General features: G+C 72.5%; 42 protein-coding genes, 2 pseudogenes and 1 riboswitch (1 of these 45 running past the window's edge). Of the genes and pseudogenes, 18 read left to right on the top strand and 26 right to left on the bottom strand.

Annotated elements, in window-relative coordinates:
- Nucleotides 1–1130, bottom strand: partial view of an alpha-lytic protease prodomain-containing protein gene (locus ACFYR0_RS09020; RefSeq protein ID WP_389323612.1) — the 5' portion only. It extends 226 nt beyond the left edge of the window; only the first 1130 of its 1356 coding nucleotides appear in the window; the start codon lies at nucleotides 1128–1130; its stop codon lies off the left edge, out of view.
- A 297-nt stretch (nucleotides 1131–1427) separates the two neighbouring features.
- A complete protein-coding gene (locus ACFYR0_RS09025; protein ID WP_389323615.1) occupies nucleotides 1428–2411 on the bottom strand; it encodes a LysR substrate-binding domain-containing protein in 984 nt (327 codons plus the stop codon).
- A 279-nt stretch (nucleotides 2412–2690) separates the two neighbouring features.
- On the opposite strand from ACFYR0_RS09025, the gene ACFYR0_RS09030 reads away from it, so the two are divergent.
- Nucleotides 2691–2936: a hypothetical protein gene (locus ACFYR0_RS09030; RefSeq protein ID WP_389323618.1), complete on the top strand. Its 246-nt coding sequence runs from the start codon at nucleotides 2691–2693 to the stop codon at nucleotides 2934–2936.
- 81 nt (nucleotides 2937–3017) lie between these two features.
- On the opposite strand, the gene ACFYR0_RS09035 is transcribed toward ACFYR0_RS09030, so the two are convergent.
- Nucleotides 3018–3530, bottom strand: a complete 513-nt coding sequence (locus ACFYR0_RS09035; RefSeq protein WP_389323621.1) for a GNAT family N-acetyltransferase — start codon at nucleotides 3528–3530, stop codon at nucleotides 3018–3020.
- 245 nt (nucleotides 3531–3775) lie between these two features.
- On the opposite strand from ACFYR0_RS09035, the gene ACFYR0_RS09040 reads away from it, so the two are divergent.
- A complete protein-coding gene (locus ACFYR0_RS09040; protein ID WP_389323624.1) occupies nucleotides 3776–5068 on the top strand; it encodes a flavin-containing monooxygenase in 1293 nt (430 codons plus the stop codon).
- Nucleotides 5069–5137: 69 nt separating this feature from the next.
- Here the strand turns inward: ACFYR0_RS09040 and ACFYR0_RS09045 are convergent, their stop codons facing one another.
- From ACFYR0_RS09045 to ACFYR0_RS09085, 9 genes are all read right to left on the bottom strand, one after another.
- On the bottom strand, nucleotides 5138–6259 hold the full coding sequence (locus ACFYR0_RS09045; protein ID WP_389323627.1) for a tryptophan dimethylallyltransferase family protein: 1122 nt from the start codon (nucleotides 6257–6259) through the stop codon (nucleotides 5138–5140).
- 353 nt (nucleotides 6260–6612) lie between these two features.
- Nucleotides 6613–7959, bottom strand: coding sequence for a cytochrome P450 (locus tag ACFYR0_RS09050; protein ID WP_389323630.1), 1347 nt, complete (start codon nucleotides 7957–7959; stop codon nucleotides 6613–6615).
- A gap of 10 nt (nucleotides 7960–7969) precedes the next feature.
- Nucleotides 7970–8563 (bottom strand): ATP/GTP-binding protein, encoded by a 594-nt coding sequence (locus tag ACFYR0_RS09055; protein ID WP_389323633.1) that lies wholly within the window; start codon nucleotides 8561–8563, stop codon nucleotides 7970–7972.
- Entirely contained in the window at nucleotides 8538–8915 is a 378-nt protein-coding gene (locus tag ACFYR0_RS09060; protein WP_386383870.1) for a DUF742 domain-containing protein, read from the bottom strand. Before ACFYR0_RS09060 ends, ACFYR0_RS09055 begins: the two co-directional genes overlap by 26 nt.
- Complete coding sequence (locus tag ACFYR0_RS09065) at nucleotides 8912–9313, bottom strand: roadblock/LC7 domain-containing protein (RefSeq protein ID WP_389323638.1); 402 nt, start codon at nucleotides 9311–9313, stop codon at nucleotides 8912–8914. The genes ACFYR0_RS09060 and ACFYR0_RS09065 overlap by 4 nt, the downstream gene beginning before the upstream one ends.
- On the bottom strand, nucleotides 9310–10485 hold the full coding sequence (locus tag ACFYR0_RS09070; RefSeq protein ID WP_389323641.1) for an ATP-binding protein: 1176 nt from the start codon (nucleotides 10483–10485) through the stop codon (nucleotides 9310–9312). Before ACFYR0_RS09070 ends, ACFYR0_RS09065 begins: the two co-directional genes overlap by 4 nt.
- A 976-nt stretch (nucleotides 10486–11461) precedes the next feature.
- Nucleotides 11462–12460 (bottom strand): type I glyceraldehyde-3-phosphate dehydrogenase, encoded by a 999-nt coding sequence (gene gap / locus ACFYR0_RS09075; protein WP_389323644.1) that lies wholly within the window; start codon nucleotides 12458–12460, stop codon nucleotides 11462–11464.
- Between the two features lie 126 nt (nucleotides 12461–12586).
- Nucleotides 12587–13546: a GlxA family transcriptional regulator gene (locus tag ACFYR0_RS09080; RefSeq protein ID WP_389323647.1), complete on the bottom strand. Its 960-nt coding sequence runs from the start codon at nucleotides 13544–13546 to the stop codon at nucleotides 12587–12589.
- A 175-nt stretch (nucleotides 13547–13721) separates the two neighbouring features.
- Nucleotides 13722–15068, bottom strand: a complete 1347-nt coding sequence (locus ACFYR0_RS09085; protein WP_389323650.1) for a 6-phospho-beta-glucosidase — start codon at nucleotides 15066–15068, stop codon at nucleotides 13722–13724.
- Between the two features lie 622 nt (nucleotides 15069–15690).
- On the opposite strand from ACFYR0_RS09085, the gene ACFYR0_RS09090 reads away from it, so the two are divergent.
- Nucleotides 15691–18081 (top strand): ATP-binding cassette domain-containing protein, encoded by a 2391-nt coding sequence (locus tag ACFYR0_RS09090; protein WP_389323654.1) that lies wholly within the window; start codon nucleotides 15691–15693, stop codon nucleotides 18079–18081.
- 97 nt (nucleotides 18082–18178) lie between these two features.
- Here the strand turns inward: ACFYR0_RS09090 and ACFYR0_RS09095 are convergent, their stop codons facing one another.
- Complete coding sequence (locus ACFYR0_RS09095; RefSeq protein WP_389323657.1) at nucleotides 18179–18415, bottom strand: hypothetical protein; 237 nt, start codon at nucleotides 18413–18415, stop codon at nucleotides 18179–18181.
- 307 nt (nucleotides 18416–18722) lie between these two features.
- On the opposite strand from ACFYR0_RS09095, the gene ACFYR0_RS09100 reads away from it, so the two are divergent.
- Nucleotides 18723–18950: a hypothetical protein gene (locus ACFYR0_RS09100; protein WP_389323660.1), complete on the top strand. Its 228-nt coding sequence runs from the start codon at nucleotides 18723–18725 to the stop codon at nucleotides 18948–18950.
- Nucleotides 18951–19226: 276 nt separating this feature from the next.
- Here ACFYR0_RS09100 and ACFYR0_RS09105 read toward each other — a convergent pair whose 3' ends face one another.
- Nucleotides 19227–20444 (bottom strand): PucR family transcriptional regulator, encoded by a 1218-nt coding sequence (locus tag ACFYR0_RS09105; RefSeq protein WP_389323663.1) that lies wholly within the window; start codon nucleotides 20442–20444, stop codon nucleotides 19227–19229.
- A 124-nt stretch (nucleotides 20445–20568) separates the two neighbouring features.
- Between ACFYR0_RS09105 and ACFYR0_RS09110 the strand changes: the two genes are divergently transcribed.
- The 4 genes from ACFYR0_RS09110 to ACFYR0_RS09125 all read left to right on the top strand — a co-directional run bounded on the left by ACFYR0_RS09110 (nucleotide 20569) and on the right by ACFYR0_RS09125 (nucleotide 25597).
- The gene (locus tag ACFYR0_RS09110; protein ID WP_389323666.1) at nucleotides 20569–22077 is read left to right on the top strand and encodes a flavin-containing monooxygenase; all 1509 of its coding nucleotides are present in this window, start codon (nucleotides 20569–20571) and stop codon (nucleotides 22075–22077) included.
- Between the two features lie 174 nt (nucleotides 22078–22251).
- Entirely contained in the window at nucleotides 22252–22980 is a 729-nt protein-coding gene (locus ACFYR0_RS09115; protein WP_389323669.1) for a hypothetical protein, read from the top strand.
- Nucleotides 22981–23062: 82 nt separating this feature from the next.
- The gene (locus ACFYR0_RS09120) at nucleotides 23063–23743 is read left to right on the top strand and encodes a class I SAM-dependent DNA methyltransferase (protein ID WP_389323672.1); all 681 of its coding nucleotides are present in this window, start codon (nucleotides 23063–23065) and stop codon (nucleotides 23741–23743) included.
- A 126-nt stretch (nucleotides 23744–23869) separates the two neighbouring features.
- Complete coding sequence (locus tag ACFYR0_RS09125) at nucleotides 23870–25597, top strand: SpoIIE family protein phosphatase (RefSeq protein WP_389323782.1); 1728 nt, start codon at nucleotides 23870–23872, stop codon at nucleotides 25595–25597.
- Between the two features lie 326 nt (nucleotides 25598–25923).
- On the opposite strand, the pseudogene ACFYR0_RS09130 reads toward ACFYR0_RS09125, so the two are convergent.
- A pseudogene (locus ACFYR0_RS09130) lies at nucleotides 25924–26358 on the bottom strand (LysR substrate-binding domain-containing protein); the annotation flags it as partial.
- 96 nt (nucleotides 26359–26454) lie between these two features.
- Here ACFYR0_RS09130 and ACFYR0_RS09135 point away from each other — a divergent pair.
- The 3 genes from ACFYR0_RS09135 (at nucleotide 26455) to ACFYR0_RS09145 (ending at nucleotide 29266) form a co-directional block, all read left to right on the top strand.
- Entirely contained in the window at nucleotides 26455–28011 is a 1557-nt protein-coding gene (locus ACFYR0_RS09135) for an SMI1/KNR4 family protein (RefSeq protein ID WP_389323675.1), read from the top strand.
- Nucleotides 28012–28087: 76 nt separating this feature from the next.
- Nucleotides 28088–28513, top strand: coding sequence for a DUF6153 family protein (locus tag ACFYR0_RS09140; RefSeq protein WP_389323678.1), 426 nt, complete (start codon nucleotides 28088–28090; stop codon nucleotides 28511–28513).
- A gap of 90 nt (nucleotides 28514–28603) precedes the next feature.
- Nucleotides 28604–29266, top strand: a complete 663-nt coding sequence (locus ACFYR0_RS09145; RefSeq protein ID WP_389323681.1) for a DUF305 domain-containing protein — start codon at nucleotides 28604–28606, stop codon at nucleotides 29264–29266.
- A gap of 80 nt (nucleotides 29267–29346) precedes the next feature.
- On the opposite strand, the gene ACFYR0_RS09150 is transcribed toward ACFYR0_RS09145, so the two are convergent.
- Entirely contained in the window at nucleotides 29347–29940 is a 594-nt protein-coding gene (locus ACFYR0_RS09150; RefSeq protein ID WP_389323684.1) for a histidine phosphatase family protein, read from the bottom strand.
- A 220-nt stretch (nucleotides 29941–30160) separates the two neighbouring features.
- A riboswitch (cobalamin riboswitch) is annotated at nucleotides 30161–30252 on the top strand.
- 60 nt (nucleotides 30253–30312) lie between these two features.
- On the opposite strand from ACFYR0_RS09150, the gene ACFYR0_RS09155 reads away from it, so the two are divergent.
- From ACFYR0_RS09155 to ACFYR0_RS09165, 3 genes are all read left to right on the top strand, one after another.
- Nucleotides 30313–30534 carry a CbtB-domain containing protein gene (locus tag ACFYR0_RS09155; protein WP_389323686.1) on the top strand — a complete coding sequence of 74 codons (222 nt, stop codon included), beginning with the start codon at nucleotides 30313–30315 and terminating at the stop codon, nucleotides 30532–30534.
- 16 nt (nucleotides 30535–30550) lie between these two features.
- The gene (locus ACFYR0_RS09160) at nucleotides 30551–31318 is read left to right on the top strand and encodes a CbtA family protein (RefSeq protein ID WP_389323689.1); all 768 of its coding nucleotides are present in this window, start codon (nucleotides 30551–30553) and stop codon (nucleotides 31316–31318) included.
- A 169-nt stretch (nucleotides 31319–31487) separates the two neighbouring features.
- Complete coding sequence (locus ACFYR0_RS09165; RefSeq protein WP_389323693.1) at nucleotides 31488–32159, top strand: DUF2278 family protein; 672 nt, start codon at nucleotides 31488–31490, stop codon at nucleotides 32157–32159.
- Between the two features lie 33 nt (nucleotides 32160–32192).
- Here ACFYR0_RS09165 and ACFYR0_RS09170 read toward each other — a convergent pair whose 3' ends face one another.
- Together ACFYR0_RS09170 and helR are read right to left on the bottom strand one after the other, a co-directional pair.
- A complete protein-coding gene (locus ACFYR0_RS09170; RefSeq protein ID WP_389323696.1) occupies nucleotides 32193–32642 on the bottom strand; it encodes a DUF6174 domain-containing protein in 450 nt (149 codons plus the stop codon).
- Between the two features lie 65 nt (nucleotides 32643–32707).
- Nucleotides 32708–34882 (bottom strand): RNA polymerase recycling motor ATPase HelR, encoded by a 2175-nt coding sequence (gene helR, locus ACFYR0_RS09175; protein WP_389323699.1) that lies wholly within the window; start codon nucleotides 34880–34882, stop codon nucleotides 32708–32710.
- A gap of 262 nt (nucleotides 34883–35144) precedes the next feature.
- Here helR and ACFYR0_RS09180 point away from each other — a divergent pair, with 262 nt between their 5' ends.
- Nucleotides 35145–36074, top strand: a complete 930-nt coding sequence (locus tag ACFYR0_RS09180) for an AraC family transcriptional regulator (protein WP_389323702.1) — start codon at nucleotides 35145–35147, stop codon at nucleotides 36072–36074.
- A gap of 37 nt (nucleotides 36075–36111) precedes the next feature.
- Nucleotides 36112–36921 carry a carbohydrate-binding protein gene (locus ACFYR0_RS09185; protein WP_389323705.1) on the top strand — a complete coding sequence of 270 codons (810 nt, stop codon included), beginning with the start codon at nucleotides 36112–36114 and terminating at the stop codon, nucleotides 36919–36921.
- 51 nt (nucleotides 36922–36972) lie between these two features.
- Here ACFYR0_RS09185 and ACFYR0_RS09190 read toward each other — a convergent pair whose 3' ends face one another.
- A complete protein-coding gene (locus ACFYR0_RS09190) occupies nucleotides 36973–37584 on the bottom strand; it encodes a hypothetical protein (RefSeq protein ID WP_389323708.1) in 612 nt (203 codons plus the stop codon).
- A 226-nt stretch (nucleotides 37585–37810) separates the two neighbouring features.
- Entirely contained in the window at nucleotides 37811–38428 is a 618-nt protein-coding gene (locus ACFYR0_RS09195; RefSeq protein WP_389323711.1) for a TOPRIM nucleotidyl transferase/hydrolase domain-containing protein, read from the bottom strand.
- A 173-nt stretch (nucleotides 38429–38601) separates the two neighbouring features.
- On the opposite strand from ACFYR0_RS09195, the gene ACFYR0_RS09200 reads away from it, so the two are divergent.
- Nucleotides 38602–39729 (top strand): sulfite oxidase, encoded by a 1128-nt coding sequence (locus ACFYR0_RS09200; RefSeq protein WP_389323714.1) that lies wholly within the window; start codon nucleotides 38602–38604, stop codon nucleotides 39727–39729.
- A 16-nt stretch (nucleotides 39730–39745) separates the two neighbouring features.
- On the opposite strand, the gene ACFYR0_RS09205 is transcribed toward ACFYR0_RS09200, so the two are convergent.
- Entirely contained in the window at nucleotides 39746–40198 is a 453-nt protein-coding gene (locus tag ACFYR0_RS09205) for an iron chaperone (RefSeq protein ID WP_389323717.1), read from the bottom strand.
- Nucleotides 40199–40410: 212 nt separating this feature from the next.
- Nucleotides 40411–42597, bottom strand: a complete 2187-nt coding sequence (locus tag ACFYR0_RS09210) for a discoidin domain-containing protein (RefSeq protein WP_389323720.1) — start codon at nucleotides 42595–42597, stop codon at nucleotides 40411–40413.
- Nucleotides 42598–42830: 233 nt separating this feature from the next.
- Here ACFYR0_RS09210 and ACFYR0_RS09215 point away from each other — a divergent pair, with 233 nt between their 5' ends.
- Complete coding sequence (locus ACFYR0_RS09215; protein ID WP_389323723.1) at nucleotides 42831–43850, top strand: LacI family DNA-binding transcriptional regulator; 1020 nt, start codon at nucleotides 42831–42833, stop codon at nucleotides 43848–43850.
- Between the two features lie 41 nt (nucleotides 43851–43891).
- Here ACFYR0_RS09215 and ACFYR0_RS09220 read toward each other — a convergent pair whose 3' ends face one another.
- The 4 genes and pseudogenes from ACFYR0_RS09220 to ACFYR0_RS09235 all read right to left on the bottom strand — a co-directional run.
- Complete coding sequence (locus ACFYR0_RS09220; protein WP_389323726.1) at nucleotides 43892–45262, bottom strand: GH1 family beta-glucosidase; 1371 nt, start codon at nucleotides 45260–45262, stop codon at nucleotides 43892–43894.
- Between the two features lie 188 nt (nucleotides 45263–45450).
- Entirely contained in the window at nucleotides 45451–46290 is an 840-nt protein-coding gene (locus ACFYR0_RS09225; protein WP_389323785.1) for a carbohydrate ABC transporter permease, read from the bottom strand.
- Between the two features lie 31 nt (nucleotides 46291–46321).
- Nucleotides 46322–47320 (bottom strand): carbohydrate ABC transporter permease, encoded by a 999-nt coding sequence (locus ACFYR0_RS09230; protein ID WP_389323729.1) that lies wholly within the window; start codon nucleotides 47318–47320, stop codon nucleotides 46322–46324.
- Between the two features lie 14 nt (nucleotides 47321–47334).
- Nucleotides 47335–48218, bottom strand: a pseudogene (locus tag ACFYR0_RS09235) (extracellular solute-binding protein); the annotation flags it as partial.

Below are 48218 nucleotides of genomic sequence, written 5' to 3' on the forward strand. Positions count from 1 at the left end.
ATGGGCTGGAAGAAGGTCGTCCCGCCCGAGCTGCAGTTGCCCGAGCCGCCCGAGGTGACGCCCTGGGCCTGGCTGCCCGAGATGTAGGAGCCGCCCGAGTCGCCCGGCTCGGCGCACACCGTCGTCCGGGTGACACCGGAGACGGTGCCCTCCTGGTAGGTCACGCTGGTGTTGTGCTGCTGGACCGTTCCGCAGTGCCAGCCCGTGGTGGAGCCGGAGCGGCACACGGAGGCGCCGACCGCCGCCTGGGTGGAGCCGGCCACCTGGGCGGACGAGCCGTTCACATAGGGCGTCGCCGTCCAGTTGGAGTTCACCGCCACCCACGCCATGTCGTTGCCCGGGAAGACCGAGGCCTGGAAGGTGCCCTGGGCCACCCGGTTGGAGCCGCTGGTGGTGGCGCCGGCCCGGCCGCAGTGGCCAGCCGTCGCGAAGCCGTGCTGGGTGCCCCGGGTCACCGGGAAACCTATCGAGCAACGGCCGCCGCTGCCCATGTAGTACGCGTCGCCGCCCCGCAAGTCGTACAGCGGGCGGGGGCGTTCGGCGGACACCACGGTCCGGGCGAGCGAGGCGTCGACGCCCGCGGCCCCGAGGACCTCGCGCGCGGCGTCCGGCCGTACGGCCTGCACGACCAGGGAGTTGGTACGGACGTCCACGTACCAGACCGGGGTGTCGGCGGTGTCGTGCCGGGCCGCGTAACGGTCCAGGCGGGCCTTGGCCGCGTCCAGGTCGGCCAGCGAGCGGCCCACCACGAGCGCGCGGGCGCCCCGCGCCTCGATGGCCGCCGCGTCGGCGGCGTCCGTCGTGGCCACGGTCAGCGTCGCGGACTCCGCGCCGCGCACCCACGCGCCGGCGAAGTCCGTGCCGAGCGCGGCGCGCAGCGCACCCGCGGTGGCGCCCGCCTCGGCCTCGTTGGCCAGCCGGCGCTCCGCCTGACCCCGGTCGAGACCGAGGTCGCGCTGCATGGCGCGCAGCAGGGCGGGCGGAGCGTCGGCGGTCCGCAGGGTGGCGGCGGCCCGGGAGGGTGCGGCGGCGTCGGCGCCGGCGCTCGCGGTGCCGCTGAGCCCGGCCACGAGCAGGGCGCCGGCCGCCGCCGTAGCGGCGCACAGGGCTCTGGCATGTCGTCGGAGCATGGGGGAGGTCTCCTCGGAATCGGTGGGGGAGGTGCCGAAACCGTAGGGAAGCCCCGCCGACTCGCATAAGACGTCGGCCGACCCCCTGCCCCGGTGTTATGGAAGCCCCGCGTGGAGGGGGAGTCGGTCAGGGCCCTTCTGACGGATCTGCGCGGCGTCGCGACGCCCGGCACGCACTCTCCCCCACCGCCTCAAGGGCGTGGGAGGTACACCCCAGCCGCACGGTGTGGAGGGACAGCCGGCTCCGCCACACGACCCTCCGCACCGCACACCGATCGCACGCACCGGACGCCGCCCCTACTCCCACGGAGATCCGTCGGAAGGGCCCTGGTCCCGGGCGCCGTGGACCGCGAGCCACTCGGCGTAGCTGCCGCTGCGCGCCGCCGCGCCCGCGTGCGCGCCGCGGGCCTGCGCCAGCACGGTCGCGGCGCGGTCCGGCTGCTGGGTGGCGGGGTGCCAGCCCAGCAGATGACGCCAGTTGAGCGGTGTACCGGCGAGCGGCCGGGTGGTGATCCCGGGCGTCGGCGGGAACGTGGCCCGGCACAGCCCCACGGCCCGGCCCACCTGCACCAGATGCACGCAGGACGCGGTGTCCGTCTCGTACATGCGCCGCGGCGTGAACCCGGCGCGGGCGCAGGCCGCCGTGAAGCAGTCCGCGAAGCAGCCGTCGCCGGGCACACAGGCCCACTCCTCGCCCGCCAGCGCGGCCAGGTCGGGTTCCTCCGGTCCCAGGGCGAGCCGGTGGCCCTCGGGGAGCATCACGAACACCGGGTCGACGGCGATCTCCTCCCAGATCAGCTGCGGGGCGCCGGGCGGCGGAGCCGAGCCGCAGGTGCCGGCCAGGGCGAAGTCCAGGCGGCCCTCGGTGAGCAGTTCCGCGAGTTCGCGCTCGGACCAGGAGGCACAGGTCGTGACCGTGGCCTCGGGCGCCGCGTCGGCGAGCCGGTCCACCAGTGCGCCGAGCAGCGGGCCGTGGGTGCCGCCCAGCCGCAGCCGCTCCCGTGTACGGCGGGTCCGGGCGAACCGGGCCGCCTCACGCTGGAGTTCGCTCACCGCGGGCAGCACGACCCGGGTGCGCTCCAGCACCAGTTCGCCCAGCGCCGTCGCCCGCACGCCGAACCGCCCTCGCTCGAACAGCGTTCCGCCCAGGGTCCGTTCGATGCGGCGCAACTGCGCGCTGAGCGCGGGCTGGGCCAGCCCCAGTTCCGCCGCGGCCCGGGTGAGACTGCCCGCCTCCGCGATCGCCCGGATGGTTCTCAGGTGCCGCAACTCCAACTCCATGCTGGGAGCTTGCGGCGCGGGGGCGGGGACGGCAAGGGCTTGGTACGGACCAGTGCCGATATGTGCCCGAGTCGTGTCGTGGGGCCGGTGTCCGGGGCCGCCCCCGCGGTACGCGATCTTGGGAATCCCGGCGGGCCGACCGGGGAATTTCCGCCGCCGCCCGGACGTATTACCTGTCGAGGACGGAGATCCGGGACCGGGTACCCGACGGTTGGGGTGCCAGAGGTCACGGCCCGCTCCTCACGACGACCCACGGGGCACGACGGAGGGGGAGCAGCCATGAAGGCCGACGACGCGAGCGGGCAGGTCCGGACGGACGAGCACGTCGAGACCACCCTGGCCGACGGACGACGCATGACCCTGACGCTTCCGGCCACGGACGCGCCCTGGGCCGCGGACGGCATAGCCGCGCTGCGCGTCGTCCCGCCCACCCACACCGGCCGGGCCGAAGCACCGGCCCCGCTGCCGGAGCAGCCGCCGCTGCCGCTGGAGACCGCCCTGCTCCTCGGCGGCCCGGTGCTCTGAGACGCCGTCACGGGGACGGCCTGCCGGAGCAGGCGCGCACGCGTGTCTCTGCGCGCGCCCCTGCTCCGGGACCCGTCGGCCTCAGCGCACCAGTTCCGAGGCCAGCAGGTCCATGAGCAGGCCGTCGTGCCATGTGCCGTCGGAGCCGCGTTCGTACTGCCGCATCACACCCACCGGGCGGAAGCCGGCCTTGGTGTAGCAGCGGATCGCGGGGAGGTTGTCGGCGGCCGGGTCGATGATCAGGCGGTGGTAGTGGTGGTCGTCGACGAGATGGCGGGCCAGCGTGCGGACGGCGTCGGTGCCCAGCCCCCGGCCGTGCACGGCGGGCGCGAGGAAGAGGTCCATGCCGGCGTGCCGGTAGTCGGGGTCGTCCTCGGCGTACCACTGGATCAGCCCGGCGATCCCGCCCTCGGCCTCGATGGTGTAGGTGTGGGTGCCGGGGTCGTCGAGGTCCGCCGCGACCTCCGCGCTGAGATCGTCGCCGCCGCGCCAGCGGGCTCTGACCTCGGGCGTGGCGCGGATGGCCGCCAGTGCGGGGACGTCGGCGGGGGTGGCGGGACGCAGGACGACATGGGTGCCGTGGAGCACGGTCATGCGGACGAAGCCTACGCCCACGGAGTGCGTCGCGGCCGTGAGCGGGCTGTCCGCGGCCGGTGCACCACAGCGCGCGCTGTCCGGATGCGGCGGAGCACCTCCATGGCGGCCGGGGCTGCAGGCCGCCCGGTCCACCGTGTCGTCAAGGTGCCCCCCGGGGCGCGGTGTTGCAGATCACCGTGTGAAGGTTGAGGTGAGAGGGCAGGGATCTTGCCTGCGGACCTTTGACACTTGTGGGGGACTCCTTGAGCGTGTGTGTGATCGGTGCGGGCTTGTCGGGGCTGGCGGTCACCCACGCCCTCGCGATGCGAGGCGTCGACTTCGTGTGCCTGGAGAAGGCACCGGACGTGGGCGGCATCTGGCGCCAGCCGCAGGCGGGGGAGCGGGGGCCGGGGTATCAGGCGCTGCATCTGAACTCCGCCAAGGATCTGACCGGTTACGCCGGCTACCCGATGCACGACGCGCTCCCCCTCTACCCGCGGCACAGCGAGATGGCCGCCTATCTGCGGTCCTTCGCCGACTGGGCCGGGGTGAGCGACAGGATCGAGCTGGGCACCGAGGTCGTCTCGGTGCGGCAGGCGGCCGACGGGACATGGACCGTCGTCAGCCGGGACGCGTACGGAGCCGAGCGCACGCGCCGGTTCGGGCAGGTGGTCGTCGCCTCGGGGCACAACACGCTCCCGAACATGCCGGATCCACTGCCGTACGGCGCCGACTCCTTCGGCGGCAAGATCCTGCACGCCCTCGACTACCACGACGGCCGGGACTTCGACGGACAGCGCGTGGTCGTCGTGGGACTCGGCGCGTCGGCGGTCGACATCGCCGCCGATCTGTCCCGGCACGCGGCGCGGACGGTGCTCTCGGTCCGCCGCGGGCTGCACATCCTGCCGAAGCAGCTGTACGGCCTGGCGCTGGACCACATAGCCAACGCCCCCTGGTGGACCCGGATGTCGCTGCCGGAGCAGCGTGCCTTCATCGAGCAGGCCCTGCTGGTGGCGCGGGGCAGACTGGCCGACTACGGGCTGCCCGAGCCGGATCACCCGATCTTCGCCTCCGCCGTGACCATCTCCGACGACATCCTCAGCCGGATACGCCACGGCGGGGTGATCCCCCGGCCCGCGATCCACTCCATGGCCGGGAACGTGGTGCGGTTCGCCGACGGGAGCGAGGAGGAGGCCGACGCGATCGTCTACTGCACCGGCTACCGGATGTCGTTCCCGTTCCTGCCGGCCGGCTGGCCGGCCGGGCCGCGCGGGTCGGTCGAGCTGTACAAGCGGGTCGTCGCGCCCGAGCTGCCGGGGCTGTACTTCATCGGTCTGATCCGTCCGGTGGGGACGATCACCCGGCTCGTGGAGGCCCAGTGCGCCTGGGTCGCGAGGATCGTGTCCGGCGAGCTGCGGCTGCCGTCCGTGGACGTCATGCGGGAGGAGATCGCCACCCATCTGAGCGGTGTCGCCGAGAGGTACGGGGAGGGCGAGAGCTCCTCCATCCAGGTCGACGTGGTTCCCTACCTGCGGCAGCTCGCCGCTGACGGCTGATGCGGGTCCGCCCTCGGGCGCAGGGTGCGGGCGGATCCGACCGCACCCTCAGTGACGTGACCATGACACTCAGTGAGCCGACGCCGTCCGCTGGACGGGCATCGTCATCGGGGGGCGTACCGCGTAGGCCTCGGACGAGAGGTAGACGGTCACCCGCGGTGCCCGTCCGTGCTGGTGGGCGAGCGCCAGATAGGCGATGAGGCCTACTCCGTCCTCCAGCCGTCGGCTGGTGACCGCTGACACGGCCCGGTGCAGCGGCCCGGGGTCCATGCCGTAACGGTTCAGCAGGGTCACCGCTCGGTCCAGGGACTCCCCGTCGTGCCGGGCGTAGTCACGGACCGGGATGTACAGGGTGAAGCCGTCGGGCGTCCCGGTCGTGGCGTCGGTCAGGACATGGCAGGACTGGCCGGGACGCCGGTCGAGCCGTAGATCCTCGCCCGGCATGCTGCCCGTGGCGGTGCGGAAGAACTCCTCGATCCCGGCCCGCTCCGGTCCCGGCGACATCCGCGACAGACCGGCCGACTCCTCGGCCGACAGGTCGTGATGGGCGAGGTAGACCTTCACCCGGGGCACGTCCCAGTCGCCCAGATCCAGGGCGAAGAACAGGGGGCGGCCGGTGTCGGGCAGCGAGGCGTACGCCTCCTGGTGACCGAGCCGGTCCAGCGCGCGGCGCACGGTCGCCGCCGCGTGGTCCCGGCCCGCCGCGGCCGGGTTCAGATAGACCTTGACCTTCGGCACACCACCCGCGCGCAGCTCCAGCGCACACCACAGCGCGAGCGGCCCCTGGGCGTCGGGAGGGAAGAACAGGTCCTCCAGGTCGTCGAGCCGCCGGGTCGAGAAGCCCCACCGCCGTCCCATCGTCCGTACGGCGTCCAGGCCGGCACGGCCGCTCAGCTCGGTGGTCGCCTCTCCGCACCCCGGCTCCAGCAGAACCCGCAGCTCGGGCGCGGCACCCACGGTGAACGAGAGGGAGAACTCCACCGGGGTGTGGTCGTCGGAGAGGAAGCTGAGGTCCGGCGGCGGCTGATCCAGGGGCTGCCCGGCCACGTGCCCGAGGGTCTGCGTGACCACCTTCGCGTACGACACGGCGTCGGCGGGCGGCAGCTCGGCGACCTCGCACAGCCTGAGGAGCTGACGGCCCGTGAAGTCACCCAGGGCCGGTGCGGCGAGGGCGTTGCGGCTCGGCGTCATGGGTGCCTCCGGCCTCTGCCGCCATGCGCGGCCGGAGCGGAGGGAGCCGGGCACTCAAGAAGATACCCGCCTGCTCGGGCGGGTATCTTCCCTTCCTGCCTGTGGAGTTGGCTTCTTGCGCCCCGGCCGCGGGCCGGCCGGCCTGAAGGGGCCGGGCGGAGCACAGCGGAGCCGACGGGTATTCGAAACACGAACCGTCCTTGGGTCGAGAACCGTTGAGGAAACGCGGTGATCATTACCCGGGCGCTTGAAGCTTCATGCAGTCCTGTGTGGACGATGAGTGTTGTGTGAATCACCTCGTCCACATATGGCTTACTTGCGGATCATGTGGCTAGATTCCCCGCTCCGGCCGATCACTTGGCCAGCCAGTTGAGGAACGAGCTCCACAGACCGGTCCGTTCGCCACGCGCCCCGGTCTGCGCGGGCTGCTGGACCTGCTCACCCCGGGCGCTCGGGGCGGCGGGCCGCCGCACCGGCTGCACGGGGGTGAATCGCGCGGGCAGCGTGGCCAGACCCCGGTTGAACGGACCGGGACGCCACGTCAGGATGTCCTCGGGCACGGCGAGTTCGACGTCGGGCAGCCGGTTCAGCAGGTGCTCGATCGCCGTGACCGTGATCTGACGCGCGGTCTCCTTGGACGGGCACGCGTGCGGCCCCGCGCTCCAGGCGAGGTGCGCCCGGTTGCTGCCGGCCTGACGGGCCGTCGACAGCGCGGGTCCGGTGTTGGCGGCCGCGAAGCTGACCAGCATCAGATCGCCCGCCCGCACCTTCTCCCCGCCGAACTCCATGTCGGTGGCCGGGAAGTGCGCGCCCAGGTTCTGCATGGGCGGGTTCTCCCACAGCGTGTCGTCGATCGCGTCGTCGATCAGACCACCGGCGTTGGCGTACGCGTCGTGGGTGAGCAGCCGGTGCAGGGTGTTGCCGATCAGGTTGCGCAGCGGCTCGTTGCCGCCGACGAGCAGCAGCGCGATCTGGTGCACCATCTCCTCGTTGGTGAGGTCGGACTGATGCTGCATCAGCCACGAGGTGATGTCCTCACCCGGCCTGGCCCGCTTCAGCGCGATCAGCTCGCCGATGGCGGTGTACATCACCTCGGCAGCCTTCTCGGCGTTGATCCCGTCGAACAGGCCCGTCGCGCCGAACAGCACCCGGTCGCCGATCTCGGCGGGGCAGCCGAACAGTTCGTTGAAGACGAACAGCGGCAGCTGCTTGGCGTAGTCGCCGAGCAGGTCGACCGAGCCGCGCTGGGAGAACTGGCCGATCAGGTACTCGGCCACGCGCTCGGTGCTCTGGCTGAGCTTACGCGTGTCCACCCGCGCCATGGTGTCGGTGACCGCCTGGCGCAGCCTCAGATGCTCGGCGCCGTCGGTGAACATGCAGTTCTGCCGGTAGGCGAGCACCGGCAGGATCGGGCTGTCCGCCGGGATGCGGCCCTCGTTGAGGTCCCGCCAGCGCCGCGAGTCCTTGCGGAAGGACGTCGAGTCCTGGAGGAGGTGCAGCGCGGTGGCGTAGTCGGTGACCAGGGTCGCCTCGACGCCCGGCGCGATCTCGACGGGCGCGGTGGGCCCGTAGTGGCGCAGGTAGTCGTAGTACGACTGCGGGTCGGCCGCGAACTCCGGCCCGTGCAGCGGCACTCGGGCACCGGAGCCGTGCGCCGGGCACCCCGGCGGGGGCACGGGTGCGGTGGAACGGTCGTCCATGTTCTGGCTCCTAGGAGGCGCGGTCCAGCAGATAGCGGACCAGGGTGATGAGTGCTTGGGCCGACGACTGCTCGTCGCGCGCGTCGCAGGAGACGACGGGGGTGTCGTCGAGCAGGTCGAGCGCCTCGCGCAGGGCGTGCTCCTCCCGCCGGCTGGTGTGGTCGAACCGGTTCACGGCGATCGCGTAGTCGAGTCCGTACTGCTCGATCAGGTCGATCACCGGGAAGGAGTCCGCCAGCCGCTCGGGGTCCACCAGGACCAGCGCCCCGAGCGCGCCGCGGGCCATGTCCTCCCACATCTGCACGAAGCGCTGCTGGCCGGGCGTGCCGAACAGGTACAGCACCACCCGGTCGCTGATGGTGAGACGGCCGAAGTCCATGGCGACCGTGGTGGTGGTCTTGCCGTTGACACCCTTGAGGTCGTCGATGGACTCGGCGGCCCGGGTCATCGTCTCCTCGGTCGTCAGCGGGACGATCTCCGAGATCGACCCGATGAACGTGGTCTTGCCCACGGCGAAGTGCCCGACGACCAGGATCTTGACGGCCGTCTGCTGCTCTCCGGCGCGGACATAGGCCCGTTCATCCAAACTTGGCCCGGAGCCCATGCAGCACCTCCTCCAGGATGCGCAGGTCGGCGACCGGCGCCCGCTCCACCGGCGGGCGGGTGATGAGATAGCCGCCTTCGACGAGCGAGGAAAGGACGATCTTCACGACCCCCAGCGGGAGCCGTGTGTGTCCCGCGACCTCGGCCACCGACAGGTAGCCGGCGGAGCAGATCTCCAGGAGGTTCTGCTCCTCGGGGGACAGACGGGTCGGCCGCTGGTGATGGTCCTCGGCCGCCGTGACCAGGGTGATGAGCGACAACTGCCCCTCATCGGGTAAACCGCGGCCCCGGGTGATCACATACGGCCGTACCAGTTCGGCGGACTCCGTCTCCCACTCGTCGGCGGCGGTCATGACGAGGCGCCGAGGTTCTCGCGGGGCGGCGTCATCAGGGCCTTGCCCAGCTGACCGACCAACTGCTGCATACGGAAGGTGATGTCGGCCATGTCGACATCGGGCGCGGCGGAGACACCGAGGTAGGCGCCCTGGCCGGCGGATATCAGGAACACCCAGCCGCCGTCGAACTCCACCAGCGTCTGACGCCAATGCTGATGGTCACCCTCGCAGAAGAAGCCCAGCGAGCGGCTCAGCGACTGCACACCGCTCATCGCGGCGGCGACCCGGTCCGCGTTGTCCTTGTCGAAGTCCTTCGTCCGGGCCATCAGCAGACCGTCGGCGGAGATCAGGACCGCGTGCAGGGCCCCGGGGATCTCCAGCGCGCTGTCGAGCATCCATGCCAGATCGTCGTTCACGAGACCTCATGTCCTTCAGTGCCGGCACCAGAGGTGCGGTTCGTCTCATCCGCGGAGGCCGCCGGGTCCGTGGGTGTGGCGCGACCGGACTGCGTACCGCGCTGGAACGCGCCCATGATCGCCGCCGTCTCCGCCTCGGAGCGGGCCGGGCCGCCGCCCGCCGGGGTGCTGCCCGGCACGATGGCCATCGGCCGCTTGCGGCGCCGCTTCGGCAGACCGTCGGACGTCGAGGCGACGGAAGCCGCCGTCTCGGGGCCGCCGCGGGTCAGCCCGGCGGTGGTGGGGGCGCTGGGCGCGGGGGCGCGCTGTTCCGGCATGCTCGTCAGCAACTCGTGCGGGAGGAGGAGGACGGCTCGCACGCCGCCATAGGGGGAGCTGGAGTCGACCGCCACCTCGAACCCGAAGCGCTCGGCGAGCACACCGACCACCGCGAAGCCGAACTGCGGGGGGTTGCCCAGCCCCGAGACGCCGGAGACCCGCTCGGTGGACAGCAGCCTGGTCGCCCTGGCCCGCTCCTCGTCGTTCATGCCGACACCCGCGTCGTCGACGACGATGCAGATGCCCTTGGGCACGGTGCGGATATTGATTTCGACGATCGTGTCCGGGCTGGAATAGCTCGTGGCGTTGTCGAGGAGTTCGGCGAGGGCCAGTGCGACGGGTTCCACGGCACGGCTCGTGAGCGCGAAATCGACCTGCGAGAGAATTTCCACCCGCCGGTAATGGCGGACTCGCCCCTGAGCGCTGCGCACCACGTCGTAAACCGAGGCGACTTCACGCTGACGGCCGAGCCAGCCGTCACACAGCACGGCAATGGACTGAGCGCGCCGGCCGAACTGGGAATTGGTGTGGTCGATTTCCAGCAGGTCGTGGAGAATCGCCGACTCGCCGTATTTGCTCTGCAGTCCGGAGACGACGAGCTGCTGTTCCGCGGCGAGACCCTGGAGCGTCCGCATGGCGGACTTGAGAACCGTCTTCGTCGCTTCTTCGGCTTGCTCCTGAGCTGCCTGGACAGACTTCGCGTAGTCGTTCTCCAGCTCGGCGTAGTGAGCCCTGAGCCGGTCACCGTCCTGCCTCAGGGACCGCGCCGTTCTGCGTTGGCGAACAAAGGCGGCGACCGCGACGAGGGTGGCGACGAGGAGACCCCACACCAGTGGGTTCTGTATGTACGTCATAAGACTCTCTTCAAGCGACTGACGGTCAGATAGTTGAATCTCCGTCAATGCGGGGGTGAACCAGCGGTGCGCCTATCTGTCCGCACTCCGCAAGTGCGCTGTGATCCTATCACCACCGGGAGTTATGACGATCCGTCAATATGTGTTAATGGCTGGTGGATCGGCTTGATCCGCCGGTAAAGCCGCTTCTGTGTCGCTCGGGGCGAATACGGGCGAACCAGGCCCGAAGTCTCGCTGCCCGGAAGCGAGTTGAGGTGGTCGCATCCTGGAGAAATGCGGTGGATGCGGGGTCGGCGGGGTGCGGAGCAACTTCCGCTCCTGGCCCAAGAGTTCGCACGGTCTTAACGTGACGGACGGCGGACGGGCGTGACGACAGGTCCGGTTCATCCGGTGTTGGCCCGGCTGTCACCGTGACGCCGACTCGCCGACGGTCGCCGGACGGTGCCCCCGAGACCCGTGGGGTGCGACCGGGGGTGCGGCGGGACGGGGTGGGGGTGTACGAGGTGGGGGCTCGGGTCGTACGGGATTGAACCGTCCACCGGTCAATCGCTTCTGGCGCGGAAGCCGGCCCGGTCCGTCGGCCGGAGAGCCGCGCACTCGGCGCGCGTGCGGTCTGGCGCTTCTGCGCGCATGCGATCGCACACCCCCTCGCACCCGCGATCGCGCACCCCCTCGCACCCGTGACCGTGCTCTTGTTCGCAAAAGGAAGTCGCGTTCGAGATCCGCCCGTTCGGCAAGAGGCTCGCCGTGCGAGTGGCCGAATCGAAAGGTCAGACCTCTCATACCGGCGGCAATTGCCGGAGTTGCCTTCCGGAATCCGCACGTGACTTGTGCGGCGGAATTCCCGAGGCGTGGCGTGCGAGGCGTTCACGGACCCGAAGTCGAATGGTCCGGCCGGGAAAGTCGCGGCCGTAAAGCGGAACTCCCCGCACCGGGCGACCAGAGGCCCGGTACGGGGAGTTCGGCGATCGAGAGGTCAGCGACCGGCGAGCAGCTCCAGCGTGTCGATCACACGGTTGGAGAAACCCCACTCGTTGTCGTACCAGGCGACCACCTTGACGTGGCGGCCCTCGACCCGGGTGAGCTCGGAGTCGAAGATCGAGGAGGCGGGGTTGCCGGTGATGTCGGCCGACACCAGCGGGTCCTCCGAGTACTCGAGGACTCCGGCGAGCGGACCCTCGGCGGCGGCGCGGTAGGCGGCCAGCACCTCGTCGCGCGTCACGTCACGGGAGACGGTCGTGTTCAGCTCGACGATCGAGCCCACCGGGACCGGCACCCGGATCGAGTCGCCGGACAGCTTGCCGTCCAGGCGCGGCAGCACCAGACCGATCGCCTTCGCGGCACCCGTCGTGGTCGGGACGATGTTGACTCCGGCGGCACGCGCCCGGCGCGGGTCGCGGTGCGGACCGTCCTGGAGGTTCTGCTCCTGGGTGTAGGCGTGCACCGTCGTCATGAAACCGTGCTCGATGCCGGCCAGCTCGTCGAGCACGGCGGCCAGCGGGGCCAGCGCGTTGGTCGTGCAGGAGGCGTTCGAGACGACGGTGTGCAGGTCCGGGTCGTACGCGTCCGTGTTGACGCCGTACGCCAGGGTGACGTCGGCACCGTCCGAGGGAGCGCCCACCAGCACCTTCTTCGCGCCCGCGTCCAGGTGCCCGCGCGCCGCCTTGGCGGCGGTGAAGCGGCCCGTGGCCTCCAGCACGATGTCCACGCCCAGCTCCGCCCAGGGCAGCTGCGCCGGGTCGCGCTCGGCCAGCACCTTGATGCGGCGGCCGTCCACCACCAGGGTGTCGCCGTCGACGGTGACCGGGCGGCCCAGGCGGCCCGCGGTCGTGTCGAACGCGAGCAGCCGCGCCAGGGTGGCGGGCTCGGTGAGGTCGTTCACGGCGACGATCTCCAGGGCGCTGTCGCGCTCCAGGACAGCGCGCAGCACGTTGCGCCCGATGCGGCCGAATCCGTTGATGGCGATGCGAGTCATTGGTGGGGTGTCCCTTCGTCCCTCGTCCCTGCGCCCCCAGCCTCGCTCGCGGCCAGGGCCGGTGACCGGGGCGAGAGCGCCACGGTTCGCAAGGATCGCGCCAGGGCCGGGACGCGGGATCCGGCCTCACTCGCCCCGCGTGAACGTGCGCCGGTACTCGCTCGGCGTCGTCCCCAGGATCCGCTGGAAGTGCAGCCGCAGATTCGCCCCGGTGCCGAGCCCGACCTCGTTCGCGATCTGCTCGATGCCCCGCTCCGAGCGTTCCAGCAGCTCACGGGCCCGGTCGATGCGCGCACGCATCACCCACTGCATCGGCGTGTAGCCGGTGTCCTCGACGAACCGGCGGGAGAACGTGCGCGCCGAGACCGCCGCGTGCCGGGCCAGCGTCTCCAGGGTGAGCGGCTCGTCCAGCCGGTGCAGCGCCCATTCGCGGGTGGCCGCGAAGCGCTCGCCGAGCGGCTCGGGCACGGTGCGCGGCACGTACTGCGCCTGTCCGCCGCTGCGGTACGGCGCGGCGACCAGTCGGCGTGCCGCGTGGTTCGACGCGCCGACCCCGAGGTCGCCGCGCAGGATGTGCAGGCACAGGTCGATGCCGGAGGCGGCTCCGGCCGAGGTCAGCACGCTGCCCTCGTCGACGAACAGCACGTTCTCGTCGACCCGAACCAGCGGATGCCGCTCCGCGAGGGCCCGGCTGTAGTGCCAGTGGGTGGTGGCCCGCCGCCCGTCCAGCAGCCCCGTCGCGGCCAGCGCGAAGGCGCCGGTCGAGATCGCGGCGAGCCGTGCTCCCCGTTCATGGGCGCCGACCAGCGCGTCCACCACGGTCCGGGGCGGATCCTCCCGGTCCGGGAACCGGTAGCCCGGCACGAACACGATGTCCGCCCAGTCCAGCGCCTCCAGCCCGTGCGCCACGTGGTACGACAGCCCGTCGCCGCCCGTCACCAGACCGGGCGCGGCACCGCACACCCGCACCTCGTACGGCATGCTCGCCCGGGTCGTGAACACCTGCGCCGGGATGCCCACGTCGAGCGGCTTGGCCCCTTCGAGGACGAGGACGGCGACCCGGCGCGGCGGAGTGGAGGCGGACACGCCACCAGCCTACGAGCCGCCCCGTCGGCGCAAGGCCGTGACCACGCGAAACGACCCCCGAGGCACCGCCCCGGCGCCCCCGGACCGACCGCGCCCCGACCGTGTCAGGTAGACCCGGGTCAACCGCGCCGCGACCACGTCGGATGAGACCCGGACCAACCCCGGCGCGACCACGTCAGGTGAGATACGCCAGCCCCGGATGCACGGCCCGGTACTCGTCCACCAGCCGTCGCGCGACGCCGACCGAGTCGACCAGCGGGTGCAGGGCGAAGGCCTTGACCGCGGCGGCGCGCGAGCCGGACGCGGCGGCCGCCATGGCCTCGCGCTCCACCGCCTTCACCGAGCACACCAGGCCCGTCGCATGGGCCGGCAGCGGTGACACGGCCACCGGGCGGGCGCCGCCCGCGTCGACCAGACACGGCACCTCGATGACCGCGTCCGCGTCCAGCACGGACAGGGTCCCGCGGTTGCGCACGTTGAGGATCAGCGTGGTGCGCTCGTCACGGGCGATGGCCCGCATCAGCGCGAGGGCGACCTTCTCGTAGCCGCCGGACTCCGTGAGCGAGGCCTCGTCGCGTTCCCCGGCGCCCGCAGCCTCGCGGTTCTCCGACATGTACGTCGCCTCGCGCTCGGCCCGGGTCGTGTCCCAGGTCCGCAGCGCGGGGGCGGCCGGGTCGCGCATCCGGTCGTAGAACCGGGCCTGCTGGTCGCGCAGGAACGCGCCGCGCGTCAGGTCGGCCTCCTGGTAGGCGCGTACCGTCTCGCGGTTGAAGTAGTAGTAGTGCAGATACTCGTTGGGCACCGCGCCGAGCGACTGGATCCACTCCGGGCCGAACAGTTTGCCCTCCTCGAAGCTGCCGAGCAGTTCGCGGTCGGCGAGGAGGCGGGGGAGTTCGTCGCGGCCGCCGATGCGCAGCCCGCGCAGCCAGCCGAGATGGTTGAGGCCGACGTAGTCGGGCACGGCCTCCTCGGGGCGGGGCGCCCCCAGCGCGCGGGCCACCCGCCGGCCGAGGCCCACGGGGGAGTCGCAGATGCCGATGACACGGTCCCCCAGACGCCGGGCCATGGCCTCGGTGACCAGGCCGGCCGGGTTGGTGAAGTTGATGAACCAGGCGTCCGGAGCGAGCACCGCCACACGCTGGGCGATGTGGTCCACCACCGGCAGGGTGCGCAGGCCGTACGCGACACCGCCCGCGCCGACCGTCTCCTGCCCGAGCACGCCCTGCGCGAGGGCCACGCGCTCGTCCGCCGCGCGGCCCTCCAGACCACCGACCCGGATCGCGGAGAACACGAAGTCGGTGCCCACGAGCGCCTCGTCGAGGTCCGTGGTGACGGACACCTCGGGAGCGTCCGGATACTCGGCGGCCTGCTCGGCCAGCACCCGGGCGATGGCGGACAGCCGTCCGGCGTCCAGGTCGTACAGGGTGACGTGGGTGACCCGGCCCTCGGCGCGGTCTTCGAGGAGGGCGCCGTGGACGAGCGGTACGCGGAAGCCTCCGCCGCCCAGAATGGTCAGTTTCACGCCGTGAACAGTACTGCCGCGCCCCGGCCCCCCGCCATGAGCGCCGCCCGGGGCCACGTGGGCTGTCACGGCGACGGTCCGAGCCGCCCGGGAACGAAGTACACGTTGTGCCGGACGTGGGCACCCACCATCGCGGCGACCGTCCGCAGCGTGGACCGCCCCGTCCCGGCCACCGTCTCCTCGGGCAGTCCCGCTGGCGGCCCCACCCCGCCGAGGCCCGACGGCAGTTCCCAGCGCTCCGGGAGGGGCGCCCCACCGGCCGGGGCCGCATCGCCGCCCGGCGGCCTTCCGGGAACGCCCTCCCGTTCAGGGAAACGGCGGCCTCCGGAGAGCGCCCTCCCGGTCAGGAATGGAGAAGCGCCCGCACCCGCCGGTGTCTAGGGTGGTGGCACTCGTACGCCCGCGGGCGCACCCCTGCGCCCAGCGCGCGGTATGCCCGGCTAGGGTCCTTCTGATGGATCTCCGTGGGAGAAGGAGCGGCGTCCGCGCCGTGCGGTGAGCGGGCGTGCCGGGCGTCGCGACGCCGCGGAGATCCATCATGAAGGGCCCTAGGGGCTGACGTGCCCGACGGCCGCCGGTCGGCCCGCCGCCTCCGGCGCCCCGCGCGACAGATGGAGACATGATGAGCAGGGCCAGGAAGACGGACACACAGCCGGACGGCCGGACGACGGCCCACCTCGCGGACAGCCACGAGCTGATCCGGGTCATCGGCGCCCGTGAGAACAACCTCAAGGACGTCAGCGTCGAGATCCCCAAGCGCCGACTGACCGTGTTCACCGGTGTATCCGGCTCCGGCAAGAGCTCCCTGGTGTTCGACACCATCGCCGCCGAGTCGCAGCGGCTGATCAACGAGACGTACAGCGCGTTCGTACAGGGCTTCATGCCCTCGCTCGCGCGCCCCGAGGTCGACGTCCTGGACGGCCTGACCACCGCGATCATCGTCGACCAGAAGCGGATGGGCGCCGACCCCCGCTCCACCGTCGGCACCGCCACCGACGCCAACGCCATGCTGCGCATCCTCTTCAGCCGCCTCGGCGACCCCCACATCGGCCCGCCCAGCGCCTACGCCTTCAACGTGCCCTCGGTCCGCGGCAGCGGCGCGATCGCCGTCGGCGACAAGAAGGCCGTGAAGGCGACGTACAGCCGCACCGGCGGCATGTGCCCGCGCTGCGAGGGCCGCGGCACCGTCTCCGACATCGACCTCACCCAGCTCTACGACGACTCCAAGTCGCTCAACGAGGGCGCCCTCACCATCCCCGGCTACACCATGGACGGCTGGTACGGCCGGATCTTCCGCGGCTGCGGCTTCTTCGACCCGGACAAGCCCATCCGCGGGTTCACCGGGAAGGAACTGCACGACCTGCTCCACAAGGAGCCCACCAAGATCAAGGTCGACGGCATCAACCTCACCTACGAGGGGCTGATCCCGAGGATCCAGAAGTCGATGCTGTCGAAGGACCTCGACGCCCTCCAGCCGCACATCCGGGCCTTCGTCGAGCGGGCGACGACCTTCACGACCTGCCCCGAGTGCGACGGCACCCGGCTCGCCGAGGGCGCCCGCGCCTCGAAGATCGAGGGCATCAGCATCGCCGACGCCTGCGCGATGCAGATCAGCGACCTCGCGGAATGGGTCGGCACCCTCAAGGAGCCCTCGGTGGCCCCGCTGCTCCAGTCGCTGCGGCACACGCTGGAGTCCTTCGCGGAGATCGGCCTCGGCTATCTCTCCCTGGACCGGCCGGCCGGCACCCTCTCGGGCGGCGAGGCGCAGCGCGTGAAGATGATCCGCCACCTCGGCTCCTCCCTCACCGACGTCACCTACGTCTTCGACGAGCCCACCACCGGCCTGCACCCGCACGACATCCGGCGGATGAACGACCTGCTGCTGCGCCTGCGCGACAAGGGCAACACCGTCCTGGTCGTCGAGCACAAGCCGCAGACCATCGCGATCGCCGACCACGTCGTCGACCTCGGCCCCGGCGCCGGTACGGGAGGCGGCACCGTCTGCTTCGAGGGCACGGTCGAGGGCCTGCGCTCCGGCGAGACGGTCACCGGCCGCCACCTCGACGACCGGGCCACGGTGAAGGACGCCGTGCGCGAGCCCAGCGGCGCGCTGGAGATCCGCGGGGCGAGCGAGCACAACCTCCAGGACGTGGACGTGGACATCCCGCTGGGCGTCCTGACCGTCGTCACGGGCGTCGCGGGCTCCGGCAAGAGCTCCCTGGTGCACGGCTCGATCCCCGGCGAGGAGGGCGTGGTCTTCGTCGACCAGGGCGCGATCCGCGGCTCCCGGCGCAGCAACCCGGCCACGTACACCGGGCTGCTGGAGCCGATCCGCAAGGCCTTCGCCAAGGCCAACGGCGTCAAGCCCGCGCTGTTCAGCGCCAACTCCGAGGGTGCCTGCCCCACTTGTAACGGCGCCGGGGTCATCTTCACCGACCTCGCGATGATGGCGGAGGTGTCCAGCATCTGCGAGGACTGCGAGGGCAGGCGCTACGACGCCTCGGTCCTGGAGTACCACCTCGGCGGCCGCGACATCAGCGAGGTGCTCGGCATGCCGGTGGCCGAGGCCGAGGAGTTCTTCGGCTCCGGCGAGGCCCGCATCCCCGCCGCCCACAAGATCCTCCAGCGGCTCGCCGACGTCGGCCTCGGCTACCTCACCCTCGGCCAGCCGCTGACCACGCTGTCCGGCGGTGAACGGCAGCGGCTGAAGCTCGCCACGCACATGGCCGAGAAGGGCGGGATCTACGTCCTGGACGAGCCGACCACCGGCCTGCACCTGGCCGATGTCGCCCAACTGCTCGGACTGCTCGACCGGTTGGTCGACTCCGGCAAGTCGGTCGTCGTGATCGAGCACCACCCCGCGGTCATGGCCCACGCCGACTGGATCATCGACCTAGGCCCCGGCGCCGGTCACGACGGCGGCCGGATCGTCTTCGAGGGCACGCCCGCCGACCTGGTCGCGGCCCGCTCCACCCTCACCGGTGAGCACCTCGCGGACTACGTGGGCGCCTGACCGCACCACGGAGGCGTGGCCGCCCGGCCCGGTCACGCCTCCACCGCGTCGACCCCGCCCGACGGCAAGGAAGGTGGCGAACTGCCGCCTGCAGGACTCACCGGCCGGCTACCTCGACGCCCAGGGCGGCCGGATGAGCCGTCACCTTTGCGGGACCGCAGCCCAGATCCGCGACGGGCCTGCGGGCGTCGCCCCGCACGAGCTCGGCGAAGACGGCCAGCATGCCGCGCGACAAGGGGTCCAGTTCGTCAGGGGACTTGACGCGTGCGGTGCAGTCGGCGGCGACGGTGTCGTACGACTCCCCGATCGCGGCGAGATACCCGGGCTCGGTCACCGGGCCGTCTTCCCACGCCTTGCCGGGCCTTGGCAGCGGTAGCACCCGGACCGGCGCGGGCCCGCACCCGGGCCGTGCGGCGGGACCCCTTGAGGGGGGCGCACATGCCACCGGTATGCCACCGAGCGCGCCGCGTGCACGCCGTTTCATCTCCGCGGCGGAGGATGCGCACCGGCCGCGCTGGGCAGGCATGAGCGCCATGGGCGACATCGCATCGGCACGGGGACAGGGCGCACGAAACGCGCCTGAAGAAACGTTAACCCGTAAGGACCGCAGAGACCCGGAGAGAGGGGCGTGAGTGCCGGGCATGGCGTCGAACGGAGCCGACACCCCCGAGGAGCGTCCCGAGCCGGGACGCGGCCCCGAGGGCGCGACGGACGCCGCGGGCACCGAGAAGTCCGCGCACACGGACACGCCGATCTACTCCCAACTCGTCGCGCTGTGGCGGGCGCAGGGCCGCGAGGTGCCTCGTCCGCCGAACGGACCCGCCCTGCCGCTCCCGGCGCAGCCGCCCGACTTCTTCGGCCGGGGCTGAGACGGTGGAGGCACGCCCGAGACCGCCCGGTGCCCGGTTCTCCGCCGCGTACGGCGACCCGGCGGCCCTGCTCAGGTTCCAGCTGGACGGTGTCGGTTCCGCCGCGTGCCGTGCCGCCCCGGTGGGCACCAGGGGTGAGCTCCTGACGGCCGGCGACTGCCTCCCGGCGTATGTCCTCGAACGGCCCCTGCGTCATCTCGGCCTCGTCGCCCGACTGCCCGCCGGGACGCTCGCGGCGGCCCGTGCGGCGCTGGGCGCCCCAGGCCGCCCTGTCGGTCAGTCGCGGCCGCGCCAGTGCCGGATCTCCAGCGCCGCGGCGACCTCCAGGGTGTGCTCGGCGAGTGGGCGCGGCAGGAGCTCGTCGGCGCGGTTGAGGCGGCGCAGCAGGGTGTTGCGGTGGGTGAACAGCCGCAGGGCGGCCCGGGAGGCGTTGCACTGCTCGGCGAGGAAGACCCGTACGGCGTCGACGATGTCGGCGGGCGCGCCGTCCAGGTCGCCGAGGGTGCGCCTGACGAAGCGGTCGGCGCCCTCCAGGTCCTGGGACAGCAGGGCGACGAGCTCGACCTCGTCGTGGGAGGCGAGGCGCTGGGCCGAGGCGAGCCGGGCGAGCATCCGCTGGGTGGTCAGGGCGTCGAGATGGCTGCGGCGGAAGCCGTTGACGCCGGAGGCGGGCGAGCCGAGCGCGACGCGCGCGACGGGCAGCGGGCCGATGGCCGCCCGGACCCCGGCGGGATCGAGGGCCGCGTCGATCCACACCCAGCGGGTGGCGGCGCTGGCCGTGACGCTGAGCAGACGGGCCCGGCCGGCGGCGGACGCGAGGGCCTCGGCGGCACGGTCGAGCTGGCGCAGGTCCGCGTCCAGGTCGTCGGCCCAGATGACGGCCGCGGTGTGCGTGGTGTCCAGCGGATAGCCCAGTCCCGCCTCGGCGCGCTGGGGTGTGATGGGCGCCCCGTCCAGCAGCAGGGTGACGATGTGCCTGCGTTCGGCGTGCGTACCGCCGGCGAGTTCGACGCGCTCGGCGCGGATGTGCGCGGAGAGCACGGCGACGGAGGCGTCGACGAAGGCGGAGATGGAACGCAGGGAGACGTCGAGCAGCTCGCGCAGTTCCTGGGCGTCGTCGGTGAGCGAGCAGGCGATCTGCGTCCACACCCGGACCGCGACGCTCTCCCCGGCGCGGAAGGCGTCGAGGGCGGGTTCGTCGAGCCCGTGCCGCACGATGTCCCGGGCGGTGACGAGGGGCAGTTCCCCGTCGTTCGCGGGCACGGGCGCGCCCGGGGCGCTGACGTTGGCGGCGGCCCACTGGAGCAGGTTGGCCCGGTTGGCCCGCCGCATCCCGGCCGACAGCACGGGGTCGGCGGCGATCGGCTTCCTCGTCTCCCCGGCCAGGGTGGCCGCGTCCAGCTCGGCGAGCCACTCCGGCCGGGGGTTGAGGGCGATCTCGGCCCCCTGGCGGATCAGGCTCCGGATCCTGGGCGAGGGCGCGCTCCACGACATGCGCTCAAGGTAACAGTGCACTGTGCACCAGCCCGGAGGAAATCCGGTGCAGACTGCTCCTATGCCTGTGGGGACGGGGCTTCCACCATGGGGGAACTGATCGCCGCCGACCGGGAGCCGCCCCATGTCCTCCGCCTCCACCGAGCCCGCCGTCGAGCATCTGGACGTCCTGATCGTCGGCGCCGGGATCTCCGGCATCGGAGCCGGCCGCTATCTCAGGACCGAACTGCCGGGCAAGAGCTTCGCGATCCTGGAGGCGCGCGCCGACTGCGGCGGCACCTGGGACCTGTTCCGCTACCCGGGCATCCGCTCCGACTCGGATCTGCACACCTTCGGCTACGAGTTCAAGCCCTGGCGGGACAAGGAGTCGATCGCGGACGCCCCGCGGATCCTGGCCTATCTGCACGAGGCCGTGCGCGAGAACGGGCTGGACCCGCACATCCGCTACCGGCACAAGGTGCTCGGCGCCTCGTGGTCGACCGGGCGGGCGTGCTGGACGGTCGAGGTGGAGCGCACCGACACCGGCGAGCGCACGACGCTGACCTGCTCCTGGCTGTTCTGCGCGATGGGCTACTACCGCTACGAGGAGGGGTTCACCCCGCACTTCGAGGGCCGGGAGCGCTTCGGCGGCCCGATCGTGCATCCGCAGCACTGGCCCGAGGACCTCGACCACACGGGCAAGCGGGTGCTGGTGATCGGCAGCGGCGCCACGGCGGTCACCCTGGTCCCCGCGATGGCCGGCACCGCGGCGCACGTGACCATGCTCCAGCGCACCCCGAGCTACGTCATGCCGGTGCCGCGCAGGGACCCGGTCGCAGGCGCCCTGCGCAAGGTCTTCGGCGACGGACGCGGCTACGCCCTGGCCCGGCGCAAGAACATCGCCCAGCAGCGGGCCGTCTGGGCGTTCTGCCGGCGCAACCCGAAGGCCGCCCGCCGGATCATCCGCTGGGTCAACGCCCGTCGGCTGCCCAGGGGTTATCCCGTCGACGAGCACTTCAACCCGCCGTACGACCCGTGGGACCAGCGGCTGTGCGCGGTGCCGGACGGAGACCTGTTCAAGGTGCTCAAGGACGGCAGCGCCTCGATCGTGACCGACCGGATCCGCACCTTCACCGAGAAGGGCGTCCTGCTCGACTCCGGCCGCGAACTGGAGGCGGACGTCGTGGTGACCGCCACCGGGCTCAACGTCCAGGCGCTGGGCGGCATCCCGATCACCGTCGACGGCCGACCGGTCCGCGTGTCCGACACGATCGCCTACAAGGGCATGATGGTCTCGGGGGTGCCCAACTTCGCCTACGCGATCGGCTACACCAACTCCTCCTGGACGCTGAAGATCGGCCTGCTCTGCGAGCACTTCTGCCGCCTGCTGGCCCACATGGACGCCCACGGCCTCGACATCTGCCGCCCCGAGCCCGCCGATCCGGCGATGCCGACCCGGCCGTTCCTCGACTTCGGCGCCGGTTACGTCCAGCGCGTCGTCGACCAACTGCCCCGCCAGGGCGACCGGATGCCGTGGCTGACCTCCATGAGCTACCGCGACGACGTCAAACTGCTGCGCGCCGACAGCGTCACCGACCCCGAGCTGCGCTTCAGCAGGGCCGACGCCGCGCACCGCCTGGAACCGGCCCGCTGAGCGCGTGGGGGACGCGGGTTCGACCGTTCGCCTGACCGTGTGATCCGCTCCGCTCCCGCGCCACCCAGCGTCGGGAACGCGCGTTGGGGTAGCCGTGCGGGCAGATGCAGAGACGGTTCTGCTCGGACCGTGGGCTGCCGCCCGACGTTCACGCCGGTCACACAGGGGAGCCTCATGTACGCCAACCCGTCCACGGAACGAGGCGGCGGCTCCGGGAGCACGACGCGTCTGACCCTGCTGCGCGCCCTGCACGACACCGCCGGGGCGGCGCCCGTCACGGTTCCCGCGCCTCTCACGCCCGAGTCCGCGTTCGACGCGCTCTATGTCTACGCCGCCCCCGGGCTGGTGCATCAGGCGTATCTGCTGACCGGCTGCCGCCGGCTGGCCTTCGAGTCGGTCGAGCACGCCTTCCGGCAGGCCTGGGAGCACTGGCCCGAGGTCGCCAGGGACCCGGACCCCGTGGGCTGGACCCGGGCCCGGACCTACGACCACGCGCTGTCGCCCTGGCACCGCTTCCGCCGCCTCCCCGGCCGCCCCGGCCCGGCCCCGGCCGATCCGGTGCTGGGCGCGCTGCTGGAGCTGCCCCCACGGCACCGCCGTACCGCCGTGCTCTGCGACGGTCTCGGGCTCACCGTCTTCGAGGCCGCGGCCGAGTCCGAGGCCAGTACCGCCGCCGTGCGCGGCAGACTGCGGCACGCCCGTACGGCGCTCGCCGCCACCCCGGAGGCGGCCCGCAAGGCGCTGCGGGCGAGGGTCGGGCAGGAGGCGGCGGCCACTCTCGCGCATCCGCGGTCCGTGCGCGCGAGCAGCGAGCGGCGGCTGCGGCTGATGACCCGTTCGGTGGCCGCGGCGCTGGTGCTTCTCGCCGTTCTCATCGGGGTGTTCGTTCACATCCGCGGTTGACGTTCTTTCTCCCCCGAGACCCCGCCGCGGCGGGGTCCGCTGTGCAAGGATGATCGAAGCCTTAGCCCAAGGGAGACGCAGCGTGAGCGGTACCGGTGAGGGAGTCGGGTACGACGGCCTGAAGGTCGACCGAACGGGTCAGGCGGAGGCCTTCGACGCCATCGGCGACCGCTACGACGAGGCCTTCCCGCACAAGGAAGGACAGGTCCAGTCCGCCGAATGGCTGGCCGCACGGCTGCCGTCCGGGGCCAGGGTGCTGGACCTCGGCTGCGGCACCGGCCTGCCGACCGCGCGGCAGCTCGCCGACGCGGGCTGCGAGGTCGTCGGCGTCGACCTGTCGGACGCCATGGTGGAGCTGGCCCGGCGCAACGTGCCCGGCGCCCTGTTCCACCGCGCGGACATCGCCGACCTGCGCTCCGGCGGCCCGGTCGACCTGGGCCGCTTCGACGGCGTCGCGGCCTTCTTCTCGCTGCTGATGCTGCCGCGCGCGGAGATCCCCCTCGCACTGGAGACGATCCACAACCTGCTCCGGCCGGGCGGTCACCTCGTCGTCTCCATGGTCGAGGCCGACCTGGACGACTTCGCGATCCCCTTCCTCGGCACCACCATCCGCGTCACCGGATACCTGCGCGACACCCTGCGCGAGGTCGTCGAGACCGCGGGCTTCCGGATCGAGGAGGAGTCCTCGTACACGTACGCGCCGGAGAGCTCCGACGTTCCTCCGGAGGAGCAGATCTTCCTGCGCTGCAAGAGACTCGACTGAGCGGGCGGACCGGGGTGCGGGAATCCACGTACCGATGTCAGCAGATGCGGCCGGGGCCGAAGGGGCACTCGGCCTGATACCGGCGGACGGAAGTCCGTGCACACAGGCAGACTCGGCGGTGTTGTGATGATCGGCGCGCGGTACGGCTCCAGCCGCGGCCGGCGGGAGCGGAGCGGGCGTCCCCTGGGCGACGCCGGCACCGGCCGGCTGCGCTATCTCGACACCGCCACCCGGCGGATAGCCCGCGGGCTGAGCGTCGACGAGACACTGGCCGAGCTGTGCCGGGCGGCGGTGCCGCTCTTCGCCGACCTGGCCGTCGTCCACCTGTACGACCCGCTGCCGCTCGACGACGGACCTCCCGAGAGCCCGCCCCAGCTCAAGCTGCACACCGTCTACCGGACCCCGGCACCCACCGCCGAGACCCCCTCCCACGTCCTGTCCGGCCCGCTGGCCAAGCTGCTGCGCGCCGGACGCCCGGTGTTCGCCAACGGTCCCGGCTGCGTCGCCGCGGCCACCGAGCTGCTGGCCTCCGCCGACCTCGCCGAGGAGGCGCCCCCCGGACGGCGGATGATCATCGCCCCGCTGCGCGGCCGCCACCACGTCCTCGGCAGCCTCGCCCTGCTGCGCGACCGGAGCCGCCACGCCTACACCGCCGACGACCTCCTCGTCGCCTCCCAGCTCGCCACGCACGCCGCGCTCGGCGTCGACAAGGCGCTGCTGCACGGCCAGGAGGCGTCCGTCGCCGACACCCTCCAGCGCACCATGCTGCCGCCCTCGCTGCCCGCGCTCGTCGGCGTCCGGCTGGCGAGCCGCTATCTGCCCGCCTCCCGGACCGCGGAGGTGGGCGGCGACTGGTACGACGCGATATCGCTGCCCGGCAACCGGGTCGCCCTCGTCATCGGCGACGTCATGGGCCACTCCCTGACCTCGGCCGCGATCATGGGGCAGCTGCGCACCGTCGTCCAGACCCTGGCCGGGCTCGACCTCCCCCCGCACGAGGTCCTCCACCACCTCGACGAACAGGCCGGCCGCCTCGGCAGCCAGCACCTCGCCACCTGCCTCTACGCCGTCTACGACCCCGTCTCCCGGCGCCTGCTGACGGCCAACGCCGGTCACCCGCCCCCGCTGCTGCTGCACCGCGACGGCAGCGCGGAGATCCTCACCCTCCCGTCGGGGGTGCCGATAGGTGTCGGCGGAGGCGACTTCGAGACCACCGAGATGCCCGCTCCCACCGGCTCCACCCTCCTGCTCTACACCGACGGCCTGGTCGAGTCCCGCGGCTCCGACATCCAGTCCGGCATGACCCGGCTGCGCCACCGGCTGCGCGCCCTCGGCACCGACGGGTCGCCGTCCCTGGAACCCCTGTGCGAGGCCGCGCTCGGCACCCTGGAGGAGGGCGACCGCGCGGACGACGTCGCCCTGCTCGCCGCGCGCTTCGAGGGACTGCGGCCCGAGACCGCCGCCAACTGGTACCTCACCCCGCATCCGCGCACCGCGAGCCAGGCCCGCCGCCTCGCCCGCAGAACCCTGAACCGGTGGGGCCTGGACCCCCTCACGGACACCACCGAGCTACTGGTCACCGAGGTCGTCGCGAACGCCGTCCGCGTCACCACCCGGCCGCTCACCCTGCGGCTGCTGCGCACCGACGTGCTGCGCGTCGAGGTCCGCGACGACTCCCCGCAACTGCCCAGGCTCGGCCACGCCCGGCTCGACGACGAGAACGGCCGCGGCCTGTTCCTCGTCGACCAGCTCGCCCTGCGCTGGGGTGTCACCCGGGTCAGCGGCGGCAAGATCGTCTGGTTCGAACAACGCCTGCCAGGGCCCGTACCGGGCAGACTCCCGCGCCGGGTGTGACCCGTACCGGGCAGGTTCCCGCGCCGGGTGTGACCCGGACCCGGTCGGCTCCCGCGCCGGAGGTGACCCGGAGCCGGGAACCTCCGCCGCCAGGCCCGACCAGCGCGGCCCCTTCGCCACAGGCCACGCCCCTCGGTCCGGCCACTCCTCCACCGAACGCGCCGCCCGCCGCAGCGCGTCCCGGCACGCCACGACCGCCGGATGCCGGCCGCGCCCCTGCCGTACGACCGTGAAGACGCGCCGGACGCGCTGCCCCGGGGCAGCCGGCGCAGCGTGACGGTCGGCGGCTGCCCGGCCCAGACCAGGCCCGGCAGGAACGCCGCCGCGTGGCCCAGCCCGACCAGCCGCACGTGCGGCAGCAGATCCGTGGCCTCGAACCGTACGTCCGGTTCGAAGCCCGCGTCGCGGCACACGGCCATGGTCCAGTGGCGGGCGGCCGTGCCCTCGGGCTCCATCACCCACGGGCCGCCGGCCACCGAACGCAGCGTCGCCGACGGGCCGTCGGGGACCTTCTCGTGGCCGTCGCCCGGCAGGGCGAGGTGCGGCGAGTCGTCGACCAGCTCCGCCTCCTCCAGCCCGGCGGGCCGAGGGCGTGGGCCGCCCGGGTACTCCTCGGCGACGACCAGGTCGAAGTCCCGGGCCAGCAGCGCGGGGAGCGGCTTCGGGCTCGAGGTGGCGACCCCCGCCGTCCGAACCACCTGAACCACCTGAACCACCTGAACCACCCGAACCACCCGAACCACCCGAACCACCCGAACCATCCGAACCGGCCGAACCGGCCGACGTTGCCGACGGGGTGTCAGTGCCGCCTGCGATGATGTTGATCAACATCGGCGTCAACAGCACGGGAGCGGCTCATGGTCGAGCAGGCGGTACGGCCCATCGTCGAGGCGATCGTCGCGAAGGCCCCGCAGGGCTGGACCGAGGCGGTCATGCACGCCCGCGCGGGACGCGGCGGCTCCTCGGTGACGGGCGGCTACGCCCCGCGCGGCACCTCGTGGGGCCCCAGCCTGCCCAACCCGCACAGGGAACTGATGGCCCTGGCCGAGGTGTTGCGGGAGGATCGCGGCTGGGAGCCGGTGAGCATGGAGATACGCTGCCGGGCCTCGGGCGAGTTCCGGCTCACCGCCTTCCACGACGCCGTCGCCTGCGTCACCGGAGGGATGAGCGGCTTCCAGGCGGTCCTGGACCCCGACTACCGGCTGCCCCAGCCCGGCCTGTCCCAGGAGGCCGGAACCGCACCGCCCTCCGGCGACCCGGGCCTGGCCGTGGCCCGCTTCCACGCCTACCTCGACCGGCGCGCCGAGATCCTCGGCCGCCGTGACGAACTGAACCCGCCCGCCACGGCCGCCGAGCTGGCCGAGGCGGAGCGGCGCCTCGGCCGCCCGCTGCCCGCCGATCTGCGCGCCCTCTACCTGATCGCCGACGGCGAGTCCGCCGGGCACGACGGCGGCTGTCTGATCGCCGACAACCTCTGGCTCCCGCTGCGCGGCCTGGTCGCCGAGCACGTTGACTGGAGCGCGGGGGAGCGGCCCTGGTACGGCTGGGACCTGGAATGGAAGGCGGTCGTCTTCGACACGGCACCCGCCGACACCGTGCGCCGCTGCGGCGCCCACCCCGGCTGGCTGCGCTTCGCCACCAGCGAGGACGGCAACTACCTGGCCGTCGACACGGCACCCGCTCGCGACGGCCGCCCCGGCCAGATCATCAGAACCGGCCGTGACTACGACGAAGGCCCCGCCTACGTCGCCGACTCGGTCACCGCGCTCCTCGGCCGCTCCCTCGAACTCCTGGAGCAGGGCCGCTACGAACGGGACGGCGACTACCTCACCCTGCTCGAACCCGGCGACGGCTCCGGCACCCGGCAGATCATCGGCGCCGTCCCCGACGAGGTGCCGCCGGCTCTCCAGGCCATCCATGTCAACGACGCGACCGGCACGGTCGACCTCGCGCCCCTGACCGCCGCGCCCCGCCTCCGCCGTCTGCATCTCAACCGCTCCACGACGACCGACCTGACGCCGCTGCGCACCCTGCCGGTGGAGTCCCTGCGCGTCACCCTCGCGGACGGCGACCTGTCCCCGCTCACGGACCACCCCCACCTCACCTCCCTGGAGCTCACCACCACCGCGCCCCTCGCCCTCGCACCCCTGCGGAGCGTGCCGCAGCTGCGCGGCCTCGACCTCTCGGCGGCCGAGACCACGGACCCGGCCACGCTCGCCGACCTGACCGACCTGCGCTACCTCGCCCTGACGGCCGACCAGTGGGCGACCGTCCTGGACGAGGCCAAGGCCCCGCCCGCCCTCGCCGCGGCCCGGCTCGCGGACAAGGACGCGGGCTTCGAGGAGGCCTTGGCCTGGGCCGCCCGCCTGGGCCTGGACACGGGAGAGGCCCTTGCCGTCGACGGCAGCCTGTGAGGGTCGGGGAGACGCCGTCCTTCTCGCCCGGGAGTGCGCGGCGGCGGGCCGGTCGGGGGCTTTGTAGCATGACGGCATGTCGGAGATGAGTACGCGACTGCGCCTGGGAGGAGCCTTCGGGTACCTCCTGCTCGTCGTCACGCTCGTCCTCGGCGTGTTCGCCATGCACACCTTGGGCCACCCGGAGCACTCGTCCGGCCCTGCCGCGGGTGGTGTACACCACGCCGCGTCCGCCGCGCAGCACGACGGCATGGCAGCGGCGGTGGCCGACGACCCGGCTCCGGGTACGCCGTCGGCGGACGAGCCAGTGACGGTGATGGACGTGCTGTCCGTCTGCGTGGCCGTGCTCACCGGATGGCTGCTCGTGCTGTTCCTGTGCGCGGCGGCCGGCCGCAGGGACCGGCTGGCGGCACCGCTCGCCCGGGCCCCGGCCGTACGGCGGCGCTCCGCCCCGCCACCCTCCATACCCCTCCTCGATCAGCTCTCGGTACTGCGGATATAGGCCCGACCGCGGCGCGGGCCCCGTCCCGCCCGCGCACCCGGCGCGTTCCGCACCCACCGAACAGACCTGACCGAACGAGGTACTTCGCACATGACCGTCCACACCCCTGCCCCGAGCCGCCGCCGTGCGGCGATCGTGACCGCCGTCCTCGCCGGCGGCCTGCTGCTCTCCGCCTGCGGCACCGGCGACCCGGAGGGCACCCACCACGGGAGCGACAGCTCCGCCTCCGTCGCGCCGACCGCGGCCGGCACCCGGGCGCCCGGCGCCTTCAACGACGTCGACGTCACGTTCGCGCAGGCGATGATCCCGCACCACCAGCAGGCGCTGGAGATGGCCCGGCTCGCGGACGGCCGGGCCTCCGACGCGGAGATCAAGACCCTGGCCACCGCCATCGAGCAGGCCCAGGACCCCGAGATCCGGACCATGCGGGCCTGGCTGAAGGCCTGGGGCAGGCCCGAGTCCGCCGACCAGGGCATGCCCGGTATGCACCACGGCTCCGGCGCCTCGGACCACTCCGGGATGTCCGGCATGATGTCCGCCGACCAGATGCGCAGGCTCCAGACCGCCCAGGGCACCGCCTTCGACCGGCTGTTCGCCGAGCTGATGATCGAGCACCATGAGGGTGCCGTCACCATGGCGGAGGACCAGCGGAAGAACGGCCGTAACGCCACGGCCAAGAACCTCGCCGCGGACGTGGTCGAGAACCAGTCCGCCGAGGTCGAGAGGTTCCGGAGGATCCTCGACCGCCTCTGATCCGCCTCACCGACCGCCTGTCGGCCGCCCGTGCTTCGAGGACATCCCGAGAGGTCCGGGCGGCCGCCCCGCACCGCGGATCAGCCGCCGTCCTCGCCTCCGGAGGGCGGACCGGCGACGGCACCGTCCAGCCGTAGATTCCACCGCCCCGCCCGGCCCGTGAGAAGGACGGCGCCGAGCGGCGGCACGTCCACGCGCCAGAACGACCCGGGCGGCGCGGCCAGCGCGTGGACGACCGCGGCCCGCGCCACGGCCTGCTCGACCACCGCCACCACCCGCCCCGCGCCGGACGGCAGCCCGTCGAGCCACGCGGCGACCCTGCCGCACACATCGGCCACGGACTCGCCGCCGTGCGGCGCGGCCGAGGGGTCGCCGAGCCAGGCCCCGAACCCGGCGGGATCCGCGCTCGCGACCTCCTCGGGCGTACGTCCCAGCCAGTGGCCCATCTCCATGTCCCGCAGGGCCGGTTCGACGGCGACGGCCTCCCAGCCGAACGCCTCGACGGTACGACGGCACCGCAGCGAGGGCGCGCACAGGCGCAGGCCGGGGGCGGACGGATGCACGACCGTCGCACGGGCGTGCCTCAGCGCCCCCTCGTCCGGCGGGGAGTCGGCGAAGCGCACTTCCCGCCCGGCGGGCGCCGCGGCACACAGCAGCGTGAGCCGGATCGTCATGCGGGACCTCCTGACCGGATCGGCAGCGGCCCGGGCCCACCCGGACCGGACCGAATCGAGCCCGGCCGAACGGAACCGGGCCCGGCCGGACCGGAATCGGGCACGGCCGGGCCGTGCCGGACGGGCGCGGGGCCGACCCATCGTAGGTGGCGCACGCCATGTTGGCTGATGGGCCCCTTGCCTCTACGATCTGGGCGACAACAGAAGACGACGGCGCTTCGGAAGTCCGGTGCAAACCCGGCACGGTCGCGCCACTGTGTGCCGCAGGCTCCTGCTCCCCACCGGGGGCGGGAGGATGGCGGTGAGTCAGACCCGAAGCCGTCGTCGAGTGCTCCACAGACACGGGACGCGTGTTCCCGAGGAGGTCTCGCCATGGCGCAGTCCACTGCCGCCCCTGCCCCCGCCGCCCTGCCCACCGCGGCTCCGCTGCCCGTCCGGGCCGTCCTGCCCTGGGCCGTGTTCTTCGGCCTGTTGATGCTCGTCCTGCTCTACTTCGTCGGCGCCGAGCAGGGTGCCTTCGCGGTCTTCTCCGGTGAGGGTGTGCACGAGTGGGTGCACGACGGCCGTCACCTGCTCGGCTTCCCCTGCCACTGACGGGGAGCGCACACCGATGAACTCCGCAATCGTGCGTGCCCTGTTGGTGCGCGGCATGCTCGCGGGCCTCTGCGCCGGCGTACTGGCCTTCGCGTTCGCCTATCTGGTGGGCGAGGGGCCGGTCGACGCGGCGATCGCCTTCGAGGAGGCGAACTCCCACCACGCCCACGGCGGGGAGGAGTTGGTCAGCAGGTCGGCGCAGTCGACCGTGGGTCTGGCGACCGGTGTCCTCGTCTTCGGCGTGGCCGTCGGCGGCATCGCCGCCCTCGCGTTCTGCTTCGCGCTGGGCCGCATAGGCCGTTTCGGTCCCCGGGCCACGGCGGCGCTGACGGCGCTGGCCGCCTTCCTCACCGTCTACCTGGTGCCCACCCTGAAGTTCCCGGCGCAGCCGCCCGCCGTCGGCAACCCCGACACCATCGGGCAGCGGACCTCGCTGTACTTCCTGATGATCGCGCTGAGCGTCCTGCTCGGCGTGGCGGCGGTCCTGCTGGGCCGCCGCCTCGCCCCGGCCTGGGGCAACTGGAACGCCTCGATCGCCGCCGCGGTGGCCTTCGTGGCGGCCGTGACCGTGGCCATGGTGTTCCTGCCGTCCGGCGAGAACGCTCCCAAGGGCTTCCCCGCCACCGATCTGTGGGAGTTCCGCATGGCCTCCCTCGGCGTCCAGGCGATCCTGTGGGCGACGCTCGGCCTGCTCTTCGGTCCCCTCGCCGAACGCGTGCTGGAGCCGAGGCCCGCCACCGCGACAGCCGGTCGCGGAGCGGAGCTGTCCGCGCCGGTCGCCTGACGCACCAGGGCGCCGCGCACGGCGCCCACGCCCGGACCGGCCGGGGGCGCGCCCGCCCGGTCCAGGCGCCCTGTGCCGGTGTTCCGTCCAGGGACCCATTCGGGTCACCCGGACGGGACACCCGCAGGGGATCGTGCCCGGCCCGCCGGGCCGCGGGTTCACTGGCCGCATGCCCTTCGAAAAGTACGGTGTGCTGTCCGGGACACTCCACCGCCACTACCGCGACCAGGCCGACAACCAGGGCCGCTGGTTCCACGTCAACATCGAGGTGGACGCGCCCGGCGGGCGCTACCACTGCGCCGTGGACGTCGACAGCCACAAGTCCAACGTGGGCGTGCAGTGGAAGACGTTCACCCTGAACGCCGGCGCCCTCGGACCGGTCGCCGCCCTCGCGGCCGGGTACCACGACCTCGTCTCCGCGCCCGGCTCCGGAGCGCTGGACTACCTGCGGCACCCGGCGCTCCTGGACCGCTCGGGCGTGCTGTTCCAGCGTCGTCCCCCGTCCTGGCTCCAGGACCTCCTCGACCTGTTCGGCGCCCGGCCCTGGCACGCGGGCTCCAACGTCGACGCCGCCGCGGCACTGGAACCGACGCTGGTGCCCGGCCGACGGGTGCTGGTGTTCGGGGAGCCGTTCACCGACGACCCGGAGGGCGACCTCGGCATGCACAACGTCCACCAGAACCAGGGCGATCCGGCCGGCTCCCCGTGGTGGGACGAGAACGGCATCTGGCAGGACGGCGCCACCCTCTCCCGCCGCCCCGACGGCCGCTACGACGTCTTCCTGAACAAGTTCTCCAGCCAGGCCGACCACACGGACAACGCGGGCCACCCGGTGACCTGACCGCGGGCGACGACGGCAGCGTGCCGAGCGGACCTATCCGGTGACCGGCTCGTAGCCGCTGATCACGTACTCCGCCTCGTCGTCGAGCGCGTTCGTGTCCCAGTCCAGGGTGATGCGCTCCGGGCGGCCGTCGGGGGCGTACTCGGCCTCCGCGGTGGCGGCGCCCTCGCCGCGCGCCCGGTCCAGCTCCTTCAGGAGGTCGCCGAGGGTGGGCACCTGGCCGGGGGAGTTCGCGACCAGACGCCGCCCGCTGTCGTCGAGGCCGCGGGCGTGCGCGACCTCGTGGTTCGCGACCGTGATCCGGAAGCGTCCGATCAACGCGCGTTCCCCCGTACCGGAGTTGAGGGTGTACGTGTACGAGGCCGGCTCGGACCAGTTCGGTCGCGAAGCCGTCTCCTGTCCGTCGCCGCCGCACGCGGACAGGAGCCCGCCCAGCAGTGCGGTGGCGAGAACGGCGAGGGCACGGCGGGGTACGGCGGTCATGGCGGAGTCCCTTTCGATCTCGACTGCACCTGTGACGCCGTACCGCCGCCGAACGTTCGGGTGGCTCAGGAACTGGTGAGGACGACCAGCCGGCGGGTGGCGCGGGTCATCGCCACATAGCGGTCGACGCCTCCTTCGACGCCGTCGCCGAACCGCTCGGGGTCGACCAGGACCACGAGATCGAACTCCAGGCCCTTGGACAGCTCCGGTGTCAGCGAACGGACGCGAGGTGTGTCCCGGAACGTCGGATCGCCGATGACGCACGCGACACCCTCGGCGTTGGACTCGAGCCAGGTGCCGAGGACCGAGTCCAGTTCCGTCACGGAGCCGTGGACGACCGGCAGCCCGCTGCTCCGCACCGAGGTCGGCACGTTCGCGTCCGGGAGCACGGCCCGGATGACCGGCTCGGCCTCCGCCATGACCTCCCGGGGGGTGCGGTAGTTGATGCCGAGCGAGGTGATCTCGACCCGGTCGATACCGACCCGCTCCAGCCGTTCCCGCCACGACTCGCTGAAGCCGTGCCGGGCCTGGGCCCGGTCCCCGACGATCGTGAAGCTGCGGGACGGGCAGCGCTGGAGCAGCATCTGCCACTCGGCGTCGGTGAGTTCCTGGGCCTCGTCCACGACCACGTGCGCGAACGGCCCGGCGAGCAGGTCGGGCCGCTCGGCGGGCAGCGCGGCCTCGTCGACCAGGCTGTTCTGGAGATCGTCCCCCATCAGCATGGTCACCGCGCCCTCGCCGTCGTCGTCGGCCGCGAGGACGCTCGCGATGACGCCGGCCATGCGCTCACGCTGGGCGGCTACGGCCGCCTCGCGCCGCCGTCTGCGCCGGGTGACCGCCGGGTCGCCGAGCCGCTGCCGCGCCACGTCCAGCAGCGGCAGGTCCGACACCGTCCAGGCCTGCGGCTCGGCGCGCTGGAGCCGGCGCACCTCGTCCCGGTCCAGCCAGGGAGCGCACAGCCGCAGATACGCCGGGACCGTCCAGAGGTCCCCGACCAGGTCGGCGGCCTCCAGCAGCGGCCAGGCGCGGTCCAGGGTGCCGACGAGTTCCTGGTCGTGCAGCAGCGCCCGGCGGAACAGATCGGCCGGGACCTTTCCGCCGGCCTTGTCCAGCAGGATCGTGACCAGCTCCTCCCAGATCTGGTCACGTCCCTCGTTGTGCGGGGTGCCGGGCGCGGGCGCGCGGAACGCCTCGGCCCAGTCCTCGGGATCGAGCCGGATCTCCGCCCAGGGCGTGGAGACCGTCATGCCCTCGGTGGGCGGCTCCTCGTAGAACCGGACGGCCGGCTCGATCGCCCCCACCATGGCGGCGGACGACTTCAGCCGGGCCACCTCCGGGTCGCTCTCGCCGCCCGCCCCGGCTCCCTCCGCCACGAGATCGCGCAGCGTGCAGGTCTGCACGCCCTCCTCGCCGAGGCTGGGCAGCACGTCGGCGACGTACGCCAGGTAGGGCTGGTGCGGGCCGACGAACAGCACGGCGCCCCTGCGGTGGCCGAGGCGGGGGTCGGAGTACAGCAGATAGGCGGAACGGTGCAGGGCGACGACGGTCTTGCCCGTGCCCGGCCCGCCGTCCACCACCAGGGCGCCCTTCGAACCGGCCCGGATGATCGCGTCCTGGTCGGCCTGGATGGTGCCGAGCACGTCCCGCATCCGGGCGGACCGGTTGCCGCCCAGGCTGGCGATGAACGCCGACTGGTCGTCGAGTGCCGCGTGCCGGTCGAGGCCGTCGGCGGTGAACACCTCGTCCCAGTAGTCCTTGATCAGACCGCCGCTCCACCGGTACCTGCGCCGGCTCGCCAGACCCATGGGGTTCGCGTGGGTGGCCGCGAAGAAGGGCCCGGCGGCGGGGGAGCGCCAGTCGACCAGCAGCCGGTGTCCGGTGCTGTCGGTGAGGCCGAGCCGTCCGATGTAGAGGGGCTCGGCGTCGTCGGCCCCGACGATCCGCCCGAGGCACAGATCCAGCCCGAAGCGGCGCAGGGCCCGCAGCCGTCCGGCGAGCCGGTGCACCTCGGCGTCCCGGTCCATCGCCGCCCGGCCCACCCCGCCGGGCGCCCTCAGTACGAGGTCGAGCTGGTGCGAGGCGTCGGCGATCGCCTGCTCCAGACTCTCCTCGACGGCCGCGAAGTGCTTCTCGTCCTCGGCGACGAGGGCCGGGTCGGCCTTCGCGGCGAGCCGGCCGGGCAGGTCGAAGGGGCCGGTGGACCCGGCGCCGGACACGATTCCTGACGACAGCGAACGCAACTGGTGGAACTCCTCTTCGCACAGCTTGTGGTCTTCGGCCTGTGATTGTGCGACAGGACGGGGGCCTTGCGGCAAGTCCCCCCGTGCGCTATACGTTGAGAGTGGCAAGGAGTGGATGACTCCTTGCCGTTTCTTTTTGGGCCCGTCTCCCGCGAGTTCGGGGCCGTTTCCCGAGAGCTCTGGGCCGTTTCCCGTGAGGGCGCGGCGTGGGATCGTGTGAACCTTGCCGATTGGTCTGTACCTGTTGTGGCGAGGAGAGCCGATGCGTGCCACCACCGTCTTACCGGGGACTCCCTGTCCCGAGCCGCCGCCCGGGGACGTGCCCCTGCACCGCCTCGAGGTCGTCCCCGGCGCCGCGCCGTTCGCCGCGGGGTCCTTCGACGAGGTGGGCCCGCTGTCCCGGGCCGAGGACCCGCACCGGCACACCTTCCACGAGATCGTGCACGTCACCGCCGGCTCCGGCACGCACGTGGTCGACCTCGCCCGCTGGCCGGTACGCCCGCCGCACCTCGCCGTGATCAGCCCCGGGCAGGTGCACCACTGGGAGGGCGGCCGCGACCTGGACGGCACGCTCGTGCTGTTCACCGACGACTTCCTGGTGGACCACCCCGAGGACCGCGAGGTGCTGCGGCGCCTCGGCGAGCGCTGCTGGTTCGCGCTGGACCCCGGGGACGACGCGCGCACGGGGAGGCTGATGGCCGAGCTGGTGGGGGAGCACCGGCGGCGCGACCCCGGCTTCGAGAGCGTACTGCGGTCGCTGCTGCATGTCCTCGTCGTCCGCGCGGACCGGCTGCCCTGCCGGGACGGCGGGCGTCCTCCGTCGCCCGGCCGGCCGACCGCCCTGGCCGACGCCTTCACCCGGCTGATCGCCGGCCGGCAGGCGGCGGGCTGGACGGTGAGGGAGTGCGCGGGACATCTCGGCGTCACGCCCGGCTACCTCACCCAGGCCGTCCGGGCGGCGACCGGCCGCAGCCCCGGCCGGCTGCTGATCGAGGCCCGCGCGTACCAGGCCCAACAGCTGCTCGCCCACACCGAGTTGTCCGTACGGCAGGTCGCGGCGCGCACCGGATTCGCCGACCCCGCCTACTTCAGCCGCTTCTTCCGCAGGGAGACGGGTACCAGCCCCGGAGCCTTCCGAAAACACCACAGCCGCCGTCATCCGTCCATCGAAGCCCCCAGGCCGCACGCCTAGGTTCGTTGCCGATCCTCCGCCCCCACAAGGAGCAGCAATGGACAGCGAGACGAACCCCGAACGCGCGATCCCCCGAAAGACCGTGCTGCGCGCGGCACTTGCGGCCACCGCCGCCATACCCGCCGCCATGCTCGGCGGCCCGGCGCTGGCACGCACCTTCGCCGAGACCGGCTCCTCGCCCGAGCTCACCCCGCCCTGCGACGACGGCGACGACCCCACTCCGTCGCAGACCGAGGGCCCCTACTTCAAGCCCCGCTCGCCCCAGCGCACCAGCCTCCTCGAACCGGGCATGCCCGGCACGCGGCTGACCGTCTCCGGCTATGTCTTCGGCCTCGCCTGCCGTCCGATCGCCGGAGCCCTGCTGGACTTCTGGCAGGCCGACACCAACGGGGCCTACGACAACACCGGGTTCCGGCTGCGCGGCCATCAGTTCACCGACTCGCGCGGCTCCTTCGCCCTGACCACGATCGTGCCCGGCCTCTACCCCGGCCGCACCCGGCACATCCACGTCAAGGTCCAGGCGCCGAACCGGCCCGTGCTGACCACCCAGCTGTACTTCCCGAACGAGCCGCGCAACAACACCGACACGATCTTCGACCCGCGGCTGATCATGGCCGTACGGGACGCGGGCGGCGGCGGCCGGGAAGGAGCCTTCGACTTCGTCCTCGCCGTACCCCAGGACCCCGGCCCCACCCCCACACCGGGCGGTACGTGGACCGTCGGTGCCACGTACCGCGGCGGCGACCGCGTCACCTACGGGGGCCGCGCGTACCTCTGCCTCCAGACCCACACGGCCCAGCCGGGCTGGGAACCCCCGTACGTGCCTGCCCTGTGGCAGGCCGCCTGACCCCGAGGGGGAGCGGGTCCCGGCCGGGAGTCCGGACGTACGCCCGTCCGTCTACTCGTCGAACCAGACGACCAGACGGACCCGGGCGTCGCCGTGGCTCCCGGCCAGGGTGCGCATGACGTCCCAGACGGGACCCCATGGGCCGTCGGCGGGGACCATGTCGCGGCGGCGGGCCCGTTCGACGCGGAACACGGTGCCGCCGGTGTCCCACTCGGCACCCTCGTCCCACAGCTCACCGGCCAGGTCCGGATCGGTGGTCAGGGTGTCGACCCCGCTGGCCCGGCCGAACGCCCGGCTCCAGTCGTGCCGGTGGACCAGCCGCAGCGTCCCGTCGGGCTCGCGGCGGTAGCGCGAGACTCCGGCTCCCCGGGGCAGCGAGGGTTCGTCCCAGTCGACGCCGAGCACCTCGTCCCACCCCAGCCACGTGGCTCCGAACGCGGCGTCGCCCCATGACGCGTGCTCCGCCCGGACCACGTCCGACACGTCGTCGGGCAGCCCCCGCTGCCCGACGACCGGTCGCCACCGGCCGCCGAAGTCCCGCACCCCGAACAGGCAGACGAACCCGTCGTAGTCCCGGCCCATCCCGAGGGCGGCCAGCGAACCGCCGGTCCGCCACACGGTTTTGGCGCGGTACTCGACGAACCCGTGGATGTCGGTTCCCATGAACGGATTGCGCTACGAACCCGGACCCCCACCCGGATCAGGCCCGCACCCGGATCGGACTCCGACCCGTACCTGGACCCGCACCCGGGTCAGGCCCGTACCCGGATCGGGCTCCGACCCGCACCCGGATCAGGCCCGGATCAGGCCCGCACCGGACGGGACTCGGATCAGGCCCGGACCCCGACGGGACCCGGAGCCGGGATCGCGGCGCGGATGTGCGCCCCGCTCACAGACCCGCGAGCAACCCGTCGAGCGGTTCGGGTACGGCGTCGAGGTCGAGCGCCTCGACCAGGACCGTGCCGTAGCGGATCTTGCGGCCCTTCTTCGTGCCGAAGAAGCGGCGCAGCTGCTGGCCGGCGGGGCGGCCCTGCTGGGCGGGCTGGCGCAGGAAGGTCTCCAGGGGGCGGACCTCGCCCTCCGCGCGGACGAGTTCTCTCACCCGGTCCACGCCCAGGGCCCGGATCAGCTCGTCCTCCAGATCCGCCGTGCAGACGTAGAACCGCCGGTCCGCCGCACCCGCCCGGTCCAGGCCGCGGGCGTAGTAGCCGCGCTCCGCCTCGTCGCACAGGCCGGTGAGCGCGAGACCCAGGCCGGTCGGACCGAGGAGACCGGCGAAACGGCCGACGTTCATCGCGCCGCCCATCGACAGCACGCAGACACCCTCGGCGGCGAGGTCCCGGCCGCGCCGGGCGGCGAGGACGTCGACCGCCGCGGCGTCGCTCGGCCCCTCGAGCAGGACGACCGTGCGGACCCCCAGCTGTCCGGCGAGCTCACGCGCCCGGTCGCCCGGCCCGCCCGCTGCCCACGCGACGACCGCTTCCCCGAACGACCTCATATCCGCCATGGGACGAGTCTCCGGCCTGCCCGCCCGGCCGCGCCAGGGGATTTCCGCAGGCCGGAGGCGGCGGACCGGCCCCCGACCACGGTGGCGGCCGCGTCGCGCACCCCGCGTGACCGGACCGCCCGCGCGTGCCCCCGCGGTGGTGGACCCCGGCCGGGCGGGCGCAGACTTGACGCATGGGACAGCGTCTCAGCGACGTCAGCGCTCCCGCCCGGACGGCCCGCCCGGAGGAAGGCATCAGCCGGGAGGAACTCGCCCTGGCCGCACGCAACCACGGGCTGCCGCTCGAAGCCCTGCGCTACGACGTCACCCCACCGGGACTGCACTACGTCCTGACCCACTACGACATCCCGGCCACGGACGACCGGACCTGGACCCTGACCGTCGACGGCCGGGTACGCCACCCCCTGACCCTCGACCTCGCCGAGCTGCGCGCCCGCCCGGCCGTCACCCGGCGCGTGACCCTGGAGTGCGCGGGCAACGGCCGCGCCCTGCTGTCTCCCCGGCCCGTGAGCCAGCCCTGGCTGACGGACGCCGTCGGCACGGCCGACTGGACCGGGGTACCGCTGCGCGACCTGCTCGCCGAGGCCGGTGCCGCCGAGGACGCCGTGGACGTGGTGTTCACCGGCGCGGACCACGGCGTCGAACGCGGTGTCGAGCAGGACTACCGGCGCGCGCTGCCCCTGGAGGTGGCCCTGGGCGAGGAGGACGACGTACTCGTCGCCCACGGCATGAACGGGGCGCCGCTGCCGCCCCAGCACGGCCACCCGCTGCGGCTGATCGTGCCGGGCTGGTACGGCATGGCCCATGTGAAGTGGCTGCGCGCCGTCACCGTCAGCGGCACCCCGTTCACCGGCTTCCAGCAGGCCGTCGCCTACCGGCTGCGGCGGGAGGCCGGGGACGAGGGCGAGGCCGTCACCCGGATCGCGCCGCGCGCCCTGCTGCTGCCGCCCGGGTTCCCCGACTTCATGTCACGGGCCCGCGTCGTCCGGCCGGGCCCCGTCGAGCTGGAGGGGCGCGCCTGGTCGGGGCGTGCGCCCGTCACCGCCGTGGAGGTGACCACGGACGACGGTGCCACCTGGCGGCCCGCCGAGCTGGAGCCCCCGCCCGCCGGCAGCGCGCACCGCTGGGCCTGGCGCCGGTGGCGGCTGAGCTGGTCCGCCGAACCGGGGCGGCACCTGCTCGGCGCGCGGGCCACCGACGCGCGCGGCAACCGGCAGCCCGACCGGCCTCCGTGGAACCGCGGCGGCTTCGCCAACAACGAGGTGCACCGGCACGTCGTCCACTGCCTCCCCGCCCCCTGACGCCGCCGTACGGCGGTCAGCCCACCGCCCGCTTCACCAGCTCCGCGATCCGCCCGGCCACCTCGTCGGTCACGTCGGTCAGCGCGAAGGTGGTGGCCCACATGGAGCCGTCGTCCAGCTGCGCCGGGTCGTTGAACCCGAGCGTGGCGTAGCGGGCCTTGAACTTCGCGGCGCTCTGGAAGAAGCAGAGGACCTTGCCGTCCAGGGCGTAGGCGGGCATGCCGTACCAGAGCTTCGGCGCGAGCTGCGGGGCGTTCTCGGTGACCAGGGCGTGCACGCGCTCGGCCAGGACCCGGTCCTGGCCCTCCATCTCGGCGATCTTCGCCAGCACGTCCCGGGCCGCCTCGGCCTCCTTCTCCGCGCGGGAGCCGCGGCGCGCGGCCTTCTTCGCCTCCTGGGCGTGCTCCTTCATCGCGGCCCGCTCCTCGGCCGTGAACCCCTCGTACGTGCCCTTCTCGGCGGCGCTCATCGTGTCTCCCTCGTGGTGTTCCGTCCTTGGTGCACACAGCCTCTCGCGTGCGGCGGGAGGCGGCATCCGTGGTCACCACGGAAAGCACCACCGAGACCTCCGGGCCGCCCCACGCCGAGGTCTCCCGGGCGGCGCAGCGGGGACTGGACCGCCGCCCGGGAAGGAGTCGGGGAGTCAGGTCACACCAGTGGGGTGCGTGACCCGGGGGACCGTCAGGGGAAGCTGACGACGGTCGACGGGACGGTCGCGGTGCCCTCGGTGGGGGCGCCGGTGTCGTTGATGACGTGGTTGAACTGCCCGTTCCCGCCCAGCGAGACGGTCAGCAGGCTGTGGAACCTCACGCCGGGCTTCACCGGTGCCTTGAAGCCGTGGTCCTGACGGATCGTCGGGTCGACGTTGTAGTAGCAGTAGCTGCCCAGGCCCCAGCCCTCGTGGGTGTTCACCGAGTCGTCGACCCGGTAGGCCGCGTAGCCCCTGGTGGCGCCGTTCTGGATGGCGGCCTGGTTCGGGGCGTCGTAGGCCTTCTCGTTCTGGAAGAAGACCGTGCGGCCGCGCTCGCCGTACCACTCGACGTCGTACTTGTTGAAGTGCTCCACGAACAGGCCCGTGGCCAGCACGTCGTCACCGTTGACCCGGACGCCGTAGTCGGCGCGGTTGGTCTCCCAGCCGACGCCCTCGCCGTGGTCGGCACGCCAGACCCAGGTGTGGTCGATGATCGTGTCGTCGTTGTTGACCACCATGCTGGTGGTCGCCTTGCCCGCGCCCGCGCCGCCGATGCGGATGTAGACGTCCTGGACGGTGGTGGGGTTGGCGGTGTGGTCCGCGCTCGCGTTCTGCGGGCCGACCTCCAGCAGGGTGGTGGAGTTCACCGGTCCGGCGTCGATCAGGAAGCCGGCCAGCCGCACGCCGTCGACGTCGCCGACCCGCATCGCGGTCACGCCGTTGTCGGGGATGATCGTGGCGAGACCGAGGCCGAGCACGATCGTGTCGGCCCGGTTGATCTGGATCGTCCGGTCGACGTGGTACACGCCGGGCGTGAACAGCAGGTGCAGGCCCTGGTTCACGGCCTGGTTGATGGTGGCCGCGGAGGTGCCGGGCCTGACCACGTAGAAGTCGCTCAGCGGGACGGACCGGCCCTGCGGGGTGCCCGACTCCCAGGTCGTGCCGCGGGCGTTGGTGCGCAGCGCGGGGGCGAAGACCTTGTAGTCGTTGCCGTCGAGGTAGAGGAACGGCTTCTCACGCGAGACGGGGGTGTTGTTCAGCGTGGTGTAGCGCGGCTCGGGGAAGCCGGTCGCCGGGGCGCCGACGGTGCCCGAGAAGACCTGGTTCCACACGGAGTTGGACCAGCCGCCGATGGAGCTATCCCGGGTGTACCACTGCTGCTGCGAGTAGTTGCCGACCTGGCCGTCGATCTTGGAGTCGGCGATGTAGCCGCCGCTCGCCCAGCCGTAGCCGTTCGGGGCGAGGTTCAGGCCGCCCTTGACGTGCATCCGGCGGAACGAGGAGGCCTGGGAGACGGCCCAGCGGTCGGTGCCGTTGACCGGGTTGACCGCGAGGTTCTCCGCCGAACGCCAGAAGTTCTGCGTGGCGTTGCCGTTGAACCAGCCCGCGTCGACGGTGATGTCGCCGTTGATCAGGGTGTCGTCGGGCTTGAGGCCGAGACCGGCGATCTGGGTGTAGAAGCCGATCTGGGCGTTGAGGTTGTTGTAGGTGCCCGGCTTGAACAGGAAGGCGTGCCGGCCGTTGCCGAACTGGGCCGACTCCTGCTGCTGGAACACCGCGTCCAACTGGCCCTGGATGTTGGGCGTCGACGGGTCGATCACATGGACGTTGGGGCCGAGGTCGCCGCCGCCGGGCAGCTGCGGGACGGTGTCCCCGCCGCCGTAGACCTGGAACTCCCAGAGGGAGTAGCCGTATCCGGTGCCCCGGGTGATGCCCTGCAGCCGGACGTAGCGGCCGGTCCCCGACACGGTGAGGTCGTCGGTGCCGCCGTCGCCGGCGGTCACGGAGCGGACCGTGCGCCAGTCGGTGCCGTTGTCGGAGAGCTGGATGTCATAGGCCTTGCCGTACGCCGCCTCCCAGGTGAGGACGATGCGGCTGACGGCGGCGCTCTGGCCGAGGTCGACCTGGAACCACTGGTTGTCGTTCCACTGGCTGGCCCACCGGGTGCCGGTGAGATTGCCGTCGACGGCGGCGGAGGCCGCGAAGGAGGCGCCCTCCGTGGAGGACGCGGTGGCGGTGCGGCCCTGGGAGAGCAGGGTCTCGGCGGCACCGGCCGGGGTGGTCGGACCGAGCGCGAGCAGGGTGCCGATCAGGGTCGAGACCAGAGCGCCTGCGGCGGCGCGTCTGGCTGCCGGGGTGGAGCGCCGGAGGACCGGCGGCGTCCCGACTGGAAGCATGGGGGCTCCTCTTTTTACACAACGGAAACGGGGAGAGCGCTCTCCCGGAACCTTGCCCGCCTGTCGGTGGCCGGTCAAGGTTCGTGCGGCACTTTTCTTTTGACTTGCCTTAAGCCTTCAGGGATCTGGGAGGTGCCGTCCGGATCAGGCCATGGCGCCGACAAGATCCACATCGCGGCGCTCGGGCGGCATCCGCGCGTACCCGGACGGCGACAGGGCGTTAAAGTGCCTGGGTGGCGAAGAGGGGACCGACTCTGGAGGACGTCGCGCGCGAGGCCGGGGTGTCGCGGGCGACCGTGTCACGGGTGGTCAACGGTGTGCGCAATGTGGACCCGGAGATCCAGGAAGCGGTGCGGCTGGCCGTCGAGCGCACCGGATACACACCCAATCAGGCGGCCCGGTCACTGGTGACGCGCCGCACGGGCGCGGTGGCCCTGGTGCTCTCCGCGACGGGCGACGCCTTCGCCGCGCGGGTCTTCGCCGACCCGTTCTTCGGGCGCGTGGTGGACGGCGCGCTCGGCTTCCTGCGCGAGCGGGGCGTCCAGCCCGTCCTGCTGGTGGCCGAGTCGGAGCAGGCCAGGAGACAGGCGGTGGAGTATCTGGGGCAGGGTGCCGCCGACGGAGCCATGGTGGTCTCGCTCGACGTCGACGACCCGATGCCGGGGATGCTGGTGGCCGCGGGCGTGCCGACCGTACTGTTCGGCAGCCCTGCGGCGGGGCTGGGCACCGGCTGCGTCGACCTGGACAACGAGGCGGGTGCCCGGCTCGCCGCCCGGCATCTGCTGGCCCGCGGCCGCCGTCGCCTCGCCACCATCGCCGCCCCCGACTCCGCTCCGGCCGCCCGGCAGCGCCTGGACGGCTTCCGGCAGGCGCTGGCCGCGGCCGGGGTGAGCGACGTACCCGTGGTCAAGGGGCTGTTCACGGTGGCGAGCGGGCGGCGCGCGATGGCCCGGCTGCTGCGCGAACGCCCCGCACTGGACGGGGTGTTCGCGGCCAACGACCTGATGGCACAGGGCGCCTGCCAGTATCTGCGCGAGCAGGGCGTCGCGGTGCCCGGCGACGTGGCGGTGGTGGGCTTCGACGACTCCAGCGCCGCGACCGAGTGCCGCCCCGCCCTGACGACGGTCCGCCAGCCCGTGGAGGAGATGGCCGCGGCGATGGCCCGGCTGCTCGTGGAGCAGCTGCACGACACCACCGAGGCGGGTGCCTCGGTGGTGTTCCAGCCGGAACTGGTGGTGCGGGAGTCGGCCTGACCGGGGCGCCCCTGACCGTGTCGCGCCCCGGTCAGGGGTCTTCAGGAGGTGGCGCCGCGGTGGGCCCGGACGATGTCCGCGTAGCGGCGGCCACTGCTCTTGACGGTGCGCTTCTGCGTCGCGTAGTCGACGTGGACCAGGCCGAAGCGCTTGTCGTAGCCGTACGCCCACTCGAAGTTGTCCAGCAGGGACCAGGCGTAGTAGCCCGCGAGCGGCGCGCCCTTGCGGATCGCGCGGGCGCAGGCGCCCAGGTGCTCCTCCAGGTAGCGGGTGCGCCCGGGGTCGTGCACGCTGCCGTCGGCGGCGACGGTGTCGGGGTAGGCCGAGCCGTTCTCGGTGACGTAGATGCGGCGCACCCCGTAGTCCTCGGTCAGGCGCATCAGCATGCCCTCCAGACCGGCCGCGTCCACCGGCCAGTCCATGCCGGAGCGCGGCACGCCGGGAACGCGCACCTCACGGGCGTACGGCACGGGGCCCTGCGGGTCGTCGGTGACCACGGACGGGAAGTAGTAGTTCAGACCGTGCCAGTCCGTGGGCGTGGCCATGATCTCCAGGTCGCCCGCGCGCTCGGGCAGCTCCACGCCGTACAGCTCGCGCATGTCCGCGGGGAAGCCTCGGCCGTAGACCGGGTCGAGCCACCAGCGGTTGGTGTGGCCGTCCAGCCGGACGGCGGCCGCCGCGTCCTCGGGGCTCGCGGAGGCCGGCTCGACCGTGGAGTGGTTGGTGACCAGGCCGATCCGCGCGCCGGGCGCGGCGGCCCGGACCGCCTGCACGGCCAGGCCGTGGGCGAGCAGCAGATGGTAGGAGGCCCGCACGGCGGCCGTGAGGTCGGTCAGTCCGGGGGCCATCCGGCCCTCCAGGTGACCGATCCAGCCCGAGCACAGCGGCTCGTTCAGGGTGGCCCACTGGGTGACGCGGTCGCCGAGGCGCTCCGCGACGACGGAGGCGTACGCGGCGAGGTGCTCTGCGGTGGCGCGCTCGGGCCAGCCGCCGCGGTCCTGGAGCGCCTGGGGGAGGTCCCAGTGGTACAGCGTGACGGAGGGCGAGATGCCCGCCTCGAGCAGCCCGTCCACCAGCCGGTCGTAGAAGTCCAGGCCCGCCGCGTTGACCGGGCCGTCACCGCCGGGCACGACGCGGGGCCAGGCGATGGACATCCGGTAGGCGCCGGCGCCGAGCTCCTTCATCAGGGCGACGTCCTCGGGCCAGCGGTGGTAGTGGTCGCACGCCACATCGCCGTGGTCGTCGTTGTCCACGCGGCCGGGCGTGTGCGAGTAGGTGTCCCAGATGGAGGGGGCACGGCCGTCCTCGGCCACCGCGCCCTCGATCTGGTAGGCGGAGGTCGCGGTGCCCCAGGTGAAGTCCGCCGGGAAAGCGGCCAGGTCGAGGTCGGACGGGGCTGCGGAATCGGACACGGAGAACCTCTCAGAAAGGCGAGCAGAAGCAGGGGAAAGGGGTGCGCCGCACCCGGCGGGAGCGCTCCCGCCGAGGGCCGGGCCGGCCGGCTGCCCGCGGCGCGGGGCAGGGGCCGTGCGGGCCCCGGCCCGGCCCCGCGGCGCCCGGCCGGGCCGCCGCACGGCAGGGCCCGTGGGGTGCGGCCGTGCTACTTCACGGCACCCGCGGTCAGACCGGTGACCAGGTAGCGCTGGAGCAGCAGGAACCCGGCGACCACGGGCAGGCTGACGACGAGCGAGGCGGCCATGATCTGGTTCCAGTACACGTCGTTGAGCGTCGAGTAGCCCTGGAGACCGACGGCGAGGGTGCGGGTGGTCTCGTTGGTCATCACCGAGGCGAACAGCACCTCGCCCCAGGCGGTCATGAACGCGTACACCGAGACCGCGATGATGCCGGGCACCGCCGCCGGGACGATCACCCGGAACAGCGCGCCGAGCGGCCCGCAGCCGTCGACCTTGGCGGCCTCGTCCAGATCGCGCGGGATCGAGTCGAAGTACCCGATCAGCATCCAGATGGAGAACGGCAGCGAGAAGGTCAGATACGTCAGGATCAGCCCGCCCCGGGAGCCGAACAGCGCGATGCCGGTGGCGTTGCCGATGTTGACGTAGATGAGGAACAGCGGCAGGAGGAAGAGGATGCCGGGGAACATCTGCGTCGACAGCACGGTGACCGTGAAGACCTGCTTGCCGCGGAAGTCGTACCGGCTGACCGCGTACGCCGCGAAGATCGCGATGACGACGGAGCAGACCGTGGCCGCGACCGAGACGGCCAGGGAGTTGACGAAGTAGTCCGCGAGCGGAACGGTCTCCCAGATGTCGAAGTACGGCCTGACGGTCAGCTCCGACGGGATCCACTGGAACTTGCCCGAGACGTCCCGCAGCGGCTTCAGCGAGCTGGAGATCATCACGTACACGGGCAGCAGGACGAACCCGGTGAGCAGGGTGAGGAAGATCCGCCGGCTCCACAGGAAGGACCGCGGGGCGGCCATCGGCGAGCGGACGGCCTCTCGCTGCGTGGTGTCAGACACCGGCCTTCCTTCCTCGGTTGGTGACGAGCAGATAGACACCGGTCACGACCAGCAGGAACAGCAGCAGCAGGACGGACATCGCCGAGCCCGTGCCGAAGTTCCAGGTCTGGAACGACGTCTGGTAGATGTGCACCGAGATCAGGTCGGCGGACTCGGGCGCCGCCTTGCCGAACAGCACGTACGGCGTGTTGAAGTCGTTGAACGTCCACAGGAACAGCACCAGAACGAGCACCTGGTTGACCGGGCGCAGGGCCGGCAGGGTGATGTGGCGGATCTGCTTCCACATGCCCGCCCCGTCCAGCGACGCGGCCTCGTACATGTCCCGGGGGATGTTCTGGAGGCCGGCCATCAGGGTCAGGAAGGCGAACGGCCAGCCCTTCCACACGGAGACGGTCAGCAGCGCCCAGAACGCGTTGTCGCCGATCAGCCAGAACGACGGCTCGTCGGTGAGGCCGAGCTGGTCGTGCAGGACGTGGTTCACCAGGCCGTTGTCGTGCTGGAACATGAACACCCAGGTGATGACGGCCGCGTAGACCGGCAGGGCGTACGGCACGAGGAACAGGGTGCGCAGCAGGCCGCGGCCGCGGAACTGCTCCTGGAGGAAGACCGCGGCGGCCATGCCGATCAGCCAGCACAGGCCCACCGAGCAGACGGTGAACAGGCACGTGGTCCAGAAGGACCGCAGCAGCGCCTCGCCGACGGGGGCGTCGAAGTCCACCGCCATCTTGAAGTTGTCGAGGCCGGACCAGGGCGCGGCGGCCCAGTCGCGGATGTAGAACTGGGTGAGCTCCTTGAAGCTCATGACGATGCCCATCAGCATCGGCACGAGGTGCACGAGGAGTTCGAAGACGAGCGCGGGCAGGAGCAGCAGATAGGGCAGTCCGATGCGGCGCAGCCGCCCGGAGCGAGGGGCCTTCCCCTTCGCTCCGGGACGCTTCCCGGCCCGCACCGTCTTCGCCCCGTGCTCCCGGGGGGTGACGGTAGTGGTCATGGAGGGCTTCGCTCTCAGCTGTTCGGCATCTGTTGCTGGGCCTTGTCGAGTGCGGCCTTGACGGTGGCGGTGGTGGTCTTCTTGCCGGCGGCCGCGTCGGCGAAGAGTTCCTTGACGGCGGTGCCGACGGCGGTCTCGAACTGGGATTCGTCGGCGACCTGGGGGAGGGCGGCGGCGCTGGTGGCGAGGGTCTGCCTGAGGACGGCGTTGGCGGGGGTGTCGAAGGCGGGGTCCTCCTGGGCGGCGCGGACCGGGGGGATGCTGCTGTAGGCCTGGTTGAGGATCTTCTGTTCGGTGTCGCTGGTGAGGAATCTGACGAGTTGGGTGGCGCCGTCGAGGTTGTGGCTGTTCTTGAAGACGGCGAGGTTGATGCCGGCGACCATGGAGTTGGTCTGGGTGCCGGTGCCGGGGGTGCCGTTCTGGACGGGGACGGGGGCGACGCCGTAGGCGTCCTCGTCCATGCCCTGGGACGTGAGGTTGGCGGAGGCGGACTGCCAGAGCAGGAAGGCGGTCTTGCCGGTGGCGAAGTCGGCGACGGACTGGTTCTGGGCGTATTCGGCGTTGCCGGCGGGGATGGCCTGGTGGGTGGCCATGAGGTCGATGTACTGCTTGACGGCGGTGACGATCTTCGGGTTGGTGAAGTCGGGTTCGCCGTCGGGGGTGAAGAAGTCGGCGCCGTGCTGTTTGGCGAGGGTGAAGACGTGGTGGACGTTCTCGGCGGGGTTGGCGCCCTCGGCGCCGAGGACCTGCTTGCCGTCGGCCCGGATCTTCTTTCCGGCGGTGGTGAGTTCGTCCCAGGTGGTGGGGGGTGGGTGATGCCGGCGTCGGTGAGGATCTGCTTGTTGTAGTAGAGGGCGTAGGCCATGGAGTAGAGGGGGACGGCGGCGGGGTCCTGGCC

The sequence above is a fragment of the Streptomyces sp. NPDC005017 genome, assembly GCF_042873115.1.
Lineage (GTDB): Bacteria > Actinomycetota > Actinomycetes > Streptomycetales > Streptomycetaceae > Streptomyces.

Excerpts from the sequence above, each read along its gene's own strand:
- ACFYR0_RS09190 (WP_389323708.1), bottom strand. The coding sequence starts at position 37,584 with ATGGGAACCGACATCCACGGGTTCGTCGAGTACCGCGCCAAAACCGTG.
- ACFYR0_RS09100 (WP_389323660.1), top strand. The coding sequence starts at position 18,723 with ATGGCGTCGAACGGAGCCGACACCCCCGAGGAGCGTCCCGAGCCGGGA.
- ACFYR0_RS09170 (WP_389323696.1), bottom strand. The coding sequence starts at position 32,642 with ATGACCGCCGTACCCCGCCGTGCCCTCGCCGTTCTCGCCACCGCACTG.
- ACFYR0_RS09185 (WP_389323705.1), top strand. The coding sequence starts at position 36,112 with ATGGACAGCGAGACGAACCCCGAACGCGCGATCCCCCGAAAGACCGTG.
- ACFYR0_RS09045 (WP_389323627.1), bottom strand. The coding sequence starts at position 6,259 with ATGACGCCGAGCCGCAACGCCCTCGCCGCACCGGCCCTGGGTGACTTC.
- ACFYR0_RS09070 (WP_389323641.1), bottom strand. The coding sequence starts at position 10,485 with ATGACGTACATACAGAACCCACTGGTGTGGGGTCTCCTCGTCGCCACC.
- ACFYR0_RS09165 (WP_389323693.1), top strand. The coding sequence starts at position 31,488 with ATGCCCTTCGAAAAGTACGGTGTGCTGTCCGGGACACTCCACCGCCAC.
- ACFYR0_RS09115 (WP_389323669.1), top strand. The coding sequence starts at position 22,252 with ATGTACGCCAACCCGTCCACGGAACGAGGCGGCGGCTCCGGGAGCACG.
- ACFYR0_RS09110 (WP_389323666.1), top strand. The coding sequence starts at position 20,569 with ATGTCCTCCGCCTCCACCGAGCCCGCCGTCGAGCATCTGGACGTCCTG.
- ACFYR0_RS09035 (WP_389323621.1), bottom strand. The coding sequence starts at position 3,530 with ATGACCGTGCTCCACGGCACCCATGTCGTCCTGCGTCCCGCCACCCCC.
- ACFYR0_RS09030 (WP_389323618.1), top strand. The coding sequence starts at position 2,691 with ATGAAGGCCGACGACGCGAGCGGGCAGGTCCGGACGGACGAGCACGTC.
- ACFYR0_RS09125 (WP_389323782.1), top strand. The coding sequence starts at position 23,870 with ATGATCGGCGCGCGGTACGGCTCCAGCCGCGGCCGGCGGGAGCGGAGC.
- ACFYR0_RS09105 (WP_389323663.1), bottom strand. The coding sequence starts at position 20,444 with ATGTCGTGGAGCGCGCCCTCGCCCAGGATCCGGAGCCTGATCCGCCAG.
- ACFYR0_RS09155 (WP_389323686.1), top strand. The coding sequence starts at position 30,313 with ATGGCGCAGTCCACTGCCGCCCCTGCCCCCGCCGCCCTGCCCACCGCG.
- ACFYR0_RS09205 (WP_389323717.1), bottom strand. The coding sequence starts at position 40,198 with ATGAGCGCCGCCGAGAAGGGCACGTACGAGGGGTTCACGGCCGAGGAG.
- ACFYR0_RS09055 (WP_389323633.1), bottom strand. The coding sequence starts at position 8,563 with ATGGGCTCCGGGCCAAGTTTGGATGAACGGGCCTATGTCCGCGCCGGA.
- ACFYR0_RS09210 (WP_389323720.1), bottom strand. The coding sequence starts at position 42,597 with ATGCTTCCAGTCGGGACGCCGCCGGTCCTCCGGCGCTCCACCCCGGCA.
- ACFYR0_RS09225 (WP_389323785.1), bottom strand. The coding sequence starts at position 46,290 with ATGGCCGCCCCGCGGTCCTTCCTGTGGAGCCGGCGGATCTTCCTCACC.
- ACFYR0_RS09230 (WP_389323729.1), bottom strand. The coding sequence starts at position 47,320 with ATGACCACTACCGTCACCCCCCGGGAGCACGGGGCGAAGACGGTGCGG.
- ACFYR0_RS09180 (WP_389323702.1), top strand. The coding sequence starts at position 35,145 with ATGCGTGCCACCACCGTCTTACCGGGGACTCCCTGTCCCGAGCCGCCG.
- ACFYR0_RS09025 (WP_389323615.1), bottom strand. The coding sequence starts at position 2,411 with ATGGAGTTGGAGTTGCGGCACCTGAGAACCATCCGGGCGATCGCGGAG.
- ACFYR0_RS09135 (WP_389323675.1), top strand. The coding sequence starts at position 26,455 with ATGGTCGAGCAGGCGGTACGGCCCATCGTCGAGGCGATCGTCGCGAAG.
- ACFYR0_RS09090 (WP_389323654.1), top strand. The coding sequence starts at position 15,691 with ATGAGCAGGGCCAGGAAGACGGACACACAGCCGGACGGCCGGACGACG.
- ACFYR0_RS09060 (WP_386383870.1), bottom strand. The coding sequence starts at position 8,915 with ATGACCGCCGCCGACGAGTGGGAGACGGAGTCCGCCGAACTGGTACGG.
- ACFYR0_RS09200 (WP_389323714.1), top strand. The coding sequence starts at position 38,602 with ATGGGACAGCGTCTCAGCGACGTCAGCGCTCCCGCCCGGACGGCCCGC.
- ACFYR0_RS09195 (WP_389323711.1), bottom strand. The coding sequence starts at position 38,428 with ATGGCGGATATGAGGTCGTTCGGGGAAGCGGTCGTCGCGTGGGCAGCG.
- ACFYR0_RS09160 (WP_389323689.1), top strand. The coding sequence starts at position 30,551 with ATGAACTCCGCAATCGTGCGTGCCCTGTTGGTGCGCGGCATGCTCGCG.
- ACFYR0_RS09150 (WP_389323684.1), bottom strand. The coding sequence starts at position 29,940 with ATGACGATCCGGCTCACGCTGCTGTGTGCCGCGGCGCCCGCCGGGCGG.
- ACFYR0_RS09145 (WP_389323681.1), top strand. The coding sequence starts at position 28,604 with ATGACCGTCCACACCCCTGCCCCGAGCCGCCGCCGTGCGGCGATCGTG.
- gap (WP_389323644.1), bottom strand. The coding sequence starts at position 12,460 with ATGACTCGCATCGCCATCAACGGATTCGGCCGCATCGGGCGCAACGTG.
- ACFYR0_RS09140 (WP_389323678.1), top strand. The coding sequence starts at position 28,088 with ATGTCGGAGATGAGTACGCGACTGCGCCTGGGAGGAGCCTTCGGGTAC.
- ACFYR0_RS09050 (WP_389323630.1), bottom strand. The coding sequence starts at position 7,959 with ATGGACGACCGTTCCACCGCACCCGTGCCCCCGCCGGGGTGCCCGGCG.